The sequence below is a fragment of the Sphingorhabdus sp. genome (genome assembly GCF_035329025.1).
Classification (GTDB): domain Bacteria; phylum Pseudomonadota; class Alphaproteobacteria; order Sphingomonadales; family Sphingomonadaceae; genus Sphingorhabdus_B.
In genome coordinates, this window is record NZ_DAOLHN010000011.1 from 1 (window position 1) to 57671 (window position 57671).

Genomic DNA, 57671 nt, shown 5'->3' on the forward strand with positions numbered 1-57671 from the left:
AGACCTGCATCAACCGGACGGGAAAGCTCTGTACCAGATAGTCGATCACATATTCGCGCGGCGAGAGATCGATTTCGAGATGCTCACGCTCCTCAGGTGTCAAATCGGCAAGCCGGCGGTCAAGCATGGCTTCGGCGGTCGATACGAGCTGGATCACGGCGGAGTTTCCTTCGGCCAGCGCCGCATCGATCGCTGGCAACAGGCTTGGCAGCTTCATTGAGAGGAGAAGCTGTGCGAAGAAGCGCTGCTTGGTGCCTTCGAAGATCGAAAGCGCTGCTGCCTTGGCACCCTTGTTGAGCGTATTGCCGCTATCTGCGTCAACGATGCGGGTGGCTTCGAGCACTTCGCCCAGATTGCTGTGAATGATCGCCCAGGCCTCGGCATATGCATCATAGACCTTTATCTGCGCCTCGATCAGTTCATGCTCCAATATCTCATATTCGACACCCGCAAAGGAGAGCGCACGGGCTGTGTAAAGGCCCAGTGATTTGAGATCGCGGGCGACCAGCTCCATCGCTGCAATGCCACCTTTCCGAATATCATCGACAAAGCGCTCACGCGTCGCAAAGGCGGTCTCAGGTCCCCACAGGCCAAGCCGCGCTGCATAGGCCAAATTATTCACATCAGACGCGCCGGTTGCGGAGACATAAAGGACACGCGCGCGGGGCAGAAGATTTTGGAGGCGTACACCAGCAACGCCCTGCTCACTGCCTTTGACCTTACCGCGGCTTCCCTCGCCGCCTGCAGCATTGGCCATTGCATGGGCTTCATCAAAGGCAATCACACCATCAAAATCTTCGCCCGTCCAGTCGAGGATTTGCTGCAGCCGTGTCGCATCAGCGCGGCCCGACCGGAGCGTCGGATAGGTCACGAACAAAATGCCTTCTCCCATTGTGACATTCTGGCCGAGTTTCCATTGCGATAGCGGCTGGACGTCGAGCGGCAAACCGCCAAGCGAACTCCAATCGCGCCGTGCGTCCTCCAGCAGCGCTTCATTCTTTGACAACCAGATATGGCGGCGTTCGCCGCGCAGCCAGCGGTCGAGGAAAATGGCTGCAACCTGCCTGCCCTTTCCGGCTCCGGTACCGTCGCCCAGAAAATAGCCGCAACGATAGACTGAGCCTTCTTCATGCGGCTGCAAAGTGCATCCATTGTCATGGGGCAGATAGAGGCCGGGAAGATCGCGCTCGAAGGCATTTGCTGCATAGACCAAGGTTTCGAGCTGCGCGTCGGACAGCAGCCCGTCAGCAACACAATTTGCCATGACCAGCGGCTGGACATGGGGAATGGGTGCGGCAATCGAGCCCATCGCGACCGATTCCACAAGTGCCGTAGGGTGATTGCGCGCGCCGGTAATGATCATCCGGCTGGGCCGATATGGGAGATAATGACCGACCTGTTCGGATATGGGAGCCGCTTCATTGAGCGGCACAAACTCGAGCGCATGCGGTTCAGCAGCGTTGGATGAGATCGAAGGAGCCGGCGCGATTGGGCGGCTTATCGTTCGCGGCGCAACTCGCAGAGCGGGCCTTAAGGGTCGGGCGGGCACAGCCAGCGGCTGGCGCGAAGCACGAATCGGCAGGGCATCGACAAGCGACACAAGCTCACTGAAATCACCGATATGGCAGGTTACCGTGGCTCGGCTATCGTCAACCTTTTCGAGAACGATAAGCCGCGTTGAAATTGAAGTTCCCGCACGTGCGAAAGCGCGATCCATTGATGCATTGAGCCGGACGGCAACGGGCATCCGCGAACGCTCGACAAAGGCATGGAGGTCGAACCATTCGGGCATGATCGCAACCGCCCTGCCGCCGACCGCCAATCGGGCGAGCGCAGAGCGCAAATGGCGAGCGCCCGTTCGGCCATCTTCGCCGCGTTCGAGCCCGACTGAATAGGGTGGATTGATCAGGACCGTATCCGGCAGGATCGCAGGATCGAGAAGCTCCTCGATGAGCTCACCGTCATGCATCGAAATCCTTACGTCCGGGAAGAGCGCATGGAGTGCATCGCGCCGCAAGACATGGATTTCATTGAGCGCAAGTTTGGAGCCGCTCTGCTTGGCCCAGAAGGCGAGCATGCCGGTTCCCGCAGACGGTTCGAGCGTCAGATTGCTGCTCGACAATGCAGCTGCACGCGCCGCAATCCAGGCTAGGCGCAATGGTGTCGAGAATTGCTGGAAGCGAACCTGTTCTTCGGACCGGTTATGCTGGATGGGGGTTAGGCTTTCGAGCTTGTCGAAGCAGGCAAAGGCTTCTGGCATTTGGCTATCGGGCGTGATCGAGGATGTCGCCTGCAGATAGAGGAGTTGCGCCAATTCCACCGACGCGTAGGTATCAGACAGGGACCAGCGGTTGTCTGCATCGGTTGCACCCGTCAGTCGGGTGAAGGTCTCTGAGAGAAGCTTGCGGGTGATTGGTACATTGGCGGCAAGATCGTCCGCAAGGCTGCGCGCAGCGGTGATTGCTGGAAGTTCGTTAGGCGAGAATTCGAGAATGAACGCGGGCTGGTTCATGGGTTGGGCCTCCTGAAAGAGGCCAGCGATCTTCGCAGGATTGCCGACCGGGCCTCAGAAGACGAACGGCCTCCTCCACTCTACGCTGCCGTCAGGCAGCCGCAGTCGTGCCAAGCTGTTCTCGCAGCGCATCGTTCCAATCATCGTCCGGACGGTCAGGCTTGTGCGGGATGATCGTTCGTCCGGCGCGCTCGTAAGCCTCCATTCCGCGCTTCAGCGCCAGATCGCCCCCTTTGTCGTTATCGACAAACAGATGCAGCTCGGTGACACTTTCGGGAATGGAGACGATGCCGAACCGCTCATTTCCGAGAGTGGCCCAGCAAGGAATGCCAAACAGCACCTGCGCCGAAAAGGCGCTTTCGGTTCCTTCAGCCAGTCCCAGCCTTCCATCAATCGGATCTGCCAGACGGATGGCGCCTGCCCCAAATTGCCCCAGCGCACGCTTGGGTTTGAAGAAATCAGCTTTGCTAGCGGTGACAGGGTCGAGGAATGTCCGATGGATAGCGACGATGCCGATATCCATTCGTACCGCGGCAATGAGTGCCGGCAGAAAGCGAACGTCGGGTTTTCGTCCCAACGGCGTTCGGTCGAGATACCGCAATTCAGATGAACGAAGTGGTATTGATCGATTGACGAGATAGCGCTCGGCAATCGTCCCCGCGAGCGGAACAGCTTCGCGCCAAAGCCTGCAAGCGTTGGCATCTGGTCCGAATGGCTTCGCGGCCATAGTGATCGGTCCGCCCTTCCCATCGAACAGATCGCGCGGCTGGATGCCATGACGCTTGAGGCCTTCTAGTACCTCATCGCTGGTGCAGCCCGCAAAGCAATGGAACAGGATCGCATTGCTTGTCAGCCCGACGGAAAGCGACGGGGTCTTATCGTCGTGGGCCGGACAGCAGCACATGCCCTGCCGGCCCGTCCAACGGCCGCCAAGCGCGTCAACAATCTGTCGTGCGCGTCTTTCGAGGGCAATGGGCACATGCTTTGCGGTCTTCGTCATCGATCATTCCTGTTGCCAAAGGCTTGCTGTGGCCTTGGCTGCCTCCACTCTGCGCCGTGTGGAGTTTTCCTACACATACATGTTCATTGTATGTTCTCGCATCAACAATCGCGAGAAGGAATGAGTGATGAGATATATCGCCCTGGGATTTTTCGCCGCACTGCCACTTTCAGCGGCTTTTGCGAGCGAACTACCGGATGAACCACAGGCTATAGTTTCGAGCCAAACGCCCATCGAAGCCTCCGAAACGTCCTCGCTCGGCTACCGAATCAATGACGCGTCGGGATTTCAATTGATTGAACATGGCCACTGGGCACCACCGCTGCGGGAAGAAGTGGCCGAACATTTGGCCAATGATGGCGGTCAACGCGGTCAGTTGAAGACGACTCCTCAGCCCAAGCCAAAAAAACCTCGGACAAATTTCCGACGAGCGGCATTTCTTCCTCACGTTTATGCCGCCGAAACCCGGTTCGGACTACCGGTCGGGCTTCTCGATGCTCTCATCTGGACGGAATCGCGCTACGATCCAACAGCAGTCAGCCATGCTGGTGCTGCAGGGCTTGGTCAGTTGATGCCCGGAACGGCCAAGGATTTAGGTGTCACCAATCGCTTCGATCCCTATGCCAACATAAGCGGCGCAGCGCGCTACCTGCGCCAGATGCTGGATCGGTTTGGCGTGGTTCATCTCGCGGTAGCAGCATACAATGCTGGACCGGGCGCAGTTTCTCGTGTGAGAGGAATTCCTCTCAATGGTGAAACACCGTCCTATGTCCGGAATGTCCTGACATTCTGGCAAAATTGATGTGGAGGCAATGTGAGCTCGGGTGAAAGAATTCGCGTGTCAGGCCAAGTCAGGCAAAGCCGACGTGGGAAAATCGTAAAAACCGATGACAACACGATCTGGGTCATTGAGGTGCCTGACGACATCGAATTTCCTGGATCGGGAAGCGTAATCGTCGAGGGCACCAAGATCGGATTTGATCGACTCCGGATCGATTGGTTCGGGCTGGCTGTCTAACGCCGAAACGGCAAAACTTGTGCGCCGAAATTGGCTGCTTCTCGTACTTCATCCAAGACTTCAACGGCCTTCAATTTAAATTCAGGAGCAAGATGTGCGTATCGCAAGGTCATTGCATAGTCGCTATGGCCTAGCAGTTCGCGAATGGTGTTTAGATCAACGCCACCCATCGCCAATCTCGATGCGAAATGGTGCCGCATGTCATGCCAGCGGAAATCTTCGATTTGAGCGGCTTTGAGCAGTCGTCTCCAGGAGGAATTGACGCGATCAAAACGCTGGCCTTGCTCATTCATAAATACCAGGCCCGACAAATCATCGCATTGAGCCCGCCAGTTTAGCAATGTGGATGTTGCTTCGCGATTCAGCGGAATATGCCGTGTTCTTCTGGATTTGGCGGTGGCGCCCGTGACAGTCAAAATTCGCCGATCTAGATTCACATTCGACCATGTAAGATCAAACAACTCGCCGCGACGGCATCCCGTGTTGAGCGATAATAGAATGAGCGGTTTTACATGATCAGTAAACACGACATCCCTTAAATCTGGTAGGACAACATATCCACGCTCGGTTCTCCATCGATTGGCGGATTCCCGTTCGACCCTTCGGCTCTCTTCACGTTCTTCGATTGCTCTTCGCAACCGTCCTTCTTCGCCTGCGCTGAGGAAGCGCACTTTCAGACAATCATCAACCCGCGCCTTTTTGACCTTTGAAAGGGGATTGTGCGGCAAAATGCCCCAGTCAACCGCCCGATTAAAGCTCGCTTTGATTGACGCAATGTCGCGATTGATCGTTTGATTGCTTAATCCTCTTTCGACCTGTTGCCCTCTCCAGCGCTCAATATCGAGACCGGTTATCTTGTCGAGTTTCTTGTCAAGCAGCGATTTGAACGCAGTCTGCAACCGATTTACGTTCTGCTTCCAGGAGCGCTGGCTGGATTTGGCCCAGGCCAAGTAGTCGCCCTGAAGGAACGCGCGGTAGGTCGGAACTACTTGTTTGGGCTTCCGAGCCTCCATGGGATCTATACCCCGGTAGACATCCGCAAGTATCGCCCGCGCACTTTCACGCGCATCTGCTACGCCCAAAGCATCCGCTCGACCAAGCATGATGCGCTTTCCCCGCGCATATTCACAGTACCAAGACTTTGTTCCAGTCGGTGTAATGCGAAGAACAAGTCCTTTGAGCCGCGTGTCACGATGCTCCACCATCGCGTTAGGAATTTGCATTTTGTCGATCGACATTTGTGTAAATGCATAGCGCATATTAAGAGCACCCCTCATGGAACAAAAAGGGTACTGGTGGTGCACTCATGGTGCAACTTGACGAAACAAAATGGAACATAATGGAAACACTTTGAACAACGATATTCATCTTTTCATATCGTTTTTCAGTTACTTATACAAGTATTTCCGTTCCATTAGGTTGCACTAAAAACACCCCAAAAGTCGGCTGGGGGTGTGGGGGTCGGAGGTTCGAATCCTCTCGTCCCGACCAATTTTTCCCAAACCCCTCTTAAGCAGCTATCCGTTTCCGCACTGCCTCGGCCTGCGCCATGATGTTCTTGACGAGGTCTGCACATGTCGGGATGTCGTGGATCAGCGCCTGGCTCTGCCCACTGGTCCAGATACCGCCATCTGTATCGCCCGCCGCGAGCACATTTTCACGGCCGCGCACGCCCGCCATCAATTCCTTCACATCGGCAAAGGTCTTGGTCGGGTCTTTCTGGATTTCTGCGACCTGCTCCGAAATCGCGTTGCGCGCAACGCGGGCGGTGTTGCGAAGGCTGCGTCCGACCAGGACCGTGTCGAGTTCGGTATTGTCGACGATCTTCTGCTTCACATTCTGGTGAATGTTGGCCTCGACGGTCGCGCAGAAGCGGGTGCCCATATTGACGCCATCGGCACCAAGCGCGAGTGCCGCAACCAGGCTGCGGCCATCTGCCATGCCACCCGAAGCGATGATCGGGGTATCTGGCAGCGCATCGACGGTGGCGGGAAGTAACACCACAAGGCCCACATCATCCTCACCGGGGTGGCCAGCGCATTCAAAGCCGTCGATCGAAATCACATCGACACCCTTTTTCACAGCCGAAACCGAATGGCGCACACTGGTGCATTTGTGGATGACCTTGACGCCATTTTCCTTGAAACGCGGCAAGTGGTCGGTCGGCGCGCGGCCAGCGGTTTCCACAATCTTCACGCCCGAGGCGATGATTGCTTCACGATAATCGTCATACGGAATCGGATTGATCGAGGGCAGCAAAGTCAGGTTTACGCCAAAGGGCTTGTCAGTCAGCTTGCGGGTCTTTTCGATCTCGTCAAACAGCGCCTGCCCGCTTTCAAACATATGCGCGGTGATGAAGCCGAGCGCGCCTGCATTGGCGACAGCCGCCACCAGCTCGCCATAGCCCACGCCGGTCATGCCGCCCATGACTATGGGGGTTTCGACACCGAACATTTCGGTGATGCGGGTCTTGATTGCCATTTATCCTTCTCCTGATCCTGTTATTTCTGAATTAGTTACGCGCACTCTGCCCGTCATCGACGCGGATGACCGCGCCGGTCACACATTCGGATGCGGGTGATACGAGATAGAGCAAGGTGCTGTCCATCTGTGCAGGGTCGCAAACGCGCTTGCGCACCACATGCTGGCTGAGGTCACCGACGCGTTCCAGCATGCCGTCAAGCATTTCGGTTTTGAACATACCGGGGCAGATCGCGTTGACGTTAATGTCATATTTCGCCCATTCGAGCGAAAGAGCCTCGGTCATCCGCGCAACCGCCGTCTTGGTAATCGCGTACAGCGCCGCACCATTGCCCGAATAGCTGTAATGCGCAACCGAGCTGATATTGACGATCCGTCCCGGCTTTTTCGCCGCCATCAACCGCCGCGCCACTTCGCATGAGAGGATATAGGGCGCACGGAGATTGACCCCGAGCACTCGGTCGATCAGCTCGACCTCCATCTTGTGCGCGCGCTGGGCATCCGGAATGCCTGCATTGTTGATGAGGATATCAACCGTTCCATAGGCTTTTTCGAGCGTATCGACCGCCGCGAACAGCTGATCGGCATCGGTCGCATCCATCGGGATGCAGATTGCCTCGCCGCCTGCGGCGCGGATTTCCTCCGCAACCGCCTCGAGACGGTCGACGCGACGCGCCGCCAACCCGACCTTGGCTCCGCACGCGGCAAGCGCCTTTGCAAAACGCACACCGAAGCCCGACGAGGCACCAGTGACGAGCGCCACCCGCCCGTTCAAGTCATTCGACACATTGGGCAAGGGAAACGTCATCACCTGTCCTCCTATCAACGCCCGGTGGGCAGGTCCTTGAACGGTACGCCCTTGTCGACGCGGATTTCACCGGGCAGGCCAAGTACGCGTTCAGCGATGATGTTGCGCAGGATTTCGTCCGTCCCGCCCGCGATACGACCACCGGGTGATCCAAGGAACATCTCCTGGAAATCGGCATTTTCAACCGCAAGCGAAGGATCGCGGATGATGCCTGCCTGATCCTGCAAATCGACCATGAATTCGGCCAGATCCTGCATGCCGGCTGCCTGCACCAGCTTGGTTACCGATTGCTCGGGCCCCGGCGTCTTGCCCTGCGACAGTGCGGTCAGCGAGCGCATACCGGTGAAGCGCAGCCCTTCGGCACGAACATAATGTTCGGCAATCTTTTCGCGCACCGTGCTGTTATTCGACAGCGGATCGCCATTTTCGTCGCGGATTTTCTGCGCTACCTGCAATGCCTTGATCGCACCGCCGCCGCGCGCACCGCCGCCACCGCCGACCGAGGCACGCTCGTTCATCAGCGTGATGATCGACACATTCCAGCCATCGTTGAGCGCACCGAGGCGCTGGCTGTCCTTGATTCGAACATCGGTGAAGAACACTTCGTTGAAGCCACGCGCGCCCGACATCTGGTGGATCGTCTTGCACTGCACACCCGGCGACTTCATGTCGATCCAGAACATGGTGAGGCCTTTGTGCTTCACCGCATCGGGATCGGTGCGGACGAGGACGATGCCATAATCGGCATAATGCGCGCCCGAGGTCCAGATTTTCTGGCCGTTGACGACCCAATCGAAATCGCCATTTTCATCGACGCTGCTTTCATCCTTGATCGCACGCGTACGGATGGCTGCAACGTCGGATCCGCCAGCGGGTTCAGAGAAAAGCTGGCACCAGATGGTTTCGCCGCGCACGGCTGGGCCGACGAAACGCTTCTTGGTTTCGTCGTCAGCGGTCGCCATCACGGTAGGGATGCACATGCCAAGGCCGATCGCGAACGGGCCGCCAAGCTGCACGCCCATGCGCGATTCTTCCTGCGCAAAGATCACGCTCTGGATGGTGGTGCCGCCACCGCCACCCCATTCCTTGGGCCAGCGGATTTGTGCGTATCCAGCCGCAGCCTTTTTGGCCTGCCATGCCTTGCACGCATCCATCTGGCTTTCATCCTCGTCACCGAGCGATGCGCCCTTCACGCCGCGCGGCGCGTTTTCTTCGAGCCACGCGCGAACCTTGGCGCGATATTCGGCTTCTTCGGGAGTGTCGTTGAAATCCATTTTCTCGTTCCTTCCCTAAAAATTTCAGGCCGCGTTGCGGCGTTCAAGCATGCTGACCAAACGGTGTTTCCAGTTGCGCGCCGAACCAGCAACCAGCGCCAGCTGGCGGCTGCGGCGATAATGCAGGTGGGCATCGATTTCCCAGGTGAAGCCCATGCCGCCATGCACCTGGACATTTTCCTTGGCCGCAAACCAATAGGCATCGCACGCCGAAATGCGAGCGCCAGCCGCGGCAATCGGCAATTCCGGGGCATCGCTGTTGAGTGCCCAGGCGCCATAATAAGCATTGCCGCGTGCGAGCACGTTCTTGGCGTACATATCGGCGAGGCGATGCTTGATCGCCTGATAGCCGCCGATTGCGCGGCCAAAGGCAAAGCGTTCGAGCGCGTAATTCTTGGCCATTTCAAGGCACATGTCGGAGCCGCCGACCTGTTCGAACGCAATCAACACCGCGGCGCGGTCGTTAATGGCTTCAAACAGCGCGAGGCCATCGCCCACTTCGCCCAGCCGCTCAACCGGCGCATCCTTGAATTCGACTCGCGCCGCTTCGCGCGATCGGTCGATGGTGTTGACCGCTTCACGGGTGACGCCGGGACCATTGAGGTCGACCAGATACAGCGTCGGCTTGCCGCCTTCTTTCGCAAGAACCACCGCATGGTGCGCAACCGCTCCGTCGGTGACAGGCAGTTTAACACCGGTCAGCTTGCCGCCCGATACTTCAGCGCTAATATTGGCGGCGGAAACTGCACCTGCCTGCTCTGCACTGGCGATGGTGCCAATCAGTTCGCCGGTGACGACCTGCGGCAGATATTTAGCCTTCTGTTCGGCACTGCCCGCACGCAGCAACGCTTCAGCGAAGAAGTAAACCGTCGAGGCGAAAGGCACCGGCGCAACCGCACGGCCCAACTCCTCGGCAATGCAGCACAGCTCAAGATAACCAAGGCCAAGCCCGCCATGCTCTTCCGGAATTGCGGCGCCCAGCCAGCCCTGCTCGGCGACCTGCGCCCAAAGCTCCGGATCAAAACCCGGGCTATCCTCATCCATCAATTTGCGGACGCGGTCGGGCGGGCATTTCGCGGCGAGAAATTTGCGTGCCTCATCCTTCAGCGCGAGTTGCTCTTCGGAAAAATCGAAATTCATCTTGGGACCTCTCCTGTCATGCCTTCGGGCAGTTATTGATTCTTCAATACGCCATTCAGCCTGTCGGGCAATAAGATTTAATCGCGCGATTAAAAAAATCCTGCAGCACAGGAAAAGCCCCGTATCCGAGCGACTGGATTTTTCTCTGTCCTACATTGTACCTATTTGGTTATTTGATTCGCCTGTCACAAGAATGGATCGAAACAATGACCAATATTGACGAGTTGATCGACGACGTAATCGAACGCGAGGGCGGATATGTGAACCATCCAGCCGATCGCGGCGGGCCGACAAATTGGGGGATAACAGAGGCCGTTGCCCGGCGACAGGGATATGTCGGCGACATGCGCGCCTTGCCGCGTAGCGATGCGGCGGCAATCTACAAACGGCTATATTGGTTCAAGCCGCGCTTTGACGAAGTGGCCATCCAAGCCCCTGCCCTGGCGGCTGAACTGTTCGATACCGGCATCAACATGGGCACAGGCACAGCGACCGCCTTTTTGCAACGTGCGCTCAATGCGCTCAACCGTGAAGGCCGGGACTATGCCGACCTTGCCGTCGACCGACAGATCGGTCCCGCGACCATCACCGCTCTGCAAGCCTTCCTGCGCAAACGCGGCGGCAATGGGGAGTCAGTGCTGCTTAAGGCCGTCGAGGCACTGCAGGGCGCGCATTATATCAACATCGCAGAAGCGCGACCAAGCCAAGAAGCCTTTGTCTATGGCTGGTTGGCCAACCGGATTGGCTGAATGCCCCCGTTTCAAGTGTGACTTAAGTGAGACCTTTGGAGGAAAAATATGGCCATAATCGAAACCCTGATCGGCCCCATCGCTGCGCTGATCGACAAACTGATCCCAGACCCGAAGGCGCGCGATGCGGCGAAGATCGAGTTGATCAAATTACAGGGCAGCCAGGAACTGGAAACGCTGCGCACCCAGCTTTCGGCCATCCTCGCCGAGGCACAATCGCCTGACCCATGGACCAGCCGGGCAAGGCCCAGCTTCCTATATGTGATGTACGCCATCATCCTCTGGTCGCTGCCCATGGGCCTGATCGCCGCCTTCCGCCCGCAAGCCGCGCTCGACATTGCGGCGGGGATGAACGCCTATTTGAATGGCCTGCCCGAACCGCTCTACGCGCTCTTCGGCACCGGCTATCTGGGCTACACAGCGGCCCGGCAATGGGGGAAGGTCAAGGGGGTGGAGAGGTGAGCATACATCTCCCCTCCCGCTTGCGGGAGGGGCCGGGGGAGGGCCTGAAACCGCACCAAGCTCGCTTCGCTCGCACCCTCCCCTTCCCCTCCCGCAAGCGGGAGGGGGATTGACCTGCGCAATTTGCGGGCTTAACCGCCCTCCCCGTAACAGGTGCCCAGGGAAACCGGGGTGAAAAGGGAAGCCGGTGACAATCCGGCGCTGTACCCGCAACTGTGACCGGCGAGTGTCTTCCTCGCATACCACTGGGAAACCGGGAAGGTAGGTAGACGCAACGACCCGGGAGCCAGGAGACCTGCCTGTTGCAGCCAGTCCTTCGCCCGTGCGGGAAAACGCGGACGATCGAATGAAGCTTCTCAGGAGCTTTCCTTCGCGTGACGGCATTTGAATGCATCGTCACAGGAAGGAAATTTTATGACCATATTGAAACTGACTGCAGCGGCACTGGCGATATTGCCGTTCAGCGCACAGGCCCAAACTAAGGCTTCAACCGCAGGCCCGTTTCAAGGCGACAGCGGCTGCTGCAGCTTCTTTTCAGAACGTTTGCCGTCTCGTGACACAATTGTTGTCACAGCGACCGGCACAGAATTGCTGGCCAGGAAGAGCGGCTATTCGGTTTCCAATATCGGCATAGACGAGATCGAGCTGAGCCAGCCCTCAACCTTGTCGGACCTGCTGGCCACCCTTCCCGGCGTGACGGTATCCAACACCGGCCCCATCGGCGGCTTTTCCGCAGTCCGTATCCGTGGTGCCGAAGGTGAACAGACGCTGACCTTGATCGATGGCGTTCGCGTCAACGACCCCTCCTCCCCCGGTGGCGGTTTCGATTTTGGCAATTTGCTGATTGGCAATCTGGACAGAGTCGAGGTGCTGCGCGGGCCAAACTCGGTTCCGTGGGGCAGTCAGGCGATTGGCGGTGTGGTGAATATCATCACTGCCCGCCCCGGATCCGCCAACAACCGCGCCGTACGCGCTGAATATGGCAGCAACAACCGCACCAATCTGGTCGGCCAATATGGGATATCGGGCGACCGAATTTCGGCCAGCCTTGGCGGTGGTTTTTTCCGCGACGACGGAATATCCGCAGCGGCCAACGGCAGCGAGGCCGATGGCTATAAGCAATATGCGGCCAACGGGGCTTTTGAGGTCAAACTCAGCGACACGGTGAGCATCGATCTGCGGGGATTCTATTCGCACAGCCGTGCGGAACTGGATGGCTTCCCCCCGCCCTTTTACAGCCTATCAGACACACCCGAATATTCGACCGGCCAGCAAGTGATCGGCTATGCCGGTATCCATGCTGACATGGGAAATCTGAAGAACCGGATTGCCCTTACTGTCAACGACATCAACCGGGATAATTATGCTGCTCCCGGCGCAGCAGCACCTGACTTTTTGTCGCGCGGCCGGACGGAGCGGTTCGAATATCAGGGCGATTGGCAACTCGCCCCGCCAGTACGCGCCGTGTTTGGTGTCGAACATGAGAGGTCGCGATTCACCGACGGATTTGCACCCGCCAAAACCCGGCATTCGGGTGCATATGCGCAAGCTATCATAGATCCGACCGAAACGATAACCATCACTATGGGCGCCCGCGTCGACGACCACAAAAGCTTTGGCAGCAAAGCAACATTCAGTGCGAACGCCGCATGGCGACCCAAATCCCAAACGGTCATCCGCGCGGCCTATGGCGAGGGCTTCAAGGCACCGACCTTATATCAGCTCTTCAGCTTTTACGGCGATCCCGGTCTGCAGCCGGAAGTCGCCAAAAGCTATGAACTGGGCTTTGAGCAAGGCCTGCTTGAGGGTCAATTGCGTTTTGGCGCGACCGCGTTCCAACGGCGCACGCAAAACATGATTGATTTCGATCTACTTACCTACCGTTACAACAATATCATCCGTTCGCGCGCCAAGGGGATCGAAACCTTTGTCGAACTGCGCCCCAGCGACCATCTAAGCGTTCGTGCGAATTACAGCTATGTAGACTCAGAAAAGCGCGAAGACGGTGCCGCGAATTTCGTCCGCCATCTGCGCCGACCGGTGCACAGCCTGAACGCCAGCATCGATTGGCAAGCAATGGCTAAGTTGAAACTGGGCGCCGACCTGCGTCTCGCCAGCGACAGCCTCGATGGCTTTGGCGGCTCGGTGCGGATGGACGGCTATGCTTTGGTGGGTATTCGCGCCGCCTATGATGTCAGCGACGCACTCGAACTTTATAGCCGCGTCGAAAATGCAGCCGATGCCGATTACCAAACTGTCGCGGGCTACAAAGCCTATGGCCGTAACGCCCATATCGGGCTGCGCGCTAAATTTTAGGGAGTTGACGGTGGGCCGATGGCCGCTACCGTTGGAATGACAAGGAAGGGAATATGACTATGGCGAATGCAATGTTGAACCCAAAGACCGCTGCTTGGCCAGCGACGCTGGCAGGTGCAACCGTCCTCGGCAGCCTTGCGCTCGCCTGCATATTCCCTTTCGCTGCAATTGCGGCGCTTGCTGCGCTCACGCTTGATCGTCGCGCAGGCATCGCGCTGGTCGGTGCCGTCTGGGCGGCCAATCAGGCGGTTGGTTTTCTGCTGATGAACTTCCCGTGGGATGCGCAGGCCGTAGGACATGGTATCGCCATCCTCGCTGCGACACTAGCCGGATTTGGCGTGGCACGCATGGTCGCAAGCAAAGTCGAAGGAAGCGTGCTGCGCAGCGTTGCCGCACTCACCTCGGCCTTTGCCGTCTACGAAGTGCTGCTGCGCGCTTATGCCCAATTTGGCGGCGGGGCAGAGAATTTCTCCGCAGAAATCGTCACCGGTGTCGCAGTGAACGATGCAATGTGGTTTGTCGGTTTGCTTGCGCTGCGTTGGGCAATTGGCCAAGCCACGGGCGGAAAGGCAGTCGTCAGCCCCGCCCGCTGAATGTCCAACTCTGGATAGGCTCCCATGGGCCGCCGCGATAATAATGCGCGGCGAGCCCTGAGATTTCCAACGGTCGCGGTTCGAAGCCAGCTGAAAGCTCAGCGAACAACGCCTTGGCGACCGCCGGTTCGACCTTGTTCTGCACCGTGATATGCAAACGCGGCTTGGCCTGATCCTGCAGCGTCAGCAGGCCGTGCAAGTCAGCCGCCAACTCCTCGCGCATGGCTAGCAGTTCAGGGCATTCAACCCGATAGGCAACCCCCCGTCCTAAAAACATCACGTCGCGCAAATAGGCTTCAGGCTGCGGAAATTCATGGGCCAACCCTGCCAGCCGCGCCTTGATCTCCGGCCAATGCGACGGTGGCAGGTGGTGGAATAGCGTGATGTGCGCCTGCAAATAATTGCGCTCCGGCGGAAAATGCTTTGTCCTAAGCGCATTCGCCCAGGCCTGATCGGCCTTTCCCATGGTTGCGGTGACGATGATGGGCGCGGTTTCCGGCATGGATCGGGACTATGCGCAGTGGAAGCGCACCGCAAGATAGGGAGATTGCCGGAACCGGGCGAGGGTTTGGAGGGGGTACCGGCACCGGCCCCGGCGATGAGGGCGCACTAGCCGTGCCTCTCGCTGGAGTGAAACCGAGTATCTCGCATTCACTAATCGACTTGAGCGATATCAATGAGGGTTGCAGTGCATCGCCTTACTGACTTAGGTGTCAGTCGAGGGAGAGAAAATATGCGTTTAATTCCGCTTTTGCTGCTGGGTGTGTCGACACCCGCGATTGCCGCCGATCCTGCATTGGAACCTAAGCCTGCGAGTGAGGCTACGATTGCCGCGCAAAAGGCAGAGGAAGCGAACCTGCCGGTAGAGGACGGACGCGATCTGCAATTTGCGCAGCAGGGGTTCGTGGCTACCCGCACCGACCCGATCATCCGCGCCAAGGATGGCCGCCCGGTCTGGAACCTTGACGCCTATAAGTGGATGGAGGGCGAAGCCCCCGCCACCGTCAACCCCAGCCTTTGGCGGCACATGACCGTTCTGCGCCATCACGGACTGTTCAAAGTCACCGACAATATCTGGCAGGTGCGCGGGTTCGATGTGTCGAACATGACCGTCATCAAGGGCCAGACCGGCTGGATCCTGATTGACCCGCTGACCACACGCGAAACCGCTGCGGCTGCGCTCGAACTGGTGAACAAGGAACTCGGCCCGCGCCCGGTTACCGGCGTGATCTACAGCCACAGCCATGGCGACCATTTCGGTGGCGCGCGCGGCGTGACCAGTGAGGCCGATATCAAGGCTGGTAAGGTCGCCATCATCGCGCCTGAACATTTCATTGAAGAAACCGCGTCCGAAAATGTGATGGCCGGCGGTGCAATGGGGCGGCGCGCCAATTACCAGTTTGGCACCGGTCTTACGCCCGGCGCTCAAGGCCAAATGGGAAGCGGCATCGGCAAGGGAGTAGCTGGTGGAGAGATCACCTTACTGACGCCGACAGACACTATCCAGAAGACGGGAGACAAGCGTGTTGTCGACGGGGTTGAACTGGAATTCCAGATGGTCCCGGAATCCGAAGCACCTGCGGAAATGAATGTCTATGTGCCCGCCGCACGCACTTTCCTCGCCGCAGAAATCGCCACATGCACACTGCACAATGTACTAACACCGCGCGGGGCAAAAGTGCGCGATACACTGGCCTGGTCGCAATATCTGGGCGAAGCAGTAAATCTCTACGCGGGACGCAGTGATAATATCATGTCGAGCCATTGTTGGCCACGTTTCGGGCAGAAGGAAGTCGAAGGCTGGCTATCCGGGCATCGCGACAATTATCGCTACCTCCACGACCAGACGGTACGATTGATGAACCAGGGTTTGACCCAAACCGAAATCGCAGAGCGGTTGAAAGCCCCGCCTGCCCTCGCCAATCAATGGTTCAACCGTGGCTATTATGGCACCTACAGCCATAATTCGAAGGCCATCTACCAGCGCTATCTGGGTTGGTATGATGCGATTCCGGCCAACCTCAACCCGCACCCACCCGAGGAACGCGGTAAGCGTCTTGTGGCTGCTATGGGTGGCTCCAAGAAAGTGGTGGCAGAAGCCAAGCGCGCAATGAACGCCGGCGACTATCGCTGGTCCTCCGACCTGCTCCATCAACTCGTCTTCGCAGACCCCAAAAACGCGGAAGCGCGTGCCTTGCTGGCCGACAGCTATGAACAGCAGGGCTATCAGGCGGAATCGGCGATCTGGCGCAACCAGTACCTGACAGCAGCCAGTGATCTGCGGAAGGGCATGACGCCCAGTATTGCGACACAAAGCGTGGACATGATTTCCGCAATTGCGACGCCGTTACTGCTCGATTCCGTCGCGACACGGCTCAATCCGGACATCATCAAGGATCGGAAGCTGGCGATCAACTTTGTTATCCCCGACCGGCAGGAAAAGGCGAAGATCAGCGTCGGCAATTCGGTGATGTTTAGCGAGATGGGGGCGGCACATACAGCGCCCGACGCAACGGTCACTGGCCCGCGTCAGCTGTATCTCGCCATGCTGTTCCTGAAAATGCCGTTGGCCCAGTTAGAAGCGGCGGGATTAAAGATTGAAGGCGATAAAGCCGCTGTCGAAGCCCTACAGGCAGCGCTCGATCCGATGCCCACTGCCTTCAACATAGCCGAGCCGTAAGCGGGGTTACATTTCCCCCCGCTCGCGGCGGATTGCGTACCATTTTTCGACATTGGCATTATGCTCTTCGAGCGTTTTGGCAAAGATATGGCCGCCCGTGCCATCGGCGACGAAGAACAGATAGTCGGTCTTTTCCGGATTGAGCACCGCCTCGATCGCCGCTCGCGACGGATTGGCTATCGGGCCTTTGGGAAGGCCGACCATCGAATAGGTGTTGTAATCATTGACCGATGCGATTTCGGACTGGCGGATGCGCCGGCCCAGCGGCTTGCCCTTGGTGATCGGATAAATGATCGTAGGGTCAGCCTGCAGCATCATGCCGACTTTCAGCCGGTTCGAGTAAACACCAGCCACGATCCTGAGTTCGGATTTCTTGGATGTTTCCTTCTCGACGATCGACGCCAGCGTGACAGCCTCCTGCGGCGTTTTCACGACCGCATCGGAGCTTCGCTTGGGCCAAAGTTCGTCGATGGTCTTTTTCATGGCTGCCTGCATGCGCGCGACAACGGCAGCGCGTGCTTCTCCTTTTTCAAAGGCATAGCTGTCCGGCAGGACCGAACCTTCGGGCGGAACCGGGATCTGGCCGGTTAACCGGTCATTAGCCATCAGCCTTTCATAGACCATGATCGACGGCATGCCCTCAGGCACGGTGACCATGCGTTGCACGGTTTTTCCGCCGGTCAGGATCGACAGGATTTCGGAGTTGGAGGCCCGGGCGGGGATCAGGAACTCCCCGGTTTTGATGGTGCTGGAGGCTCCAAAAATCCGGGCCCGGTTAACAAAGGCATCGGCAGACTTGATCGCGCCCATATCCTCCAACTGCTCTGCAGCCGAGCGGATGCTGGCACCCGACTTGATGACAATCGCGGTCTCCTTCGCCAGCGGCCCGGCCGCATTCCATCCGTAGATGAAATTTCCTGCGATGATCAGGAACAGCAGGCCGCCCGCAACGAGCAGCCCTTTGAACAGCCGGTTCATTCGATCAGATGGCCTTTACGATAAGGCTGGCATTGGTGCCGCCGAAACCGAAACTGTTGTTGAGCGCCGCCTTGACCTCCCGCTTCCGGGCAACATGCGGAACAAGATCGACGCCCTCGGTGCCTTCGTCAGGATTGTCGAGGTTCAGAGTCGGCGGCACGATCTGGTCGCGGATTGCGAGGATACAGAAGATCGCCTCAACCGCGCCGGCGCCGCCTAAAAGATGGCCGATCGCCGATTTGGTGCTGCTCATCGATGCGCCGCTCAGATCATCTCCAAGCACACGCTTCACCGCGGCGAGCTCGATCGTGTCGGCCATGGTCGAAGTGCCGTGCGCGTTGACATAGTCAATGTCGCCAGCCTCAAGCCCTGCCTTGCGCAGCGCCATTCGCATGGCGAGTTCCGCACCCTTGCCTTCAGGATGCGGCGCCGTGACGTGATAGGCATCGCCCGAAAGGCCATAGCCAATCACTTCGGCATAGATTTTTGCGCCGCGCGCCTTGGCATGCTCATATTCCTCAAGCACCACCACGCCTGCACCTTCACCCATCACAAAGCCATCGCGGTCCTTGTCATAGGGGCGGCTGGCCTGTTCAGGACGATCATTGAAACTTGAATTGAGCGCGCGCGCCTGGGCAAAGCCGGCAACGCCCAGCGGGTTGATGGTGCTTTCGGCACCACCTGCCAACATGATATCGGCATCGCCATCCTTGATCATCCGCGCGGCATCGCCAATCGAATGCGCGCCGGTCGAGCAGGCGGTCACCACGGCATGGTTCGGGCCCATCAGGCCATATTTGATCGAAACCTGACCTGAGATCAGGTTGATCAGGCGCCCGTGTACGAAGTGCGGCGAAACGCGGCCCGGGCCTTTTTCGTGGAGCACGATTGATTCGCTCTCAATACCCGGCAGGCCGCCAATGCCCGAACCAATCGAGCATCCGGTGCGAGTTTTCAGGTCATCATCCATATCGGTGAGACCGGCATCTTCGAGCGCCTGTCCGGCAGCGTCGATGCCATAGACGATGAACGGATCGACCTGACGCTGGATCTTGTGATCGACACGCTTGTCGGGATCGAAACCCCAGGGATGGTCCTTGGGCTTTACTTCGCAAGCGATATGGCATTTCTGGCCACCGGCTTCTGCGTCGAAGCGGGTGATTTTCCCCGCGCCCGATCTTGATGCCAATAGGTTCGCCCAAGTCGTTTCAACATCGCCACCAAGCGGCGTAACCAGACCCAGACCCGTAACTACAACCCGACGCATGTGACGCTCTCCATCGTGCAATTGGTTCGCGCCCATTAAGGCGAGCGCGTACAAAAAAGCAAACGGCTTTCCAGCAGGTTCACGCCTGTCCGGAAAGCCGCCTGTAAATTTCGCTCATTCAGCTGCGCAAAGCAGCCCCAACTCAGCTGTTGGCGTTGATGAAATCGATCGCGTCCTTGACGGTCGAAATCTTTTCAGCCGCATCGTCGGGGATTTCGACGTTGAATTCTTCTTCGAACGCCATCACAAGCTCGACGATGTCAAGGCTGTCTGCGCCCAGATCGTCGATGAAGCTGGCTGCTTCGGTGACCTTGTCAGCTTCAACGCCGAGATGCTCGACTACGATCTTCTTTACACGATCCGCGGTGTCGCTCATTTTATGCCCCTTCTTGTTTGGGATTTGAATAACGAAATCCGCCCCTAATGCCCAGCAAGGCGGCTGGCAAGGGGGGAGTGCTTTTGTGGCCGACGAAGCGCGTCAGAGCATCGCCATCCCGCCATTCACGTGCAGTGTCTGGCCGGTGACATAGCCCGCATCTTTGGACGCCAGATAGGCGACGGCTGCGCCAATATCGCTACCCTCTCCCATGCGGCCCATCGGGATTCGCGCATTGAGCGCGTCTTTCTGCGCATCGGGTAAGACGTCTGTCATCGCGGTACGGATGAAGCCCGGGGCGACACAGTTGACGGTAACATTGCGGCTTGCGAGTTCTGCCGCCAACGCCTTGGACATGCCCACAAGGCCAGCCTTGGACGCGGCATAGTTGACTTGCCCCGGATTGCCGGTCGCGCCAACGACGCTGGTGATGGTGATGATGCGGCCAAAACGCGCCTTCATCATCGGCTTGGTCGCCGCACGCATCAGGCGGAAGGCCGCTTCGAGGTTGATCTTGATAACCTCTTCCCACTCCTCATCCTTCATGCGCATGGCAAGGTTGTCGCGGGTAACGCCGGCATTGTTGACGAGGATGTCGATCTGGCCAAGTTTTTCGAGAGCAGCCGGAACCAGCGCTTCCACGCTGTCCTTGTCGCCAAGGTTGCACGGCACGGCAACATGGTCACCGCCAAGTGAAGCACGGAAATCCTTCAGCTTTTCGACATTGCTGCCCGATACCGCGAGACGAGCGCCCTGCCCCGCCAACGCATGGCAAATGGCACTGCCAATTCCGCCCGAAGCGCCCGTGACAAGCGCGGTCATGCCTGTAAGATCGAACATCTTATTCTCCTGTGAAAACCGGTGTGCGCTTTTCGATGAACGCGTTGATCGCCTCATCATTGTCGCGGGTGTTGTGCGCAAGGCTTTGCATCGCCGCTGACATTTCGAGGATGTTCTTGAGGTCCGCCATTTGCCCTTCACGCAGCAGACGCTTGGTCATGCGCACGGCATGTGGCGGGTTGGCGGCGATCTTGGCGGCGATTTCGCGCGCTTTTGTCAGCAAGTCGGCGTCGGGAACGACGTGACTGACAAGCCCAATTTTCAGCGCTTCCGCCGCGTCGATCATTTCGCCGGTCAGCGCCAGTTCGGTCGCGCGGCTGAAGCCGACGATGCGTGGCAGCAACCACGCCCCGCCATCGCCCGGGATGATGCCCAGCTTGACGAAGCTTTCGGCGAATTTGGCGCTCTCGGCGGCCACACGCACGTCGCACATCGTGGCTAGATCAAGCCCGGCGCCAATCGCATGGCCGTTAACCGCCGCCACCACCGGCACCTCGAGCGCCTGGAACATTAACGGCAGGCGCTGGATGCCATATTTATAGTTGCGACGCGTTTCGACCGGATTGCCCGAACGCAGGCCGCCGCTATCGGGGCGCATCTGCTTCAGGTCGCCCCCGGCAGAGAAAGCCGTACCTGCACCTGTCAGGATTACACAACGTACTGAAATATCCCGGTCAGCCTCTTCAAAGGCATTGCAAATCGCATCCACAACAGCGACGTCAGAAATCGGATTACGCTTTTCGGGCATGTTAAGGGTGATCGTCAGGATCGATCCGTCACGTTCTTGCAACAGCATGGATTAAAGCTCCTTCAGGGCGGCTTCGATGTCGTCCATCGAAATGATACTGGTGGTAGCAACCTCGTCACCTGCGCTGCGCTTCACCATCGGCGAGAGCACTTTGCCGCCAAATTCGAAGAAATGGCTGACGCCGGCGTCACGCATCGCAATCGCTGATTCGCGCCAGCGGACGCGGCCGGTGACCTGTTCGACGAGCAGTTTGCGGATTTCATCGGGCTCGGAAACCGGTGCTGCCAGCACATTGGCAAAAACCGGTACATAAGGCGCATTGATCGCCGTCTGCGCCAGTGCATCGGCCATGCGGTCGGCGGCGGGCTGCATGAGCGGGCAATGGAAAGGTGCGGATACCGGCAGGAGGATGCCGCGTTTGATGCCATGATCCTTGACCAGCTCCACCGCGCGATCAATCGCGCCCTTATGGCCGGAAATCACGACCTGCGTCGGGTCATTGTCATTGGCAACGGTGCAGGTCTCTCCGTTCGCCGCAGCAGCTGCGAGTGCCTCCGCTTTTTCAATATCGGCACCGAGCAAGGCTGCCATCGCGCCGGCGCCCACCGGGACCGCCGCCTGCATCGCCTGCCCGCGCAGCTTTAGCAGCTTGGCGGTCGTCGCCAGATCGAAAGCACCGGCAGCACAGAGCGCCGTATATTCGCCAAGGCTATGGCCTGCAACGAAACTGGCCTCATCGGAGAGCTTCACGCCGCCTTCCTTCTCCAGCACGCGCAACGTGGCGATCGCATTAGCCATGATTGCGGGCTGGGCATTTTCGGTGAGCGTCAGGTCGGCCTCCGGACCTTCGCACATCAGCTTGAACAGGCTTTGTCCTAGGGCGTCGTCAACCTCTTGGAAAACCGCGCGCGCAACCGCACTTGCCTCGGCCAGCGCCTTGCCCATGCCGACAGCCTGGCTGCCTTGCCCCGGAAAGATGAATGCCCGCATGTTCGCTCCCTTATGCATCTTGTCGTTTCCAGCCGCCTATGGCGGGAAAGCCCGTGATGCAAGCAAGAGTGCGCGTCAGGGGATGATAGTTGTGAACAAATAGACCCCGAAAATGACAAGGTGGACGACGCCTTGCAGGATTGTCGTCTTGCCGGTCGCGAGGGCTTGCGCGCTGACCAGCAGCGTCAGCATCAGCAGCACCATCGACTTGCTGTCGAGCCCCAGCGCAATCGGCATCGCCATCGCAATGGAAAGCGCCGCAACGGCGGGGATGGTCAGTCCGATCGTCGCCAAGGCTGAACCGAGCGCGAGGTTAAGGCTGGTCTGCAGCCGGTTTGACAGAGTAGCGCGGACAGCAGCAACGCTTTCGGGCAAAAGCACCAGCCCGGCAATGATGACCCCGACCAGCGCGCGCGGCGCACCCCATTCCGCCACCATCTGCTCGACCGGCGCTGCCAATTGCTTTGCGAGCAGAACCACCGCAACAAGGCAGGCCAGCAATAAGGCAAAGGAGAGAGCGGCAGCGCGCGAAGTTGGGCGTTCGGCATGTTCGTCGACATTTGCCACCTTTTCCTTGGGCGGCAGGAAATAGTCGCGGTGCCGGAAGGTCTGAACACCAACGAAGGTCCCATAGAGGATCACCGACACAATCGCGACGAACGCCAGTTGCGAGGTTGAATAGACAGGCCCAGCTTCGGAAACGGTATAATTGGGCAGCACCAGACTGAAGACAGTTAACGCCGACAGCGTCGCCAGCGAAGCGCTCACGCCGGTTTGCTGAAAACTCTGTTCACGGTGCCGCAATCCGCCGATCAGAAGACAGATTCCGATAAGTCCGTTGAGAATGATCATGACCGCTGCGAACACGGTGTCGCGGGCCAGCGTCGCAGCGCCTTCTCCCGCAGCAGACATCAATGTGATTATGAGGCCCAACTCGATAACTGTTACTGCAAGCGCCAGCACCAGCGTTCCGTAAGGCTCGCCAATCCGGTGCGCGACCAGTTCGGCATGGTGGACTGCCGCGACCACAGCGCCCGCGAGCAAAATGCCGACCAGCCCCACCGGCAGCACCGCACCGAGGCTTGCCAATACACCCAGCAATGCGAGCAGCGGAAATGTCCAAACCCAGTGCGACAGCAATTTACCAAGCGTTCCCTGCATGGGGGCAATGTAGGCACAAATGACAGAAAGGAAAGGTCGGGATGCCGACTTTCCGAGCCACGCCTTCTGATAAGCAATTGCTTAAATGCCGGTTATCAGCGGCTGTCGGATGGACGGCAGCCGCTGCTCGCTACAATTGCCCCAGTTGAAACCGCAAGCACTGGAGCATCCTATGTCCGTCATCGAACCTACAAAACGGTGGGACCCCATCGTCAAACTGACCCATTGGGGGGTCGCGTCTGCCGTCATCGCCAACGCCCTTTTCACCGAAGAAGGATCGGGTTGGCATGTCTGGGTGGGTTATGCGCTGGCTGGTCTGCTCTTGCTGCGCTGGCTGTGGGGCTTTGTCGGCACCCGCAATGCCCGTTTTTCCGCCTTCCCCCCCAATCCGATGCGCGCCGTGCGCTACATAGTCGGAGCCCGAAAGGGCCAGCAAACACAGCATAGTTCACACAATCCGCTCGGCACGCTGATGGTATATGTCTTGTGGTCATGTCTGGCCGTCATCATCGCCAGCGGCATCGCCATGTCCGGCCCACCGCCTGCCAATCCTAATGTTCGTGAGGCTGGAGAGGCCTATGAGGCAGCTTCTTCCGAGGTGCGCGGCTATTCCGAAGAAGAAGGCGAGCAAGAGCGAGAAGAGCAGGAAGGTGGTGAATCGAGCGAAGGTGGCGAAGAGGTTCTGGAAGAAGTCCATGAAGTCGCGGTCAATCTGCTCTATGTCCTGATCGCATTGCACATATTGGGTGTCCTGTTCGAAACAATGCGGCATGGACGTGGAACCGTGGGAGCGATGATTCCCTTTATGAACCGAAGGAAGCCATGACGCGAAAAGTCGACAAACCAGCGACGACCGGCCCCGCAAGGGCCGGTCTGGTCGCTGTGATTGTCGGTATTCAGGCAATCGCCGCGATCTTTTTCATCGCCGATGCCATAGGCGATCTGGCGGCAGGCGAAATGGACTTTCACATATTGGTCGAAGCGCTGATCGCCTTTGCCTTGCTGGCAGGCGTCGGCATTGGCGCGCTGATGGCACGCCGCCTTTTGGCCGAGGCGCAGGAACGCGAACGCATATTGGCGATCGCCTCGGGCGCGCTCACCGAGCATATTCAGATGCGCTTTCGCGACTGGAAGCTGACCGATGCCGAAGCTGAAGTGGCGCTATTCGCCATCAAGGGCTGCGATGCCGCCGAGATCGCCCGGCTGCGTGGTGCGGCCCAAGGAACCGTGCGGGCCCAGCTAAGCCATGTTTACGCCAAGTCGGGCGTCGCTACCCAGGCCGAATTGGTCAGTCTGTTTATCGATGACCTGCTGCAGGTGGACTTGCGAAACCCGAACTAACCGATAGCGCCGAACGGTACGACCTTATTCGCGCTGTCATGCCCGATATCCGCTTCGCCCAGATAGCTGATACCGAAACGCTTACACCAGCGCCGCGCAATTTCCTCGGCCGTCTCGCCAAATGGGCGGTCATTCTCTGGTACATCGCTGACGCGGCCGAGGCGCAAGCCTGCAAGGCCGACCCCCTTCAAATGCTCTCCGACATGGAAAAAAGCGCGGTCGAAGGCATAGAGATATTCGCTGACTTCCTCGACCATCAAAACATGATCCTTAAGATCGGGCATCAGAGGTGTGCCGACGAGCATGGCGAGCGTCATCAGGTTGAAAGCCGCATATTTATGGCCTTTAAATATGTTTGATTCGAGAGACTTGGCATCACCTTTTACCAACCAGTCCAATGCTCGTTGAACAGCCTGATCGCCACCCTCCCGACGGATATCGGTCGGCATCGGGCCGTGGACAGGCCAGCCGATACCTGCCTTATACAACGCCGCCAGCAGGTTGCCCTGATCGCTATAGCCAAGATAGCTTTTCGCTCGGGCCGGAGCCTTGAGCCGTTTCACTGCATCTTCGGCAATCCGGCAAGCGCCGTAGCCGCCGCGCACAAACCAGACGGCATCAAATGCAGGGTCGTTGGCCAGGCGTACAAACGCTTCCAGCCGCTGCTTGTCGGTTCCTGCGAAATGACCATTTTCGACGAAGCATTGCTCATCAAAGACCAGTTTGGCTTCGGGATGGCTTTGTGCGGACAATGCAACCACCCGCTCGGCATCCTCGCGGGTGAAGGGAGTCGAAGGCGCACAAATGCCGATCCTCATAACCCCTCTCCTTTAAGCGATTGCCAAAATTGCCCTCGCGCAATAGCGGGGCTGGATGTCAAAAAACAAATCCTATTTCTTTTGCGGTATTGGCGGCTCGGGTATGTTGCCGCTGGCCAATATCGTCCGCGATGGTGGAGCAAAGGTCGCTGGTTCAGATCGCGCGCTCGACCAGGGGCGCCTCGCACCGAAGTTCGAATGGCTGCAGAGCCTGGGTATCGACATTTTTCCGCAAGATGGCAGCGGGCTGACCAGTGGCGGCCAAATACTGATCGCATCTGCCGCAGTCGAGGACAGCGTGCCCGATGTCGCTAAGGCCAAGGAACTGGGTTGCACGCGCATGACACGTGCCGAACTGCTTGCCCAATTGTTCAATGCTGCTCCGCGCTCGGTCGCGGTTGGCGGCACCAGTGGGAAGTCGACGGTAACCGGCATGATTGGCTGGATATTGACCGACGCCGGGATGGATCCGACCATAATGAATGGCGGGGTGATGAAGAATTTCGTCTCGGAAGGCACACCCTTCGCCAGTGCCCGTGTGGGCCATGGCGGGGTTTTTGTGTCCGAGGTCGACGAAAGCGACGGTTCGATTGCGCTTTTCCGCCCGGAAGTCGCTGTGCTCAACAATATCAGCCTTGACCACAAGTCGCTCGATGAATTGCGCCAGTTGTTCGGTGATTTCGCCAAAACAGCGAAACGCGCAATCTGGAACGCGGACGATATCGAAACCGTAGCTCTTTTGGCTCCCATGGGATTGCAGGACGCGATCAGTTTCGGCTTCACTGACCGGGCAGATGTACGCGCAGTCGATGTTATCGAAATGCCGCTGGGCAGCCGCTTTACACTGAAAGCCAATGGCCAGAGTTGGCCCGTGACATTGCAGGTTCCAGGACGCCACAATATCGCCAACGCCCTCGCCGCTATTGCTGCCGCGCTGGCGCTTGATGTGCCGGTCGCGCAGGCGGTCCATGGGGTGGAACGCTTTGCGGGGCTGGCCCGGCGCTTCGACATTGTCGGTATCGCAGGTGGCATCACTGTAATCGATGATTTCGGTCATAATCCGGACAAGACGGCAGCGACGCTGGCGACGCTGAAGGCTTTTCCGGGCCGCATTATCGCATTTTTCCAGCCGCACGGCTATGGCCCGATCCGGGTGATGGGCAATGAGCTGGCCGGGGTTTTTGCAAAACATCTCAACCGCGATGACTATCTGATCCTGTGCGATCCGGTCTATTTTGGCGGTACGGTCGACAAGTCGCTTGGCAGCCAGTCGATCACCGACGCCGTCGTCGCGGCGGGCAAGCAGGCAGAATATATTCCGAGCCGCGAAGACTGCGGCAACCGCATCGTCGAACTGGCGCAACCCGGCGATCGCATCGTCATCATGGGTGCGCGCGACGATACGCTGAGCGGCTTTGCCGCCGATCTGCTGACGCGCCTTGTGAAAGCCAGTGTTTGACTTGAACCCGTCATGCCAGTTTGCCATGGGTCGGCGATGAAGAAACTGCTCCTCGCTTTCACTGTCCTCGCTTTGCCCGGCTGCGCCAGCACCCGCATGGCGAATGAGACGGTCGCGCCGGTTGATATCCGTATCATCGGCATCAACGACTTTCACGGCCATCTCGATCCACCCAAGGCAACGACCGAAGTTCCCAACGAAGCAGGCGTAAAAGTCCGCATCCCATCCGGCGGCGTCGCCTATCTCGCCTCTGCCATCGACTCGCTGAAGGCGGATGCACCGAACAATGTCGTGGTGGCTGCAGGCGACCTGATCGGTGCCTCGCCGCTTTCCTCCTCGCTGTTCCTCGACGAGCCCTCGATCATGGCAATGGGCATGGTGGGGCTGGAGTTTAACGCGGTTGGCAATCATGAATTCGACCGCGGCACCGAAGAATTGCTGCGCATGCAGAGCGGAGGCTGCGAAAAGTTCACGCAATCCGAGCCGTGCCGAGTCGACAAACCCTTCCCCGGCGCGAAGTTCAAAATGCTGGCTGCGAACACAAAGAGGGCCGATGGCAGCACCCTGTTCCCGCCCTTCGCGCTCAAGAATTTCGGCAAGGGCAAGGCGCAGGTGACCGTGGGCTTCATCGGCATGACGCTCGAAGGGACCGCGAACCTGGTTTCTGCCGGACGGATCAAAGGCATCAGCTTTGCCGATGAGGCAGACACCGCCAATGCCTTGGTCCCGCAACTCAGGAATGCAGGTGCGGATGTCATCGTCGTGTTGGTTCACGAAGGGGTGAACAACAGCGGCGATATCAACAATCCCAAATGTGATGGCGTTTCGGGGACTTTGTTTCCGATACTCGACCGGCTGGACCCGGCTGTCGATCTGGTCGTTTCTGGCCATACGCATCAGAGCTATGTCTGCGACTATGCCAATATCAACCCGGCCCGCCCGATCCTGCTGACCAGTGCCGGTTCGCGCGGTCAGGTCGTGACCGGTATCGATCTGAAGGTCGACCCCCGAACCGGCAAAATCCTATCCAAAACCGCGCGCAATGTGGTGGTGCAAAGCGAGGCCTTCTCCAATGCGCGCGGCGAAGTGCCTCTGGTCGAAGGCTTCCCTATCTTCGCGCCGCGTGCTGATCTGGCAGCGCTGGCCAGCCGGTATCGGGAAGCGGCGAAGGCAGAGGCCAACCGCGTGGTCGGAACGCTAGCGGGCGCTGCGACGCGCGACCGCGGCAAGACCGGCGAGAGCGTGCTGGGCAATCTGATCGCAGACGCCCAGCTCTCGGCAACCGCGGGTGCCGAAAATGGCGGCGCACAGATTGCCTTCATGAACCCCGACGGCATCAGGGCCGATGTTGTGCCGGACGCCGACGGTAACGTCAGCTTCGGAATCGTTTTCGCAGCGCAACCCTTCGGCAACACGCTGATCACCAAAACGCTGACGGGAAACCAGATTATCGGAATATTGGAGCAACAGCTCAATAATCCGGACTGGTACCGCATTCTTTCTCCATCGAGCGGCTTCCGCTTCGGATATGACCTGTCACGTCCCATTGGCCAGCGGGTATTGTTTGCGACGCTGAACGGCGTGTCGCTTGACGCCAACGCATCATACCGCGTCACTGTCAGCGACTTCCTGTCAAACGGTGGCGATGGCTTTTCGCTGTTCAAGGATGGCACCGATCCGGCAGTGGGGCCCACCGATCTGGAAGCTTTCATTGCATTCCTGTCGCGTGGCGGAACCACTGCGCTGCCAACGCTCTACCGGGTCGAGAACAAAACCCCGCAATAATCCGCCAAAACCCTTGCATTCCCAGCCATTCCGGCGTAGTGGCGCGCCTTCGCCCGGGACTGCCCGGCCGAAATGAAGAAAGCCGGAGGGGCGCTCGCATGGGGCGACGTCAGCGATCGGTAAGAGAAGGAAGACGCCCATGCCGTTGTACGAGCATGTTTTTTTGGCGCGTCAGGACCTGTCACAAGCACAGGTAGATGCGCTGGCTGAAAATGCCACCAAGATCGTCGAAGAGAATCAGGGCAAGGTCGTGAAGACCGAAACCTGGGGCCTTCGCAGCCTTGCCTACAAGATCCAGAAGAACCGCAAGGCGCATTTCGTGATGCTCGACCTTGACGCTTCGGGCGATGCCATCGCCGAGCTGGAACGCCAGACCCGCATGAACGAAGATGTGATCCGTTACATGACCGTCCGCGTGGACGAGCATGAAAAAGGCCCGTCGGTGATGATGCGCAAGCAGGAACGCAGCGACCGTGGTGATCGCGGTGGCTTTGGCGACCGTCCTGACCGTGGCCCCCGCCCCGACCGTGGTGATCGCGAAGCCCGCGCTCCCCGTGCTCAAGAGGAGATCTGATCCATGGCACGTCCGTTTTTCCGTCGCCGCAAGTCCTGCCCCTTTTCGGGCAAGGATGCTCCGCGCATCGACTATAAAGATACCCGCCTGCTTCAGGGTTATATCTCTGAACGTGGTAAGATCGTTCCCAGCCGCATCACCGCCGTTTCGGCGAAGAAGCAGCGTGAACTCAGCCAAGCCATCAAGCGTGCACGCCATCTTGGCCTCATGCCCTATGTCGTGAAGTAAGGAGAAGACCCATGGAAATCATCCTGCTTGAACGCGTGGAAAAGCTGGGCCACATCGGTGATGTCGTCACCGTGAAGGACGGTTACGCCCGTAACTTCCTGCTTCCCAACAAAAAGGCGCTTCGCGCCAACGAAGCCAACCGCAAGGTTTTCGAAGCCAATCGTGCGAAGATCGAGGCAGACAATGCCAACCGTCGCGGCGATGCCGAAAAGCATGCGACCAATGTCGAAGGCAAGCAGATCGTCCTGATCCGCGCGGCTTCGAACACTGGCCAGCTTTATGGCTCGGTTTCGGTCAAGGACATCGTTGACGGCCTGAATGCACAGGACGCGAAGGTTTCGAAGGCGATGATCGTTCTCGAACGCCCGATCAAGACCCTCGGCGTGTTCGACGTCAAGGTCGTTCTGCACCCCGAAGTTTCGGTGACCGTCACCGTCAACGTTGCGCGTTCGGACGATGAAGCCGAACTGCAGAAGGACGGCGTCAACGTCATCGACCAGATGTTCGAAGACGAACAGGCTGAACTCGCAGCCCAGGCCATCGAAATGGCCGAAGCCCGCGAAGCTGCGGCTGACGAAGCCGATGCCGCCGACGCAGCCCGTATCGAAAAGCTGAAAGAAGAACAGGCCGCCGCCAAGGCAGCCGAAGGTCTTTCGGCTGACGCAGGCGAAGACGAAGCCAACTAAGCTTCCGTCGCAGACGCAAACAAAGAGCCGCCCCGCCACACGCCGGGCGGCTTTTTTGTTGCGCCCAACACAACTTTGGGCGCGGAGCTTAACAACGCATAACCGGAGAAAATTCTCTTTGCTTACTTAGATTCTAGCCTGCCCGACTATTCAGGAATCCCTAGGCATGCAATTTTGATGGTATTGGAAAAAGAGATGATTGGTGGCCTGTACCGTCATTGAGTGACCAGCAACTTTCAGCGCCAGGCTCGCAAACCAGTAATACATTGCAAGCGCAAAGCGCTTACGAAAGGCCGCACTAATGTCGGCCGGTCGACAAAGACGACATACAGCATCGTCTGAGTTGTAACGCAATGTTGACCGTGACATAGATCACAGCACCACGACCTTAGTATCCACCATTGCCAAGCACAATAAATCTGGCAAGGTTGCGGATTAGGCTGTTGGGGACAAAAGCAGAATGATGAAGCGGTTGACGGTATTGGCAACGGCAATGTTGCTTCCATATGGGGCAAGCACACAGACTGTTGAGCCAGCCAAGACGGTACTGACGCCGCTTGTAACGTCCGCTCCGCGCCTACCGTTCGATGCCAATAGTCCGCAGACATGGGCCCCACTCACCAAATACCCGATTGACAAGCTGCCTCCGGAAATGGCCGATGCTGTTAGGATGTACGAACGCATTGTTGGCCCCGCCAACGCTATGGCCCCCGTAAGTACTGGTGTTGGTGGACCGCAGTTTGTTATCAACGCGGCCGTTCCGGTAAAAAACAATATCCTCGTGCGCCCCAAAACCTGTCTGCCGGAGAAGCAAACGATATCTGCACGCTGGCTTCCGCTGAACCAAAACCCTGAAGAGTCTCCCGAAAGCTATTATGGCGACGGGGTAAACTGCGCACCTGATGGATATGGAATGCTAACCTATCGCAATGGTACAGTATGGATCGGAGAGGTCGCGGAAGTCTATCACAGTCAGTATATAGAAAAAAATGGATCAGAGAAAGCTTTGAAAAAGAAACAAAGCTTTATCGCGGTTGTGCCAGTTGGCGTCGGCATTTTGCGAACAAGAGATCGAAAAAAATATGGTGGAGGTTTGATCGTACGATCTGTGTTCAAATCGAAGGCTGATGTTACGCAACTGCCGATGCCGCTCCAGCAAGACCCTCAATTGAAGATTTATGCCATACCCAAAACGATCGTTCCGGTCGGGCGACTATACGAAACTAATTATGCTGTTGGTCTCGATCATGCTGGAAATGGACAAGGTCAGCTATTTTATGCAGATGGTAACCGCCTAACCGCGCTTTTCAAAAATGCAGTCGTCGCTCCAAAAGCCATTGGTCGACATTATCTACCGAACGGCGATCAACGTTCTGGCGAGGTCGCGTTCACAGGTCGATCAGGGGTAAAATTGACAGGAATTGTTGAAGAAACACTCCGAAATCCAGATCCGATTAGCAAAGTTCCTGCCGGAAAATATCTGTTCTTCCATAGAAGAGGAGAAGACGGGGATTGGGTGCGAGAGCTGATTAGACCGCTGGGTGAAACATTGTTCGCCGGTGGACCAAAGCCCGCACATTGTTTGGAGCCAAGCTTTCGGCCGGCGGATTGGGTGACTTTTTGGCCAATGTGTCGTGACAAGGGAACCAATAAACAAGGGAAATCTGTCCCGGCCTTTTCTGTCTCTTTCTCTCCAAATGGAGAGCAAGCTATTTGGGAATATTTCGGTGATGGAGCAGGTTCGCAGGACGACCGCGAAAAGTGGCAATTTTTCTGGCAGCAACTGGATTCATCAGGGAAGCTAGTGCGTTCTGTCGCTGCTAATATGCTAACTACAGCGCCCGTATTCGGACCGGTTGGTTTTGCCCGTGCATCTGATTCAAAGGGAGAGTTTGCTGGAGAGTTTCTGGGGCTAGTACCTAATGGACCTGGCACATGTCGGCTATGGGAAGAGAAAGGTAGCGAACCATGCTTTTATGCCAATGGTGTACGAACCGATGAAATTCACCTAGCCCGACAGGAACTAAAGGCGCTCGAGTTAGAGACTAAACGTGAAAATGAGCGTATCGCGGCAGAACGTGCAGCCGAAAGGCAGCGCATAGAATTGGTACAACAAAACCACGAAATCAAGCTAGCAGAGGCACGGCGGCAGGCGGAGCAAGCAGAAATTGATGCCGAAAATGCAGAGATCGATGCGCAAAATGCTGCCCAAGGCAACCCGATCGCCAATGTTTTTGCAGATTTGAATGACAAATTCAGGGTTGCGGCAGAAGAAAATCGACGCGGCTGGGAAGAGGTTGACGCGATCAACGCCGAGCAGCGCCGACAGGCTGAGGAACGCGCTGCAGCGGCAAGAGCCGAGCAATCCCGCCAGGCTCAAGTCAATGCCGAGGCATCACAGGCAAGAAACCAGCAAATCGCACAAGCGCAGGCACAAAGTGCTGCCGAAGCACAACGACGTCACAAGGAAGTCCGGGCTAGGCTGGAAGCAGCGAAGCAGAAAGCGGCTGCGGACCGGGCGATTGCATCTCAAGCCTCCGTCAATCAAAGCAATGGCAATGGCACAGCTGGCGGTCAGGCAAGCGCGGCTGCTGTAAATATCATATGGCTGGAAGGCGTCGTGATATGCCCCGCGAAGGAAGGCTTCATAGGCAGTACAATGTGCCACGGCCCTTTCCAAAATGCGCTTGTGAACCTTACCGTGCCTGCCGAAATTGCCAGAGCATGCGGCACAAGTCAGCCGGTTCGCAATATGGGGACACTAGCGGGGAACCGCGTTTACGGTTGCGGTTTCGGCATCAATCCGACGCAGGACAGCTCACCGCATATCGATCAAGCCAATCGTTTTGGTATTAATGTGCCTAACCGGCAAATTTACCGCTGCCCGCAAACCCAGTCGACTATTTGCCGCTAAGAATGTAAATTCAGGACAGTTCCGCCCCCTCCCCCCTCAAGCCCCGCAAAGCTGCTCCGCCAGCGCGTGGCCCATATCAGCCTCGGGGAACACCACCTTGGAAACGCCCAGCCGGGTCAGGATCAGGCCGTGCTGGCGGGTCGAAGCCTTCGCCCAGATATCCTTGATGCCCAACTCCTGGAGCGCGAGGACGGAGAGCACGCTGCCCTCCAGGCTCGCGCCGATCGCGACCACGGCATAGTCGACCTCGTTCACGCCCAGCGCGCGCAGCGCCTCTGCCTCGGTTGAATCCGCCTGCACCACATGCGGCAGGTCGTCGGCGAGTTTCTGGACAATATCGGCATTGCCATCAATGCCGACCACCTCATGCCCCAGCTCGACCAGACGCAGCGCAACAGCCTCGCCAAAGCGGCCAAGGCCGATCACCGCGACGCTTTTCTTCTCCGCGTTTTTTGCTTTCCTAGCCAATGAGAACCTCCTCTTTTGGGTAATGGTAAAATACGGGTTTGCCGCGTGACGCAAGCGCCGCGAACAAGGTAATCGGGCCGACCCGCCCGACGAACATCAGGAATATCAGCAGATATTTGCCGGAATCGGTGAACTGTGCGGTAACGCCGGTGGAGAGGCCGACGGTAGCGAAGGCCGAAACTGCCTCAAACATCGCATCGCGCGGGGCAATCTGCGGCGAAAGCGCGACGAGCAGATAGCCGAGCCCGAGCACCAGCACCGTCGCGAGCGCGACAACCGAAATGGCACGCCGCTGATTATGCTCCCCGATGCGGCGACCGAATGCCTCGACATCGGGCTTGCCGCGGATTTCGGACCAGATGATCAGCAGGATGACGACCACCGTCGCCACCTTGACGCCGCCCGCAGTCCCCGCGCTGCCCCCGCCGATGAACATCAGGATAGAGGTGAGCATCAGCGACTGGTCGGAAAGCTCCCCGATATTGACCGCGTTGAACCCCGCGGTGCGCGCGGTGACCGACTGGAACAGGCCGTTGAGCACATGCGCGTGCGGCTCCATATTGCCCATCGTCGCGCCATTTTCCCATTCAAGTATTATGAACAGCAGCGCGCCCGCAACCAACAGGAAGGCATAGCCATAGAGCGTCAACCGCCCGTGCAGCGAAATCCGCTTCCAGCCGCGCTGCGTCCACATGTCGCGATAGACCGGATAGCCGATGCCCCCCGCGACAACCGCCGCCATGATCGGGGTGAGGAACAGCCAGTCCGATTGGAAGCCCATCAGATTATCGCTCCACAGCGCGAAACCGGCATTGTTGAAGGCAGAAACCGCGTGGAAGAGCCCGTTCCATGCCGCGTCCGCCAGCGGCTGGCCATGGCCAAGCGCAAGCCAGCCAAACAGCCAGAGCCCGACTATGGCTTCGAAGGTGAAGGTGAAGGCGACGATGATCTTCAGCAGCGGGCGGACATTGCCCGGGGTGATCCCGCTATTTTCCGCCGCCAGCCCGCGCCTGATGCCAAAGCCCATAGTGCGGCTGAACAAGGCCACGAGCAGCACCGAGGCGCTCATAATGCCAAGGCCGCCCAATTGGATCAGCACGAGGATCGTCAGCTCACCCTGCCCCGACCAGTGGTTGGGCACATCGAGCGTCGACAGCCCGGTGACGCACAGCGCCGAGACAGCGGTGAACCAGGCGTCGACAAAAGGCGTCCCCTGCCCGCTTTCAGTCGCCGAGGGCAATGACAGAGCAAAAGCGCCGAGCAGCGAGACGAGGAAGAAAAGCAACGGCACGATCTGCACCGGCCGCGCGAACAAGAGGTTCACCAACCGGTCGAGCGTGCCGACGGCGAGCCGTTCTACAAGATGTTCGGGATGATGTGGTTGTTCCGCCAAGACTTTCCCCTCTGCCGCAGGGCCTTAACGGCAATGATTGTGCTGGGGAAGAAAAATGCCGTGGCGATGCCACAGCCAGTGCACAGAGCATCGTCATTCCCGCGAAGGCGGGAATCCATCACCGGCTATTCAAATTTACTCGTCCGGTGATGGACCCCCGCCTTCGCGGGGGTGACGAACTTGGGGTGAAGGTAGGGAGAAAAAACTATCCGGCGTCCTCAATAACCCATCAGACTCATCACTTCCTTGCGGCTCGACTGGTCGTCAAGGAAGCAGCCGAGCAGTTTGGAAGTGACCATATTGACGCCGTGCACCTTCACCCCGCGCCCGGTCATGCAGCCGTGCTGCGCCTCGATCACCACCGCGACGCCTTCTGGCTTCAGATGCTCCCAGATGCAGTTCGCGACCTCTGCCGTCAGCCTTTCCTGCACCTGCAGGCGGCGGGCAAAACCGTGGAGGACGCGGGCGAGCTTGGATATGCCGACAACACGGTCGGTCGGCATGTAGGCGATTGAGGCCTTGCCGATGATCGGCGCCATATGATGCTCGCAATGCGACTGGAACGGAATGTCCTTGAGCAGCACCAATTCGTGATAGCCGCCTACTTCTTCAAAAGTGCGCGAAAGATGGACAGAGGGGTCTTCGCCATAGCCGGCGCAATATTCGCGCCAGGCACGACCGACACGGCGCGGTGTATCGATCAGGCCTTCACGGCGCGGATCGTCACCCGTCCAGCGGATCAGCGTCTTGATCGCTTCAAGCACCTCGTCTGGAACGACAACCTTGCCACTCTCGTCAATCTCGTCATCATAGTGAATGTGCGCGATGGGAAACACCATTTCGGGTCTGTTCATGCTGGTCCTCCTGCCGATCAACTCGGTCTATGGCCTATCCAGCTACGCTCGCCCGCCTTTCCATTCCATACAGCCAAAGGCCTTTAGGGTTAATCACCCGATAGCCTGCCCCGTTTTCGCCCAGTCAGCGAGGAAACCTTCTATGCCCTTGTCGGTCAGCACATGTTTGAACAGCCCTTTGATCACCGAAGGTGGAGCGGTCATCACGTCAGCACCGATCTTTGCCGCCTCAAGCACATGGATGCCATGGCGCACGCTGGCGACGAGGATTTCGGTACCGAAATCATAATTGTCGTAGATCAGGCGGATATCGGAAATCAGGTTCATCCCGTCAAAGCCATTGTCGTCATGACGACCGACGAAAGGCGAAATGAAGGTCGCCCCTGCCTTGGCCGCGAGCAGCGCCTGGTTGGCCGAGAAGCAAAGCGTGACATTGACCATCGTGCCGTCGCTGGTCAGCGCCTTGCAGGTTTTGAGACCGTCGATGGTCAGCGGCACCTTGATGCAGACATTGTCGGCAATCTTGCGCAGAACCTCCGCCTCTTTCATCATTGTCGCATGATCGAGTGCGACGACTTCTGCCGAGACCGGCCCGTCGGTCAACCCGCAAATCTCTTTGGTCACTTCCATGAAATCGCGGCCCGATTTCATGATCAACGAAGGGTTGGTGGTTACACCATCCAGCAGGCCGGTTGCGGCCAGTTCCTTGATGTCGTCGATTTCGGCGGTGTCGGCGAAGAATTTCATTGGTGCGCAGCTCTCAATAGATGGGTGGAATCACTTCACCGCCTATAGGCAAAAGCGCCATCGCTTGGACAGCGCTATATTGCGCCTATTTGAGCAAACCGAACACGGCGATCAGCATCGGGTCATTGGTCTTCTGCGGATTCGCGCGGATGCCTTCTTCCTCAAGCCCGATCGCCGCCCAGATCGCATCGTCGGCCTTGCGGGTGATATCCTGACCGAGCGCCTGCATATCAAAGCCGGTGACCGACTGGACCGCGCGGTTGATCACCTGATCGTCGAACAGGCGCAGCCCTTCGGAAATGCCCGGCAGCATGGCGTCGAACAGCGCAATGCCCATCTTTCCGCGCAGGAACCGAGTGGCGGCTTGCGGCCCGCCGCGCACGATTTCGTCGGCAGCTTCGATGCTGACCATCCGGATCGTATCGGCAATCAACGGGGCGGCACGCTCGGCACCTTTTTCGGCAGCCCGATTGAGTTGGCGATGCAGCCGGTCGCGGAAGGACTGGCTTTGCAGCACAACCGACAGGATTCCCGTCCCGCGACTGCCACCCAACCGGTCAGGCAAGGCAATGCGCGCAACCGAGTGATCGTAGAAACCACCGGGTTGCAAAAGCAGTGCGAACGCATTTTGCGATGCCGCCACCAGCAACCGGCGAATGACTTCGGCAAGGCTGTAGCGCGGACCGGACGCGCAGCCGGCCAGAGCGAGCGTCGCCCCTGCTGCACTCGCAAGCAAAAACTGGCGGCGTTCAAACACTATCGACATGAAACGACTCCTCCCAAACCCTATCGCGTTTGAATATCAGAAAAATTCCGTCTCTGCCATGAATGGGACGCCAAATACGTGACGCAGCGATGGGCGCACCCTATATCCGCCGGATGAATCGTCCCCGTCCCTCCGGCAAGCGTGTGCGCGTGGTCCTGTTGACGCAAGTCATCGGGCCGCTCGACTATCGCCTGCCCGACTGGATGGAAGCCGATGTCGGTTCAGCGGTCGTCGTACCTCTGGGGCCGCGCAAGATGGTTGGCGTGATCTGGGATGACGGCGTATTCGGCGACGAGGCGGTCGAGGAGCACCGCCTGCGCAACGTGTTGGAGGTTATCGACGTCCCGCCTATCAAGCGCGGTCTGAGAAGGCTCGTTGATTGGGTCGCCGACTATTATTTGTCTAACCATGCTGCCGTGTTGCGGATGGTGATTTCATCCTCTGCCGCGCTGTCAGCCGGAGGAACTGTCACCGAATATCGGCCTTCAGGAATTGAGCCCGCCCGGTTGACCCCGCAACGCGCAGCTGCGCTGGATGCTTTGGTGGACGTGCAAGGGCTGGTGCGTGAGCTGGCCGAACAAGCGGGCGTCAGTGAAGGCGTGATCCGTGGGCTGGTAAAAGTTGGCGCGCTGGAGCCGGTGACAGTCAGCATCGATGCGCCCTTTGCGGCACCGGATCCGGAGCATCATCGTCCAGAACTATCTGACCTACAGGAAGCTGCTGCCGGGGTGATGCGCGATGCGGTGAAACAAGGCGCGTTCGAGCCGATTGTGCTCGATGGCGTTACCGGTTCGGGCAAGACCGAAACCTATTTTGAAGCGGTCGCAGAAGCTCTCAAGACTGGCAAACAAGTGCTTGTCTTGCTACCGGAAATTGCACTCACGCAGCCCTTTCTTCAACGCTTTGAGGCACGCTTCGGGGTCGAACCTGCAACATGGCATTCGGGGATGAAACAGTCGCAGCGCCGCCGCGTGTGGCGCGGCGTAGCCGAGGGACGGGTGCAAGTCGTCGCCGGTGCACGCTCGGCACTGTTCCTGCCTTTTGCCAACCCCGGACTGATCGTCGTCGACGAGGCGCATGAGATCAGTTTCAAACAGGAGGATGGCGTGCGCTATCATGCGCGCGACGTTGCCGTGATGCGTGGCAAGTTTGAAGGCTTCCCGGTCGTGCTGGCGTCGGCAACCCCAGCGCTTGAGAGCCGCCACATGGTCAGCATCGGCCGCTATAAGGGCCTGGAAATCCCATCACGCTTTGGCGCTGCGAAGATGCCACGGATCGAAGCGATCGACCTGACGCAGGATCAGCCAGAGCGCGGCCACTGGATTGCCCCTACATTGCTCAAGGCGCTGGAGGAAAGGCTGGAACGCGGCGAGCAGAGCCTGCTGTTCCTCAACCGCCGAGGTTATGCGCCACTCACCTTGTGTCGCAATTGCGGACATCGGTTCGAATGCCCCAATTGCACTGCATGGATGGTCGAGCACCGGCTGGTCCGCCGCCTTGCCTGCCATCATTGCGGCCATGTGATGCCGCCGCCTGACGCCTGCCCCGAATGCAGCGCCGAAGACAGCCTCGTCCCCTGCGGGCCCGGGGTCGAGCGCATCTGCGACGAGGTGCAGCGCATGTTACCCGAGGCGCGGACCATCGTCGCAACTTCAGACACATTATGGTCGCCGGAAAAGGCCGCCGAATTTGTTGCACTGGTCGAGAATAAGGCCGTAGACATCATCATCGGCACGCAATTGGTGACCAAGGGCTATCACTTTCCCGAACTGACGCTGGTGGGTGTGATCGACGCTGATCTTGGTTTGGAGGGCGGCGATTTGCGCGCCGCCGAGCGCACCTTCCAGCAGATCGCGCAAGCCGCCGGGCGGGCAGGTCGAGCAGAGAAGCCCGGCGAAGTCTTCATCCAGACTCGCAATCCGTCGCACCCTGTGATCGCGGCACTGGTCGAAGGCGATCGCGATGCCTTTTACGACGCCGAAACCGCGCAACGCCGCCGCGCCGGCGCCCCGCCTTTTGGGCGTTTCGCCGCGATCATCATCAGTTCTGAAGATGAACGCGAAGCCATCGAAGCTGCGCGCGCAATCGGCGGTTCGGCTCCTGAAATTGAGGGGATGCACGTCTATGGCCCCGCTCCTGCTCCGCTCGCCATGCTGCGCGGGCGGCACCGGCAACGCCTGCTGGTTCACGCCCAACGCTCGGTCGAGCTGCAGAATATCATGCGCGAGTGGCTCGGTGGCCTACAATTCCCGCGCGGGGTGCGCGTCGGGGTGGATGTAGATCCATACAGCTTCCTGTAAGCCAAAATTTGCTCTACCCTTAGCCGTCTTATTCCTATAACACAGCATATCGATGTTCTTCCGCCGATCCAAAACCCCTCCCCCGACCAATATCGACAGCAGACTGGCGGCGTTCGACCGTGCCTATGCCGGGATGTTTCCCGGCGAAGCAAAGCCTTGGGAAAGCACGACACCTGCAGCATCGCCGTCAATCGAAACTGCGAAGAAATGGTTGCTCGGCAAAACCCGTTGGTGGTGGTTCACCCGTGCCAGCGCTGGCCTGTTGCTGCTGTTCATCCTGATTGTTTTCTGGCTGGCGGTCACGGCCCCGCTTTCCAAATCGCTGCAGCCCATCGCGCCGCCGCGCATCACCCTGCTGGCATGGGATGGCACACCGATTGCCCGCAACGGTGCAATTGTCGACAAGCCCGTCAAGGTCAAGGAATTGCCGCCGCATGTCGTGCAGGCCTTCCTTTCGATTGAGGACAGGCGTTTCTATTCGCACTGGGGCGTCGACCCGCGCAGCATCGCCCGCGCGATGTGGAGCAACACCTTCGGCAGCGGCCTCAAACAGGGCGGCAGTACGATAACCCAGCAGCTTGCGAAATTCACCTTCCTGACACCAGAGCGCAGCCTGACTCGTAAGGCGCGTGAGGCGCTGATCGCATTCTGGCTGGAGGCTTGGCTGACCAAGGATGAAATCCTTGAACGCTATCTGTCAAATGCCTATTTCGGAGACAATATTTACGGCCTGCGCGCGGCATCGATGCACTATTTCTATCGCAAGCCCGAAAATCTGACGCTGTCGCAGGCGGCGATGCTTGCAGGACTGGTGCAAGCGCCTAACCGCCTTGCCCCGACGCGCAATCCCCAGCGCGCGGCAAAACGCGCGAAGCTGGTGTTGAACGCGATGGTCGCAACCGGTGCAATCAGCGAGGCCAAGGCCGATGCGACACCGATCGCGCGGATCGATGTGCGCTATAAGGAAACGCTGCCGACCGGCACCTATTTCGCCGACTGGGCGATGCCACAAGCGCGGCTCGATGCCGAAACTGGCTATTCGGATCAGGTCATTCGCACCACGCTGGATTCGCGCCTGCAGAATATCGCCCGCAAGGTGATTGCGCGCGCACCTTTGGGTAATGCGCAGGTTGCGCTGGTCGCGATGCGGCCCAATGGCGAAGTCGTGGCGATGGTGGGCGGCAAAAGCTACAAAGACAGCCCCTTCAACCGGGCGACGCAGGCGAAGCGCCAGCCGGGTTCGACCTTCAAGCTGTTTGTTTATACCGCTGCGCTGCGCAGCGGGATGACGCCCGAGAGCAAGGTTGATGACAGCCCGATTATCGAAGGTGCCTATCGCCCCAAAAATTACAGCGACCGCTATCGCGGCGAAATCACGCTGAAACAGGCTTTTGCACAATCGAGCAACGTCGTCGCCGTGCGCCTTTACAACCAGCTGGGCTATAGCGCGGTGGCGCGTGCGGCAAAGGATTTGGGGGTACAAAGCCCGTTAACGCGCGACGCCAGCCTGGCGCTTGGCAGTTCAGGCATGACCTTGCTCGAACTGACATCGGCTTATGCCGGCATTGCCGGGAATAAATGGCCGGTCGAACCGAGGGCGTTTGTGGCCGAGGATGAAGGCTGGTTCGGCTGGCTGATGTCGGCGCAGCGCAGCTTCAGCAATGCCCAGCACAAGGCGCTGCTCGAACTGCTTGGCGCGACCGTCAATCAGGGCACCGGACGTGCGGCGCGGCTTTCGATCCCGGCCTATGGCAAGACAGGCACCAGCCAGGACTATCGCGATGCGTTGTTCATCGGCTTTGCGGGTGACCTGGTGGTTGGCGTGTGGATCGGCAATGACGACAATACTCCGCTGAGGAACATGACCGGCGGCGGCCTGCCCGCGCGCATCTGGCGTGACTTCATGGGCCAGGCAGTCAAAGGCGCCGGTGCGCGGCCCAAGCCAAAACCGGCAGTCGAGCCCGATCCAACGGGACCGATCGAACCGCTCGACCTGCCGGACATCCCGGAACTGCCGGTCAATATCAATGGCACCGAAGTCCGCGTCGACCCCGGCAAGGGCGTGACTGTCAGCGGGCAAGTCGAAGGTGTGCCGCTGGATGTCACTATCGGGCGCGATGGGGTGAACGTGCAGGCGCGTGAAGAGCCTGTAAGGAAGCAGTGAGGCTGATAGCCTTTGCATTGAACCAAGGGCTTAAATGTGTTCGAAGGCTTTGCGGGGCCTGAGGGAGATTCGTGTGCGACTTAGTTTGACCGGCCTTATTGCTACGATGATCGCGTTGATTTTTGCATCGACTGCCCGCGCCGACCCGGAAGACATTGCCGCCGCCAGCCGCAGCGTCGTTCGCGTGGTCGTCTTCCCGGCATCGGGCGGGGACACGCCGATCGGTCACGGATCAGGTATCGTTGTTGCACCGGACAAGGTGCTGACCAACGCCCATGTCGTTTCCGAGGAGGAATATGACGGGGCCATCCGCATCGTAATCGTGCCTTCAGATGGCGGCGAGGCGATAGCTGCCGAGGTGATGGATCGATCCCCGCGCAACGACCTGGCTCTGATCGCGTTGAATGACGGCAAGCGCCTTACACCGGCCACTTTTTTCAGTGGCCCGGTAGGCGATGGCGCCGATGTCTTTGCGATTGGCTATCCCGGTGGCGTCGATATCGCGCAGGGCCTCAATATGGCCGACGTCCTGCGCCCGCAGACGCCAGTGAAAACCCGCGGCAATATTTCGGGCGGACGATCTGCGAAGGATTTCGAGACCTTGCTGCACACAGCGGCGATCGGTGGCGGCAATAGCGGCGGACCTTTGGTCGATGGCTGCGGACGCGTTCTGGGCGTCAACAGCTTTGGCAGCCTTTCGGATGGCAGTGATGCCGAATTCTTTTTCGCAGTCGCGCAGCGCGAAGCTGCCGCTTTCTTGCGAAAAAATGGTGTCGCTTTCCGCTCGGTCGATAGCGAATGCCTCTCGCGCGCCGAGATGAGCCGGGCCGAAGCCGAAAGGGCAGCCGCCGAAGCTGCCCGAATTGCCGAGGAAAACCGGCTGACCGAAGCGGCCCGTAGCAAAAGTTTCGGCGAAGCGCGGCGACTGGCCGAATATGACATCATCGAATCACGCGACAATCTGTCGATGTTGACCGTTGTCCTGATATTTCTCGCGCTGGGTGCAGCGGGGACGAGTTGGCAGTTGCTGGAGCGCGAAAGACGCGATCAGGCAAAGCTGGCTGGTGGTGCGGCAGCGGCGCTGGTCATTGCGGCCCTGCTTACCTGGTACGCAAGGCCGAGCTTTTCCGAAGTGGATGAACTCACCAAGGCCCGCCTGACCGACATCGAAGACCCGGCCGCCCCAGCCAAGGTTGCGCAAGAAGGCAAGCTGACCTGCGTGATAGACCGTAGCCGCAGCCGGATTACTGTTTCGGATACAGCCGATGTCCCATTCGAATGGGCAGCCAATGGCTGCGTCAACGGAAGGACGCAATATGCGGAGGATGGCGATCGCTGGGTCCGCACATTCGTTCCCAATAACGAAGCACAGGTTTCGATCATCAGTTTCCAACCGGGAAGCAGCACCTATCGCATCGAGAGGCATTTGCTTGGGTCGGAGGCGATGCAAAAGGCCCGCGATGCACGAAACCAATATGATGTGAAAAGCTGTTCAGCCGATTCTGCGATGCTGGAAAAGGTGGCGTCGATGAATGCAGCCGTTCGCCAGTTGCTGCCCCAGCAACCGAATGAATTGCTCGTTTTCAATTGCAGCTGAACCTTTGCGTGGTGGAAATTTGCCGTTAAGGCCCTGAGTCGATCATGGCAGACAACTCCCCTCTCGAACAATTTAAACAGGTGCTGACCGGCACCTCGCGCGCCATTGCGAACGATCCAGAGATCGAACTGGCCTTCACCGCCGACGCGCCGACACAGGCGGGGAAGAATTTTCGCGTGCCGATGCCGGGCCGTTCGCTGCCCCCCGAACAGGTTGCCGAAGCGCGGGGTTTTGCTGACAGTTTCGCGCTTCGCCTTAAACATCATGATGCGGCACGCCATGCAGCACTGCGACCTCATGAGGCAATGGCAGGGGCCGCCTTCGACGCCATAGAGACGGCTCGTATCGAGGCGCTGGGCTCGCGCGCGATGGAGGGCGTGAAGGGCAACCTGACCCACTCGCTGGAGATGCGGCTGCGCACCGACCCGATTTCGCGCGCGCAGGCGGCGGAAGAAGTACCGATCTCAACCGCACTCGCGCTGATGGTGCGCGAACGGCTGACCGGCCAGCCGGTTCCCGAAAATGCCGCGCAAGGCGTCGACATGCTGCGCGAATGGATTGAGGAAAAGGCTGGGGGCGACTTGGATGCCCTTGGCCTCGCACTCGACGATCAGGCAGCCTTTGCTTCGCTCGCGCAGACGATGCTCGAGCATCTCGACCTGACCGAGGGTGAAATCGAACCCAATGAAGCCGACGAAGGCGGAGACGAATCCGAACAGGAGCAAGAGCAGGACGGCGAAAGCGAAGATGAGGGCCAGGGCGAAGCCGGACAGGCCGAAGCCCGCGCCGAACCGCAAGAGGGCGAAGGCGAAGAGTCCGAAGCCGAATATGACCAGTCGCAAATGGACGACATGGATGATACCGATGGCGACATGGGTGAAGACGGCATGCAGCCGGTCAACCCGCAGCGCCGCAACTGGGATCATTTACCGCAAAGCGATTACAAAAGCTGGACGACCAAATATGACGAAGTTGTCGGTGCGACCGACCTCGCCGATGAGGAAGAACTCAACCGGCTGCGCGCCTATCTCGACCAGCAACTGTCGGGCTTGCAGGGCGCGGTGACACGGCTCGCCAACCGCCTGCAACGCCGCCTGATGGCACAACAGAATCGCAGCTGGGATTTCGATCAGGAAGAAGGGCTGCTCGACGCCGCGCGGCTTGCCCGCATAGTCGTCGCTCCGGGAAGCTCATTGAGCTATAAGGTCGAACGCGATGTCGAATTCCGCGATACGGTGGTCACGCTGCTAATCGACAACAGCGGCTCAATGCGCGGACGGCCGATTTCGATCGCCGCGATCAGCGCCGACATCATGGCCCGCACGCTCGAACGCTGCGGCGTGAAGACCGAGATTTTGGGCTTCACTACGCGCGCGTGGAAAGGCGGGCAATCGCGTGAGGATTGGCTTGCCGCCGGACGTCCCGCCATGCCCGGCCGCCTCAACGACTTGCGCCACATCGTCTACAAAAAGGCCGATGAGCCCTGGCGGCACGCCCGCCGCAACCTCGGCCTGATGATGCGCGAAGGCTTGCTCAAAGAAAATATCGACGGTGAGGCCCTGCTCTGGGCGCACAACCGCCTGATCGCCCGCCCCGAAGACCGCCGCATCCTGATGGTGATCTCCGACGGTGCGCCGGTCGATGACTCGACCTTGTCGGTCAACCATGGCGGCTATCTGGAACAGCATCTGAGGCGCGTGATAGAAATGATCGAAAGCCGCAGCCCGGTGCAACTGGTCGCGATCGGCATCGGCCATGATGTCACTCGTTACTACCGACGCGCTGTCACCATCATGGATGCGGAGCAACTGGGCGGGACGATGATCGAGCAATTGGCCGGACTGTTCGACGAGGAATAGGCTTGCAATTCGCTGAAGGCGTGACAGAATTTTAATCGAACGATTAAATCTCTGGAGGGCAGCATATGAACGTCACCGAAGCAGTCGCATCCCGTCGGTCGGTGCGCGAATTTCTCGATAAGCCGGTCGACAAGGCATTGCTCGAACGCATCCTTACCAAAGCGCAGAATGCGCCCTCTGGCGGTAACACGCAGCCTTGGAATGCGGTGATGGCAACGGGCGAGCCGTTGAAGAAATTGCTGGCAGCTGTAGCTGAAGTCGTTCCGCAAGGCCCGGCTGCCCATAAACCCGAGTACAACATCTACCCGCCCGAACTCGATGGCCGATACAAGGATAGCCGCTTTGGCGTGGGCGAAGCGATGTACGCCGCGCTCGATATCCCACGTGACAACAAGATGGCGCGGTTGATGTGGTTCGCGCGCAATTTCCGCGCCTTTGACGCTCCGGTGCTGATGCTGATCCACACCCCGCGCTATATGGGCCCGCCGCAATGGTCGGATATCGGCATGTGGTTGCAGACGGTTGCGCTGTTGCTGCGTGAGGAAGGGCTCGATTGCTGCTTTCAGGAGGCGTGGGCAATCTACACGCCGCAAATCAGGGCGTGCTTTAACATTCCCGACGATCATATCTTTTTCTGCGGGGCGGCGATCGGCCATCGCGATCCGGATGCGCCGGTGAATAACTTTCCTGTGCCGAGAGCGCCGCTGGATGAAGTGGTGACTTGGGAAGGGTTTTAACGCACCCGTCGCCCCTGCGCAGGCAGGGGCCGCTTGAAGTTTATTCGTCCATTGTTGGGTAAATCTACCGCGGCCCCTGCCTGCGCAGGGGCGACGTGGTTCTTGACTGCAAGGCCTCGCTAAGCCATCGCCCAGCCCATGTCCGACCTGAAACTCTTCAACAGCCTGACCCGCCAACTGGAAACATTCCAGCCCGTCCACCCCGGCGAGGCGCGTGTCTATAGCTGCGGACCGACGGTCTATAATTACCCGCATATCGGCAATATGCGCGCCTATGTCTTTGCCGATACGCTTGGTCGCGTGCTGAGCTACAAGGGCTATAAGCTGACCCACATCATCAACATCACTGATGTCGGCCATCTGACCGACGATGCCGATGCGGGTGAGGACAAGATGGAGAAGATGGCGGCGGAAAGAGCGCAGTCTATCTGGGATATCGCGCGCCATTATACCGAGGCCTATTGGGCCGATATCAAGGCGCTGAACATCCGCCAACCCGCCAAATGGTCGATCGCCACCGACTATGTGCCGCAGATGATCGAGTTCGCCAAAAGCATCGCCGACAAGCATTGCTATGAACTGGAAAGCGGGCTGTATTTCGATACCTCGACAGTCGCCAATTATGGCGCGCTCGCCCGCGCGCAGACCGACGAAGGCGCCAATAGTCAGGGGGGCCGCATCGAGGCCGTCGAAGGCAAACGCCATGCGGCGGACTTCGCGATCTGGCGCAAGACGCCGGAGGGCGAAAAGCGCCAGATGGAATGGGACAGTCCCTGGGGCCGCGGCGCGCCGGGTTGGCACCTTGAATGCTCGGTGATGTCGGGCGACTTGCTCGGCTTTCCGTTTGATATCCACACCGGCGGCATCGACCATCGCGAGATCCACCACCCGAACGAGATCGCGCAGAACCAGGCCTTTTGCCATAGCGACCACAGTGGCGCGCGGATGTGGATGCACAATAATTTCCTGATCGAGCGTAGCGGCAAGATGAGCAAGAGCGCAGGCGAATTCTTGCGTGTGCAGTTGCTGATCGACAAGGGCTTCCACCCCCTCGCCTACCGCCTGATGTGCCTGCAGGCGCATTATCGGAGCGAGCTGGAGTTTAGCTGGGAAGGACTACAGGCGGCCTTCACACGGTTGAAGCGGATGGTGATGGCGGTCGCGGCTGTAAAAGGCATCGAGCCAGCAAGCGAGACGACCGACAAGCGTTTGCTCGACCTGTTTGAGCGTTTCGATGATGCTGTATCGGATGACCTGAACACGGCCATCGCCTTGACGGCGCTCGAAGAAACGCTGTCGCTCAAAAAGGTCGATCAAGGGCAAAAGCTGCTCGCCATCGCGCAAATGGACACAGTGCTAGGCCTCGACCTGCTGCAACTGGAACGCGCCGACTTGCGGGTGCAGCCGAAAAAGGCGCAAATCAGCGCAACGGAAATCGAAGCGGCCCTGACCAGCCGCAAGGAAGCCCGTGCGAACAAGGATTTTGCCAAATCCGACGCAATCCGCGACGAACTCATCGCCAAGGGCGTCGAGGTGATGGACGGCGATCCGTTGGGGTGGGATTGGCGGATTGAGGTGTAATTCCCCCTCCCGCTTGCGGGAGGGGTCAGGGGAGGGCATGAGTGTTCTTCCAAGTTGCGGGACAGGCCCTCCCCCGGCCCCTCCCGCAAGCGGGAGGGGAGTAAGTAAGTGACCAAAACCAAATTTGTGGCCTCCAGCCTGATCCGCGCGATGGTCGAACCGCGTCTGCCTGATTGGGTCGAGGCGCATTGGTATGTCACCAAGGAAGAGGCGCTCGAACTCGCGCTGCTCGCCGAAATCGGCTGGTTCGACATGTATGACAAGGCCGACATGGCGGCGATCATCACGGCGGCGACCAACCTGAAATGGCTCAACAGCATCTATGCAGGTGTCGATGGCATGCCGCTCGCCGAGCTCAAGAAACGCGGGACCAAGGTTACCAACGGCGCGGGGATCAACGCGATCACTATCGCCGAATATGTCGTCATGGGGATGCTCAATATCGCCAAGGGCTATCGCGACGTAATGCACGCGCAGGACCGGCGCGAATGGCTGATCGATTCGCCTGGCAAGGTGGAACTCTATGGATCAAAGGCCTTGCTGCTGGGCTATGGCGCGATCGGCAAGCTGATCGAGGAACGGCTGAAGGCATTCAATGTCGATGTGACGATAGTCCGCCGCACACCGGGCCCGTCGAGCCTCGCGCCCGATGCCTGGCAAGCGCGGCTGGGCGAGTTTGACTGGGTGATACTTGCCGTCCCCGCAACGCCCGAAACCGAGGAAATGATCGGTGCCGACGAGCTGGCCGAGATGAAGCAGAGCGCGGTGCTGGTGAATATCGCGCGCGGATCGGTGGTCGATCAGGATGCGCTGGTGAAGGCATTGCAGGACCAGCAAATTGGTGGTGCATTCCTCGACGTAACGACGCCCGAACCACTCCCTGCCCACCACCCGTTATGGAACCTCGACAATTGCCATATCAGCATGCACCTGTCAGGTCGCGCGCAGGACAAGATGTTTGTGCGCTCTGCCGAACGCTTCCTCGAAAATCTGAAACGCTATCACAAGGGCGAGAAGCTGGAGCCTTTGGTCAATTTGGATTTGGGATACTAACCACCGCAGTGCTGAGCCTGTCGAAGCACGTTTTACGGACAAGCGCCCTTCGACAGGCTCAGGGCTCCGGTTTGGGAGGATAGAAAATATGGCACACAACCCCGCAGAAATCTGGCACCGCGTCGCGCTGTCGAAAGATGTCGCCGAGATTGAAAAGATCCTGCACGACGACTGTGTTTTCGAAAGCCCGGTCGTCCACAGCCCGCAGCTAGGCAAGGCTATCACCTCCAAATATCTCGCTGCTGCCGGCCACACGCTGGGCAATGATACATTCCGCTATGTCGGCGAATGGCACCGCGAGAACAGCTCAATCCTGGAATTCACAGCCGAAATCGACGGTATCAAAATCAATGGCATCGACATGATTTCATGTGACGATGATGGCCTGATCACCCATTTCAAAGTGATGGTGCGTCCTTTGAAAGCCGTGAATATGCTTCACCAAAAAATGGGCGAGATGCTGGCAGCGATGAAGGGCTGATGCAGCGACTGCGCCTGTTTGTGCCCCTGCTCGCCGGGGCAAGCCTGCGTGATCGCAGCGGCGCTGCTGCCGGCGCAGCCTTTGGCGTATTGGGGGCCGCCCTCACAGGCATGCTGATTGGATATGCCTTTCCCGATTTTCCGTTCCTGGTTGCGCCTATCGGCGCCTCGGCAGTTCTGGTTTTTGCCGTGCCCGCCAGCCCCCTCGCCCAGCCGTGGCCGGTATTCGGCGGCAATGTGGTTTCCGGCTCTGTCGCCGTAGCGGTTGCCTATGCAATTCCCGATCCGGCGCTTGCCGTCGGACTGGCAGTCGGGCTGGCGATCATGGGAATGTCGATCCTGCGCTGCCTCCACCCGCCCGGCGGTGCCGTTGCGATTACTGCAATATTGGGTGGGGATGCCATCGTGAAGGCAAGCTTTGCTTATCCGGTAACGCTGGTCGCCGCGAACAGTGCGGCATTGCTGGCAATGGGCTGGCTCTACCATCGTTTTTCACGCCACAGTTATCCGCATCGACCGGAACCTGTGGTCGAGTCCCCCATATTGTCGGGCCTGCTGCGCGCCGACATCGATCAAGCCATTGCCGAAAGCGGCGAAACCTTTGACATTGATCTGGAAGATCTGGAAAATCTCTTGCTCCGCGCAGAGGCCATTTCTGCCGACCGGCAGCAACGAGAGGCCAACACCGACTATTCGATCTGAGTGGCATCGACATGGCGGGAGGCAACTGCCGTCGTTGCTACAGGTAAATTCCCAGTTGAATTTCGCGGCATAATCCCTAAATCGACGCTCGATCCGGGCCCCTCTGGCGCATGCGGCGGCATGCGTGATGTCGGATTGTTCATCCGAAAGCGCGACACGCGGCGCAACCTCCGTCTCTCGGGACGGATTGGACACATAGGGGCCCTACAGATGGATTTCCTGTTCGATATGTTTTTGGGTACGCCGGTCTGGTTCTGGCTTGCCTTCATCGGCATTGTTGTTGCCTTGACCGCCTTTGACCTTGGTTTCCTGCACAAGGAAGATAAGGAAATGGGCATTAAGGAAAGCCTGAAGCTTTCCGCATTCTACATCGGCATCGCCTTGGCCTTCGGCCTGTGGGTCTGGTATGCCAAAGGCCCCGATCTGGGCATGAAATATTATACCGGCTTCTTCATCGAAAAGGCGCTGTCGATCGACAATGTCTTCGTGATCAGCCTGATTTTCACCTATTTCGCGATCCCAGCCAAATATCAGTACCGAGCCCTGCTTTGGGGCATCATCGCGGTGATTGTGTTGCGCGGCCTGATGATCGCGGCGGGTGCTGCACTGGTGCAGGAGTTCTACTGGACGCTCTATCTGTTCGCGGCCTTCCTGATCGCGACGGGTGTGAAGATGCTGTTCAGCGGCGATCAGGAAATGGACGTGTCCAAAAATCCTGTCGTCAAGTTCATGAACAAGCATTTCCGCGTCACGCATGAGCTGCATGGCGAGAAGTTCCTCGTGAAGGTCCCTGATAGCAAGACCGGCAAAATGGTCACCGCGATGACCCCGCTGTTGCTGGCGTTGATCGTTATCAATCTGGCGGACTTGGTATTCGCGGTGGATTCGGTACCGGCGATCTTTGCGATCACGACCGACACCTTCATCGTTTACACCTCGAACATCATGGCGATCCTTGGCCTGCGCGCGCTCTATTTCGCGCTGGCGGCGATGGTGCACCGTTTCCATTACCTCAAATATGCACTCGCGCTGGTGCTGGTGTTTATCGGGTCGAAGATTTTCATCTCCGACTTCCTGATCGGCGGCGACAAATTCCCGCCGGTAATCAGCCTGAGCGTGACCTTCGCGTTGATATTGGGCGGGATATTCTACTCGCTCTGGAAGACGAAGAGCGAGGACCAGCAAGCAGCGGCTTAAACCGACCGGTTTCTCCCAGGGAAGACCCCGTACCTTGAACAAGGGTGCGGGGTTTTCTTTTGGCCGGAGAAGGAAAAAGGCCTTGTGTCCCCTGCCCGCTCTCCCCAAATGGAGGGCATGATTATCGAGACCGAACTGACGCCGAATCCGGCCACAATCAAATTCCTGCCCGGACGCATCGTAATGGATGCCGGAACCCGCGATTTTGCCGACCATGAAGAGGCGGAAGCTTCTCCACTCGCCGAAGCCTTGTTTGGCCTTGGCGATGTGACCGGTGTCTTTTTCGGTCGCGAATTTATCTCGGTAACCGCTGCCCCCGGCGTCAGCTGGGCCGACCTGAAGCCCGATGTGCTGTCGATCCTGCTCGATCATTTCTCGGCCGACATGCCGTTGTTCCATGCGCCCAAGGCCGGTTTCTCGGTTCCCGCAGCGGATGACGAATATCCGCTCGACGACCCCGCCGACGCAGAAATTGTCGACCAGATCAAGGAACTGATCGAAACCCGCGTCCGTCCCGCGGTCGCCAATGATGGCGGCGATATTGTCTATCGCGGTTTCCAGCGCGGCGTCGTTTTCCTGCAGATGCAAGGGGCCTGTTCGGGCTGCCCTTCATCGAGCGCGACGCTGAAAAATGGCATCGAACAGCTTTTGAAACATTATGTGCCCGAAGTGACCGAAGTCCGCGCGGCCTGACAACTTACCAACTGGGGAACCAATATGCCGATCAATCAGCCGCTGGGCGATGCCGCGCTCGACCAGCTTTTCCGCACCGCTCGCACCTATAATGGCTATCTCGACACGCCGGTGTCGAACGACCAGTTGGAAGCGGTGTGGGAGCTGATGAAGTACGGTCCGACTTCGGCCAACTGCCTGCCCGCGCGCATTGTCTGGTGCGTCAGCGATGAATCGAAGCAAAAGCTTGCGGCGCTTGCCATGCCCGCCAATGGCGAGAAAATCCTGCAGGCACCTGCAACCGCGATCATTGGCATGGACATGGAATTCTACGAAAACCTGCCCGAACTGTTCCCGCATACCGATGCACGCAGCTGGTTCGTCGGAAATGATGCGCTGATCGAAAAAACCGCGTTCCGCAACAGCAGCCTTCAGGGCGGCTATTTCATTCTCGCCGCGCGTGCGCTCGGGTTGGATACCGGTGCGATGTCGGGTTTCAACAATGATGCGGTAGACGCCGAGTTCTTTGCCGGCACCAAGGTGAAATCGAACTTCATCTCGACCATCGGCTATGGCGACCCGGCGACAATCTTCGAACGCAGCCCGCGTCCGGAATTTGCCCGCTTTAACAAGATCGTCTGATCGTCTACGCGACGTCGCGTGAGACGGCTGGTTATCGACACTGCATCGCGCGCCTGCTCGGTTGCGCTCTTTGAAGGCACTGAGTGCATCGACGCGCGCCATGAAGTGATCGGGCGCGGCCATGCCGAGCGGCTGGTGCCGATGATTGCTGAACTCCCTGAAAAGGGGCTGGCCGATATTATCTCGGTAAATGTCGGACCGGGCAGCTTCACCGGTATCCGCGTTGGCCTGTCTGCCGCCAAAGCTCTGGGATTGGCATGGAATGTCGATTGCGAAGGCTATAATAGCCTGGCCATGCTTGCCGCAATTGCGCTCGACAAAATCGGAAACGCCGAACCGATAGATGTCGCCATCCACGGTGGCCATGGTGAATTGTTTTTCCAGTCTTTCGATGCCGTGGGTTCAGCGATTGCTGATGCTTGTTCCTTATTACCTGAAGCGGCAGCCCTAAGGTCCAAGGCCAACTATATTGTTGGCGATGCTGCAGCCGCTTTGATTGACATACGTGAAGCAGGCATTGCGGTAGAGGCTGTCTCTGACGCTCGCTTTTGGCCTGCCATCGCCCATCTTCCAACGCTCGCGCCTTCCGCCGCTTATGTGCGCGGCCCGGACGCAAAATTACCGACGGCCCGATGACAGATATCTCCATCATCACGGGCGACGCCAGCGACATTGCTGCGATAATGCCCGTCATGAACAGTGCTTTTGATCCGAAATATGGAGAAGCGTGGACAGCGGCCCAATGCCTTTCACTATTAGCCTTGCCCCAAACCAGCATATTGCTGGCGGAGCAAAGCGGCAAAATTGCAGGATTTGCCCTCACCCGTTGGGTTTGTGATGAAGAAGAATTGTTGATGATCGGGGTCGCACCGGAACATCAGCGCAAAGGCATAGCGCGCGCTCTCTTGGCGCATATTGTTGATCAAGCAAGACAGGCTGGGCGCAACCGCATTTTCCTCGAAGTACGGTCAAACAACAGCGCACTGCTCTTCTATCAGAACCACGGCTTCGAACGCTGCGGAACCCGGAAGTCTTACTACAGAGGTATCAACGGTGATCGCTTCGATGCGAGCACCATGGCATTGAACTTTTGATATACTTTCAACCCGAATGATGATTTGGACTGAATTGGGAAAATTTCTCTGTGAAATTTATTGATAATGAACAGTTGAGATGCTTTAATAACATTGCTGTCAAAAACAAAATACCGGGTAAGGGAGAATATATATGGCTGAAGATAGCAATGACACGAATGAAATGCTGATCACGCTCACCGCAGATATTGTGGCGGCGCATGTCAGCAACAATACGGTGGCGGTTTCTGATTTGCCGACCTTGATTTCCAATATCCATGGCGCACTAGCCGGCCTGTCTGCGGGCGCTGCTGCACCTGCAGTGGCACTTGAACCTGCCGTTCCGATCCGTTCTTCTGTAAAGCGCGATTATATCGTCTGCCTTGAAGACGGCAAGAAACTGAAAATGCTCAAGCGCCACCTGATGACACATTATGGCATGACGCCGGATGACTATCGTGCAAAGTGGGGTCTGGCAGCGGACTATCCGATGGTTGCCCCGGCCTATGCCGAACAGCGTCGCGACCTTGCAAAGGCAATCGGCCTGGGCCGTGCACCGGGTTCTGGCCGCAAAAAGAAAGTGAAATAGTCTTTCACTCAAAGCGGAATTGATGAAAGGGCCGGTCTGGTGTGGACTGGCCCTTTTCATTGACGAATCCCCGCGCGACACTAAATACCGTAACATGGAATCCCGGATTGACCTTGAAGCGCTGTGCGCCGAACGCGGCCTGCGCATTACCGACCAGCGGCGCGTAATCGCGCGCGTCATATCCGATGCAGACGATCATCCCGATGTCGAAGAACTCTATCGCCGCGCATCTGCGATAGACGCAAAGATTTCGATTGCGACCGTTTACCGCACGGTCCGCCTGTTCGAAGAAGCAGGCATTCTCGACCGCCATGATTTTGGCGACGGGCGCGCGCGCTATGAGGCATCGCCGGAGGCGCATCACGACCATTTGATCGACGTCGAAACCGGCAAAGTCATCGAGTTTGTCGATCCGGAACTTGAGGCGTTGCAAAAAGTGATAGCGGAAAAGCTGGGTTATCGCTTAGTCGACCACCGTATGGAGCTATACGGCGTTGCACTCAGCCGCGACGATTAAGCAGCGCAACCCGATCGGCCTGATTTTCGGGCAGATCCTGTTTGGCGCGCGCCTGTTGCTGATGGCCGCATCGCTTCTGGTCGGGCTGCTCCTCCACAATATCTGGCGCCTGTTTCGCCAGCCATCACCCTGGCCACGACTTTTCCTGCTGTCGATTAGCTGGACCGCCGGTATTGCGACCGCAACCAGCGGTCAGCGCATCCGAAAAAATGTCTTCTACGCAGCAAACCATCATAGCTGGATCGATATTCCAGTGATTTCTGGCGTCACCGGCTGCACCTTTGTCGCCAATGACGGGATCGAAAAATGGCCGCTGATCGGCTGGCTGTGCACGATCAACAACACTATCTTTGTCAGCCGCGAAAACCGTTTGAGCGTCGGCGATCAGGTCGACGATTTGCGCGAAGCGATGAGCGGCGAGCAACCTGTCACGATCTTCCCCGAAGGCACCACGCATGATGGCTCCGGCTTGCTCCCCTTCAAACCCTCGCTTTTTGCCGCGCTTGTTCCGCCTCCTGAAGGCATGATGGTGCAGCCGGTATTCCTCACCTATGGCGAACATACGCGTCGCCTATCCTGGGTGGGCGAAGAGGGCATTGTCGAAAATTTCTGGCGGATCATGACCTATGTGATGCCCGTCACCGCGACACTCCATTTTCTGGAACCGTTCGATCCATCCCACTACCCCGATCGCAAGGCGATTTCGGCGGAAGTGCGGCATCGCATCACGGAGGCAATGCAGGCTGGCGACCACTATAGGCGCGATGTATAGCGCCGCTCCATGAGCAACGAGTCGCCCAAGACCTTTCACGTCAAAAATTACGGCTGCCAGATGAACGTCTATGATGGCGAGCGCATGGCAGAGATGTTTGCCGCGCGCGGCATGGAGGCGTCGGACAAGGAGGATGCCGACCTTGTCATCCTCAATACCTGCCATATCCGTGAGAAAGCGGCCGAGAAAGTCTATTCCGAAATCGGTCGGCTGCGCCGCAAGGATGGCAGTTCGCCGGTGATCGCCGTGGCTGGCTGTGTCGCGCAGGCCGAAGGCGGAGAAATCAGCCGCCGCGCCAGCGAAGTTGACATCGTCGTCGGCCCACAGGCGTATCACAAACTGCCCGACATGGTTGCTGCCGTCGCCAAGGGCGAAAGCACGGTTGACCTGGGCTTGCCCGGGCTCGACAAGTTCGCCGCCCTGCCCAAGCGCCGCAAGACCGGACCAACCGCCTTCCTGACCGTGCAGGAAGGCTGCGACAAATTCTGCACCTATTGTGTGGTGCCCTATACGCGCGGCGCTGAAATCAGCCGTCCCTTCGCCGAACTGGTCGATGAAGCCAAAGCGCTGGTCGATGCGGGGGCGAAGGAAATCACCCTGCTGGGCCAGAATGTGAACGCTTGGGGTGATGGTGAACAGGATCTGGGAACATTGATCCGCGCGCTCGACCGAATCGATGGCTTGCACCGCATCCGCTATATGACCAGTCATCCCAACGACATGACCGACGGGCTGATTGCCGCGCATGGCGATGTCGAAAAGCTGATGCCTTATCTGCACCTCCCGGTGCAGGCGGGCAATGACCGCATATTGAAAGCCATGAACCGCAGCCACAGCCGTGAGAGTTATTTGCGGATCATCGAAAAGGTGCGCGCGGTACGCCCCGATATCGCGCTGTCTGGCGATTTCATCGTTGGCTTCCCCGGCGAGACCGACGCCGAGTTTGAAGACACGCTGAGCATCGTGCGCGAGACAGTCTATTCCTACGCATACTCTTTCAAATACAGCCCCCGCCCGGGCACGCCTGCCGCAACGATGGACGGACAGATTGCGCCCGAAGTGGCGGACGAACGGCTGCAAAGGCTGCAGGCATTGATCAGCGAGCAGCAGGCGGCTTTCAACCGCGGCACTCTAGGCAAACGCACATCGGTGTTGCTCGAAAAGCCCGGCAAGCTCGAAGGCCAGCTGATTGGCAAGTCGCCCTGGCTACAATCTGTGCATATCTTGGCACCGGGGCTTTCCATCGGCGATATTGTCGATGTAGATATAGTCGAAGCCGGTCCACTGAGTCTCAAGGGAGAGTTATTGATGCAGGTCGCAGCCTGAATGGCGAAAAAAGCCCAAGCGCAAGCCGGCGATATGTCGCGGCTCGAAATCACCTTCGACCGCCCGCACCTCATCAATACCGTATTCGGCGAATTTGATCGCAATTTGGTCGCCATTGAGAACCGGCTGGGAGTCTATATTTCAGCGCGCGGCAACCGGGTGCAGATTGAGGGCGAGGCAGGAGCAATCGCCCGCGCCCGCGATGTCCTGAACGATATTTACAGCCGCGTGATGCGCGGCGAGGAGATTGACCCTGAAGCTGTGCAAGCGATCATTTCGATGAGCGCCGAACCGACACTCGACGGTATTGTCCGCAAGGATGCCGACGGCGCCCCCGAGGTGATGATCCGCACCCGCAAGAAAACGCTGGTGCCGCGATCGGCCACGCAGGTGCCCTATATGCACGCGCTGGCGCGCGACGAGATTATCTTCGCGCTCGGCCCGGCAGGAACGGGCAAGACCTATCTTGCGGTGGCGCAGGCGGTAGCGATGCTGATTACCGGGGCGGTTGACCGGCTCATCCTGTCACGCCCTGCGGTTGAAGCGGGCGAACGGCTGGGCTTCCTTCCCGGCGACATGAAGGAAAAGGTCGATCCCTATCTCCGCCCGATTTACGACGCGCTGCATGACACTTTGCCGGTCGAGCAGGTCGAGCGGCGGATCGCCAGCGGTGAGATTGAAATCGCCCCCCTCGCGTTCATGCGCGGGCGCACGCTTTCCAACGCCTTCATCATCCTCGACGAGGCGCAGAACACCACGCCTGCGCAGATGAAGATGTTCCTCACCCGTTTTGGCATGGACAGCCGCATGGTGATCTGCGGCGACCCCAATCAGGTCGATATTCCCGGTGGCGCGACCTATTCGGGGCTGAATGATGCAGTGCAGCGGCTCGAAGGCGTCGAAGGCATAACCACCATCCGCTTCAACAGCAGCGACGTTGTCCGCCACCCGCTGGTCGGTCGCATTGTCGATGCTTATGAGGGG

The 57671-nt window shown here is 58.5% G+C and carries 55 protein-coding genes and 1 riboswitch (1 of these 56 running past the window's edge); of the genes, 34 read left to right on the plus strand and 21 right to left on the minus strand.

What is annotated here, in order from left to right:
- Positions 1-2512 (minus strand): strawberry notch family protein (locus tag PKC81_RS04425; protein ID WP_324333509.1); only part of this gene is annotated, 2512 nt, incomplete at its 3' end.
- Positions 2513-2603: 91 nt separating this feature from the next.
- Positions 2604-3512, minus strand: coding sequence for a toprim domain-containing protein (locus PKC81_RS04430; RefSeq protein ID WP_115549002.1), 909 nt, complete (start codon positions 3510-3512; stop codon positions 2604-2606).
- Between the two features lie 127 nt (positions 3513-3639).
- Between PKC81_RS04430 and PKC81_RS04435 the strand changes: the two genes are divergently transcribed.
- Both PKC81_RS04435 and PKC81_RS04440 read left to right on the plus strand, forming a co-directional pair.
- Positions 3640-4314: a lytic transglycosylase domain-containing protein gene (locus PKC81_RS04435; RefSeq protein WP_115549003.1), complete on the plus strand. Its 675-nt coding sequence runs from the start codon at positions 3640-3642 to the stop codon at positions 4312-4314.
- Positions 4315-4350: 36 nt separating this feature from the next.
- Positions 4351-4530, plus strand: coding sequence for a DUF5818 domain-containing protein (locus PKC81_RS04440; RefSeq protein WP_115549004.1), 180 nt, complete (start codon positions 4351-4353; stop codon positions 4528-4530).
- On the opposite strand, the gene PKC81_RS04445 is transcribed toward PKC81_RS04440, so the two are convergent.
- From PKC81_RS04445 to PKC81_RS04465, 5 genes are all read right to left on the minus strand, one after another.
- Entirely contained in the window at positions 4527-5789 is a 1263-nt protein-coding gene (locus tag PKC81_RS04445; RefSeq protein WP_324333514.1) for a tyrosine-type recombinase/integrase, read from the minus strand. The genes PKC81_RS04440 and PKC81_RS04445 overlap by 4 nt on opposite strands.
- A 250-nt stretch (positions 5790-6039) precedes the next feature.
- Positions 6040-7011 (minus strand): nitronate monooxygenase family protein, encoded by a 972-nt coding sequence (locus PKC81_RS04450; protein ID WP_324333516.1) that lies wholly within the window; start codon positions 7009-7011, stop codon positions 6040-6042.
- A gap of 31 nt (positions 7012-7042) precedes the next feature.
- Entirely contained in the window at positions 7043-7819 is a 777-nt protein-coding gene (locus PKC81_RS04455; protein WP_324333518.1) for an SDR family NAD(P)-dependent oxidoreductase, read from the minus strand.
- A gap of 14 nt (positions 7820-7833) precedes the next feature.
- Positions 7834-9093, minus strand: a complete 1260-nt coding sequence (locus PKC81_RS04460; RefSeq protein WP_324333520.1) for an acyl-CoA dehydrogenase family protein — start codon at positions 9091-9093, stop codon at positions 7834-7836.
- A gap of 24 nt (positions 9094-9117) precedes the next feature.
- On the minus strand, positions 9118-10233 hold the full coding sequence (locus PKC81_RS04465; RefSeq protein WP_324333522.1) for an acyl-CoA dehydrogenase family protein: 1116 nt from the start codon (positions 10231-10233) through the stop codon (positions 9118-9120).
- Positions 10234-10439: 206 nt separating this feature from the next.
- On the opposite strand from PKC81_RS04465, the gene PKC81_RS04470 reads away from it, so the two are divergent.
- The 4 genes from PKC81_RS04470 to PKC81_RS04485 all read left to right on the plus strand — a co-directional run bounded on the left by PKC81_RS04470 (position 10440) and on the right by PKC81_RS04485 (position 14353).
- Positions 10440-10982: a glycosyl hydrolase 108 family protein gene (locus PKC81_RS04470; protein ID WP_324333525.1), complete on the plus strand. Its 543-nt coding sequence runs from the start codon at positions 10440-10442 to the stop codon at positions 10980-10982.
- Between the two features lie 48 nt (positions 10983-11030).
- Entirely contained in the window at positions 11031-11444 is a 414-nt protein-coding gene (locus PKC81_RS04475; protein ID WP_324333527.1) for a holin family protein, read from the plus strand.
- Between the two features lie 134 nt (positions 11445-11578).
- A riboswitch (cobalamin riboswitch) is annotated at positions 11579-11762 on the plus strand.
- Positions 11763-11858: 96 nt separating this feature from the next.
- Positions 11859-13760, plus strand: a complete 1902-nt coding sequence (locus PKC81_RS04480) for a TonB-dependent receptor (protein ID WP_324333529.1) — start codon at positions 11859-11861, stop codon at positions 13758-13760.
- Positions 13761-13813: 53 nt separating this feature from the next.
- Positions 13814-14353, plus strand: coding sequence for a hypothetical protein (locus tag PKC81_RS04485; RefSeq protein WP_324333531.1), 540 nt, complete (start codon positions 13814-13816; stop codon positions 14351-14353).
- Here PKC81_RS04485 and PKC81_RS04490 read toward each other — a convergent pair.
- On the minus strand, positions 14337-14855 hold the full coding sequence (locus PKC81_RS04490; protein WP_324333533.1) for a 2'-5' RNA ligase family protein: 519 nt from the start codon (positions 14853-14855) through the stop codon (positions 14337-14339). The genes PKC81_RS04485 and PKC81_RS04490 overlap by 17 nt on opposite strands.
- Before the next feature lie 231 nt (positions 14856-15086).
- Here PKC81_RS04490 and PKC81_RS04495 point away from each other — a divergent pair, with 231 nt between their 5' ends.
- On the plus strand, positions 15087-17033 hold the full coding sequence (locus PKC81_RS04495; RefSeq protein WP_324333535.1) for an alkyl sulfatase dimerization domain-containing protein: 1947 nt from the start codon (positions 15087-15089) through the stop codon (positions 17031-17033).
- A gap of 6 nt (positions 17034-17039) precedes the next feature.
- Here PKC81_RS04495 and mltG read toward each other — a convergent pair whose 3' ends face one another.
- The 7 genes from mltG to PKC81_RS04530 form a co-directional block, all read right to left on the minus strand.
- On the minus strand, positions 17040-18011 hold the full coding sequence (gene mltG, locus PKC81_RS04500) for an endolytic transglycosylase MltG (RefSeq protein WP_324333537.1): 972 nt from the start codon (positions 18009-18011) through the stop codon (positions 17040-17042).
- 4 nt (positions 18012-18015) lie between these two features.
- The gene (gene fabF / locus PKC81_RS04505; protein WP_324333538.1) at positions 18016-19278 is read right to left on the minus strand and encodes a beta-ketoacyl-ACP synthase II; all 1263 of its coding nucleotides are present in this window, start codon (positions 19276-19278) and stop codon (positions 18016-18018) included.
- A 142-nt stretch (positions 19279-19420) separates the two neighbouring features.
- Positions 19421-19654 carry an acyl carrier protein gene (locus tag PKC81_RS04510; protein WP_115549017.1) on the minus strand — a complete coding sequence of 78 codons (234 nt, stop codon included), beginning with the start codon at positions 19652-19654 and terminating at the stop codon, positions 19421-19423.
- Between the two features lie 102 nt (positions 19655-19756).
- A complete protein-coding gene (gene fabG, locus PKC81_RS04515) occupies positions 19757-20494 on the minus strand; it encodes a 3-oxoacyl-[acyl-carrier-protein] reductase (RefSeq protein ID WP_324333541.1) in 738 nt (245 codons plus the stop codon).
- 1 nt (position 20495) lies between these two features.
- Positions 20496-21290 carry a crotonase/enoyl-CoA hydratase family protein gene (locus PKC81_RS04520; RefSeq protein ID WP_324333543.1) on the minus strand — a complete coding sequence of 265 codons (795 nt, stop codon included), beginning with the start codon at positions 21288-21290 and terminating at the stop codon, positions 20496-20498.
- A 3-nt stretch (positions 21291-21293) separates the two neighbouring features.
- Complete coding sequence (gene fabD / locus PKC81_RS04525; RefSeq protein ID WP_324333545.1) at positions 21294-22232, minus strand: ACP S-malonyltransferase; 939 nt, start codon at positions 22230-22232, stop codon at positions 21294-21296.
- 75 nt (positions 22233-22307) lie between these two features.
- Positions 22308-23393 (minus strand): ionic transporter y4hA, encoded by a 1086-nt coding sequence (locus PKC81_RS04530; RefSeq protein ID WP_324333548.1) that lies wholly within the window; start codon positions 23391-23393, stop codon positions 22308-22310.
- Positions 23394-23565: 172 nt separating this feature from the next.
- On the opposite strand from PKC81_RS04530, the gene PKC81_RS04535 reads away from it, so the two are divergent.
- Together PKC81_RS04535 and PKC81_RS04540 are read left to right on the plus strand one after the other, a co-directional pair.
- Complete coding sequence (locus PKC81_RS04535) at positions 23566-24219, plus strand: cytochrome b/b6 domain-containing protein (RefSeq protein WP_324333550.1); 654 nt, start codon at positions 23566-23568, stop codon at positions 24217-24219.
- Entirely contained in the window at positions 24216-24734 is a 519-nt protein-coding gene (locus tag PKC81_RS04540) for a hypothetical protein (protein ID WP_324333552.1), read from the plus strand. Before PKC81_RS04535 ends, PKC81_RS04540 begins: the two co-directional genes overlap by 4 nt.
- Here the strand turns inward: PKC81_RS04540 and PKC81_RS04545 are convergent.
- Entirely contained in the window at positions 24731-25552 is an 822-nt protein-coding gene (locus tag PKC81_RS04545) for an LD-carboxypeptidase (RefSeq protein ID WP_324333554.1), read from the minus strand. The two genes, PKC81_RS04540 and PKC81_RS04545, sit on opposite strands and share 4 nt — an antisense overlap.
- 55 nt (positions 25553-25607) lie before the next feature.
- On the opposite strand from PKC81_RS04545, the gene PKC81_RS04550 reads away from it, so the two are divergent.
- The 6 genes from PKC81_RS04550 to PKC81_RS04575 all read left to right on the plus strand — a co-directional run bounded on the left by PKC81_RS04550 (position 25608) and on the right by PKC81_RS04575 (position 33198).
- Positions 25608-27011: a Mur ligase family protein gene (locus PKC81_RS04550; protein WP_324333556.1), complete on the plus strand. Its 1404-nt coding sequence runs from the start codon at positions 25608-25610 to the stop codon at positions 27009-27011.
- 36 nt (positions 27012-27047) lie between these two features.
- Complete coding sequence (locus PKC81_RS04555; protein ID WP_324333558.1) at positions 27048-28796, plus strand: bifunctional metallophosphatase/5'-nucleotidase; 1749 nt, start codon at positions 27048-27050, stop codon at positions 28794-28796.
- 139 nt (positions 28797-28935) lie between these two features.
- On the plus strand, positions 28936-29370 hold the full coding sequence (rpsF, locus tag PKC81_RS04560) for a 30S ribosomal protein S6 (protein WP_115549028.1): 435 nt from the start codon (positions 28936-28938) through the stop codon (positions 29368-29370).
- A gap of 3 nt (positions 29371-29373) precedes the next feature.
- Positions 29374-29598, plus strand: a complete 225-nt coding sequence (rpsR, locus tag PKC81_RS04565) for a 30S ribosomal protein S18 (RefSeq protein WP_324333561.1) — start codon at positions 29374-29376, stop codon at positions 29596-29598.
- 11 nt (positions 29599-29609) lie between these two features.
- On the plus strand, positions 29610-30284 hold the full coding sequence (gene rplI / locus PKC81_RS04570) for a 50S ribosomal protein L9 (RefSeq protein WP_324333564.1): 675 nt from the start codon (positions 29610-29612) through the stop codon (positions 30282-30284).
- Between the two features lie 460 nt (positions 30285-30744).
- Positions 30745-33198, plus strand: a complete 2454-nt coding sequence (locus PKC81_RS04575) for a hypothetical protein (RefSeq protein WP_324333566.1) — start codon at positions 30745-30747, stop codon at positions 33196-33198.
- Positions 33199-33234: 36 nt separating this feature from the next.
- On the opposite strand, the gene PKC81_RS04580 is transcribed toward PKC81_RS04575, so the two are convergent.
- The 5 genes from PKC81_RS04580 to PKC81_RS04600 form a co-directional block, all read right to left on the minus strand.
- Positions 33235-33666 (minus strand): TrkA family potassium uptake protein, encoded by a 432-nt coding sequence (locus tag PKC81_RS04580; protein ID WP_324333568.1) that lies wholly within the window; start codon positions 33664-33666, stop codon positions 33235-33237.
- On the minus strand, positions 33659-35059 hold the full coding sequence (locus PKC81_RS04585; protein WP_324333570.1) for a potassium transporter TrkG: 1401 nt from the start codon (positions 35057-35059) through the stop codon (positions 33659-33661). The genes PKC81_RS04580 and PKC81_RS04585 overlap by 8 nt, the downstream gene beginning before the upstream one ends.
- Before the next feature lie 218 nt (positions 35060-35277).
- Positions 35278-35898, minus strand: coding sequence for a GTP cyclohydrolase I FolE (gene folE / locus PKC81_RS04590; RefSeq protein ID WP_324333627.1), 621 nt, complete (start codon positions 35896-35898; stop codon positions 35278-35280).
- Between the two features lie 108 nt (positions 35899-36006).
- Positions 36007-36660 (minus strand): fructose-6-phosphate aldolase, encoded by a 654-nt coding sequence (gene fsa / locus PKC81_RS04595; protein WP_324333572.1) that lies wholly within the window; start codon positions 36658-36660, stop codon positions 36007-36009.
- Positions 36661-36745: 85 nt separating this feature from the next.
- Positions 36746-37426, minus strand: coding sequence for a DUF4197 domain-containing protein (locus tag PKC81_RS04600; protein WP_324333574.1), 681 nt, complete (start codon positions 37424-37426; stop codon positions 36746-36748).
- A gap of 113 nt (positions 37427-37539) precedes the next feature.
- Between PKC81_RS04600 and PKC81_RS04605 the strand changes: the two genes are divergently transcribed.
- The 19 genes from PKC81_RS04605 to PKC81_RS04695 form a co-directional block, all read left to right on the plus strand.
- Positions 37540-39726, plus strand: a complete 2187-nt coding sequence (locus tag PKC81_RS04605) for a primosomal protein N' (protein WP_324333629.1) — start codon at positions 37540-37542, stop codon at positions 39724-39726.
- A 52-nt stretch (positions 39727-39778) separates the two neighbouring features.
- A complete protein-coding gene (locus PKC81_RS04610) occupies positions 39779-41890 on the plus strand; it encodes a PBP1A family penicillin-binding protein (RefSeq protein WP_324333575.1) in 2112 nt (703 codons plus the stop codon).
- Between the two features lie 85 nt (positions 41891-41975).
- Complete coding sequence (locus PKC81_RS04615; RefSeq protein ID WP_324333577.1) at positions 41976-43487, plus strand: trypsin-like peptidase domain-containing protein; 1512 nt, start codon at positions 41976-41978, stop codon at positions 43485-43487.
- Between the two features lie 44 nt (positions 43488-43531).
- Entirely contained in the window at positions 43532-45346 is a 1815-nt protein-coding gene (cobT, locus tag PKC81_RS04620; protein WP_324333579.1) for a cobaltochelatase subunit CobT, read from the plus strand.
- Positions 45347-45411: 65 nt separating this feature from the next.
- A complete protein-coding gene (locus tag PKC81_RS04625) occupies positions 45412-46083 on the plus strand; it encodes a nitroreductase (RefSeq protein ID WP_324333581.1) in 672 nt (223 codons plus the stop codon).
- Positions 46084-46221: 138 nt separating this feature from the next.
- Complete coding sequence (cysS, locus tag PKC81_RS04630; RefSeq protein WP_324333583.1) at positions 46222-47664, plus strand: cysteine--tRNA ligase; 1443 nt, start codon at positions 46222-46224, stop codon at positions 47662-47664.
- A gap of 108 nt (positions 47665-47772) precedes the next feature.
- The gene (locus tag PKC81_RS04635) at positions 47773-48717 is read left to right on the plus strand and encodes a D-2-hydroxyacid dehydrogenase (protein ID WP_324333585.1); all 945 of its coding nucleotides are present in this window, start codon (positions 47773-47775) and stop codon (positions 48715-48717) included.
- 88 nt (positions 48718-48805) lie between these two features.
- Positions 48806-49198 carry a nuclear transport factor 2 family protein gene (locus PKC81_RS04640; protein WP_324333587.1) on the plus strand — a complete coding sequence of 131 codons (393 nt, stop codon included), beginning with the start codon at positions 48806-48808 and terminating at the stop codon, positions 49196-49198.
- Positions 49198-49899, plus strand: coding sequence for an HPP family protein (locus PKC81_RS04645; RefSeq protein ID WP_324333589.1), 702 nt, complete (start codon positions 49198-49200; stop codon positions 49897-49899). The genes PKC81_RS04640 and PKC81_RS04645 overlap by 1 nt, the downstream gene beginning before the upstream one ends.
- 210 nt (positions 49900-50109) lie before the next feature.
- Positions 50110-51096: a TerC family protein gene (locus PKC81_RS04650; RefSeq protein WP_324333592.1), complete on the plus strand. Its 987-nt coding sequence runs from the start codon at positions 50110-50112 to the stop codon at positions 51094-51096.
- Between the two features lie 117 nt (positions 51097-51213).
- Positions 51214-51789 (plus strand): NifU family protein, encoded by a 576-nt coding sequence (locus tag PKC81_RS04655; RefSeq protein ID WP_324333594.1) that lies wholly within the window; start codon positions 51214-51216, stop codon positions 51787-51789.
- A gap of 30 nt (positions 51790-51819) precedes the next feature.
- The gene (locus PKC81_RS04660) at positions 51820-52410 is read left to right on the plus strand and encodes a malonic semialdehyde reductase (protein WP_324333631.1); all 591 of its coding nucleotides are present in this window, start codon (positions 51820-51822) and stop codon (positions 52408-52410) included.
- 18 nt (positions 52411-52428) lie between these two features.
- Positions 52429-53046 (plus strand): tRNA (adenosine(37)-N6)-threonylcarbamoyltransferase complex dimerization subunit type 1 TsaB, encoded by a 618-nt coding sequence (gene tsaB / locus PKC81_RS04665; protein ID WP_324333596.1) that lies wholly within the window; start codon positions 52429-52431, stop codon positions 53044-53046.
- Entirely contained in the window at positions 53043-53504 is a 462-nt protein-coding gene (gene rimI / locus PKC81_RS04670; RefSeq protein WP_324333598.1) for a ribosomal protein S18-alanine N-acetyltransferase, read from the plus strand. Before tsaB ends, rimI begins: the two co-directional genes overlap by 4 nt.
- Positions 53505-53637: 133 nt before the next feature.
- Positions 53638-54072 (plus strand): MucR family transcriptional regulator, encoded by a 435-nt coding sequence (locus tag PKC81_RS04675; protein WP_324333600.1) that lies wholly within the window; start codon positions 53638-53640, stop codon positions 54070-54072.
- Positions 54073-54166: 94 nt separating this feature from the next.
- Positions 54167-54589: a Fur family transcriptional regulator gene (locus tag PKC81_RS04680; RefSeq protein ID WP_115549047.1), complete on the plus strand. Its 423-nt coding sequence runs from the start codon at positions 54167-54169 to the stop codon at positions 54587-54589.
- Positions 54567-55361 carry a lysophospholipid acyltransferase family protein gene (locus tag PKC81_RS04685; protein WP_324333602.1) on the plus strand — a complete coding sequence of 265 codons (795 nt, stop codon included), beginning with the start codon at positions 54567-54569 and terminating at the stop codon, positions 55359-55361. The genes PKC81_RS04680 and PKC81_RS04685 overlap by 23 nt, the downstream gene beginning before the upstream one ends.
- Positions 55362-55370: 9 nt before the next feature.
- Positions 55371-56687: a tRNA (N6-isopentenyl adenosine(37)-C2)-methylthiotransferase MiaB gene (gene miaB, locus PKC81_RS04690; protein WP_324333604.1), complete on the plus strand. Its 1317-nt coding sequence runs from the start codon at positions 55371-55373 to the stop codon at positions 56685-56687.
- A protein-coding gene (locus tag PKC81_RS04695; RefSeq protein ID WP_324333606.1) for a PhoH family protein crosses the window boundary here: on the plus strand, positions 56688-57671 show its 5' portion. It continues 12 nt past the right edge of the window; the window shows 984 of its 996 coding nt (coding positions 1-984); its start codon is at positions 56688-56690; its stop codon lies beyond the right edge, outside the window.

What these genes read in the sequence shown, in the direction of transcription:
- PKC81_RS04535 (WP_324333550.1), top strand. Translation starts at nt 23,566, where the DNA reads ATGTCCGTCATCGAACCTACAAAACGGTGGGACCCCATCGTCAAACTG.
- PKC81_RS04455 (WP_324333518.1), bottom strand. Translation starts at nt 7,819, where the DNA reads ATGACGTTTCCCTTGCCCAATGTGTCGAATGACTTGAACGGGCGGGTG.
- PKC81_RS04655 (WP_324333594.1), top strand. Translation starts at nt 51,214, where the DNA reads ATGATTATCGAGACCGAACTGACGCCGAATCCGGCCACAATCAAATTC.
- PKC81_RS04605 (WP_324333629.1), top strand. Translation starts at nt 37,540, where the DNA reads ATGAATCGTCCCCGTCCCTCCGGCAAGCGTGTGCGCGTGGTCCTGTTG.
- PKC81_RS04520 (WP_324333543.1), bottom strand. Translation starts at nt 21,290, where the DNA reads ATGCTGTTGCAAGAACGTGACGGATCGATCCTGACGATCACCCTTAAC.
- PKC81_RS04640 (WP_324333587.1), top strand. Translation starts at nt 48,806, where the DNA reads ATGGCACACAACCCCGCAGAAATCTGGCACCGCGTCGCGCTGTCGAAA.
- PKC81_RS04495 (WP_324333535.1), top strand. Translation starts at nt 15,087, where the DNA reads ATGCGTTTAATTCCGCTTTTGCTGCTGGGTGTGTCGACACCCGCGATT.
- rpsF (WP_115549028.1), top strand. Translation starts at nt 28,936, where the DNA reads ATGCCGTTGTACGAGCATGTTTTTTTGGCGCGTCAGGACCTGTCACAA.
- PKC81_RS04530 (WP_324333548.1), bottom strand. Translation starts at nt 23,393, where the DNA reads ATGCAGGGAACGCTTGGTAAATTGCTGTCGCACTGGGTTTGGACATTT.
- rplI (WP_324333564.1), top strand. Translation starts at nt 29,610, where the DNA reads ATGGAAATCATCCTGCTTGAACGCGTGGAAAAGCTGGGCCACATCGGT.
- rimI (WP_324333598.1), top strand. Translation starts at nt 53,043, where the DNA reads ATGACAGATATCTCCATCATCACGGGCGACGCCAGCGACATTGCTGCG.
- PKC81_RS04480 (WP_324333529.1), top strand. Translation starts at nt 11,859, where the DNA reads ATGACCATATTGAAACTGACTGCAGCGGCACTGGCGATATTGCCGTTC.
- fsa (WP_324333572.1), bottom strand. Translation starts at nt 36,660, where the DNA reads ATGAAATTCTTCGCCGACACCGCCGAAATCGACGACATCAAGGAACTG.
- PKC81_RS04450 (WP_324333516.1), bottom strand. Translation starts at nt 7,011, where the DNA reads ATGGCAATCAAGACCCGCATCACCGAAATGTTCGGTGTCGAAACCCCC.
- PKC81_RS04675 (WP_324333600.1), top strand. Translation starts at nt 53,638, where the DNA reads ATGGCTGAAGATAGCAATGACACGAATGAAATGCTGATCACGCTCACC.
- PKC81_RS04445 (WP_324333514.1), bottom strand. Translation starts at nt 5,789, where the DNA reads ATGCGCTATGCATTTACACAAATGTCGATCGACAAAATGCAAATTCCT.
- PKC81_RS04625 (WP_324333581.1), top strand. Translation starts at nt 45,412, where the DNA reads ATGAACGTCACCGAAGCAGTCGCATCCCGTCGGTCGGTGCGCGAATTT.
- PKC81_RS04490 (WP_324333533.1), bottom strand. Translation starts at nt 14,855, where the DNA reads ATGCCGGAAACCGCGCCCATCATCGTCACCGCAACCATGGGAAAGGCC.
- PKC81_RS04485 (WP_324333531.1), top strand. Translation starts at nt 13,814, where the DNA reads ATGACTATGGCGAATGCAATGTTGAACCCAAAGACCGCTGCTTGGCCA.
- PKC81_RS04650 (WP_324333592.1), top strand. Translation starts at nt 50,110, where the DNA reads ATGGATTTCCTGTTCGATATGTTTTTGGGTACGCCGGTCTGGTTCTGG.
- PKC81_RS04475 (WP_324333527.1), top strand. Translation starts at nt 11,031, where the DNA reads ATGGCCATAATCGAAACCCTGATCGGCCCCATCGCTGCGCTGATCGAC.
- cobT (WP_324333579.1), top strand. Translation starts at nt 43,532, where the DNA reads ATGGCAGACAACTCCCCTCTCGAACAATTTAAACAGGTGCTGACCGGC.
- PKC81_RS04470 (WP_324333525.1), top strand. Translation starts at nt 10,440, where the DNA reads ATGACCAATATTGACGAGTTGATCGACGACGTAATCGAACGCGAGGGC.
- PKC81_RS04465 (WP_324333522.1), bottom strand. Translation starts at nt 10,233, where the DNA reads ATGAATTTCGATTTTTCCGAAGAGCAACTCGCGCTGAAGGATGAGGCA.
- fabD (WP_324333545.1), bottom strand. Translation starts at nt 22,232, where the DNA reads ATGCGGGCATTCATCTTTCCGGGGCAAGGCAGCCAGGCTGTCGGCATG.
- fabG (WP_324333541.1), bottom strand. Translation starts at nt 20,494, where the DNA reads ATGTTCGATCTTACAGGCATGACCGCGCTTGTCACGGGCGCTTCGGGC.
- PKC81_RS04510 (WP_115549017.1), bottom strand. Translation starts at nt 19,654, where the DNA reads ATGAGCGACACCGCGGATCGTGTAAAGAAGATCGTAGTCGAGCATCTC.
- PKC81_RS04540 (WP_324333552.1), top strand. Translation starts at nt 24,216, where the DNA reads ATGACGCGAAAAGTCGACAAACCAGCGACGACCGGCCCCGCAAGGGCC.
- mltG (WP_324333537.1), bottom strand. Translation starts at nt 18,011, where the DNA reads ATGAACCGGCTGTTCAAAGGGCTGCTCGTTGCGGGCGGCCTGCTGTTC.
- miaB (WP_324333604.1), top strand. Translation starts at nt 55,371, where the DNA reads ATGAGCAACGAGTCGCCCAAGACCTTTCACGTCAAAAATTACGGCTGC.
- fabF (WP_324333538.1), bottom strand. Translation starts at nt 19,278, where the DNA reads ATGCGTCGGGTTGTAGTTACGGGTCTGGGTCTGGTTACGCCGCTTGGT.
- PKC81_RS04680 (WP_115549047.1), top strand. Translation starts at nt 54,167, where the DNA reads ATGGAATCCCGGATTGACCTTGAAGCGCTGTGCGCCGAACGCGGCCTG.
- PKC81_RS04550 (WP_324333556.1), top strand. Translation starts at nt 25,608, where the DNA reads ATGTCAAAAAACAAATCCTATTTCTTTTGCGGTATTGGCGGCTCGGGT.
- folE (WP_324333627.1), bottom strand. Translation starts at nt 35,898, where the DNA reads ATGGTGTTTCCCATCGCGCACATTCACTATGATGACGAGATTGACGAG.
- PKC81_RS04610 (WP_324333575.1), top strand. Translation starts at nt 39,779, where the DNA reads ATGTTCTTCCGCCGATCCAAAACCCCTCCCCCGACCAATATCGACAGC.
- cysS (WP_324333583.1), top strand. Translation starts at nt 46,222, where the DNA reads ATGTCCGACCTGAAACTCTTCAACAGCCTGACCCGCCAACTGGAAACA.
- PKC81_RS04435 (WP_115549003.1), top strand. Translation starts at nt 3,640, where the DNA reads ATGAGATATATCGCCCTGGGATTTTTCGCCGCACTGCCACTTTCAGCG.
- PKC81_RS04430 (WP_115549002.1), bottom strand. Translation starts at nt 3,512, where the DNA reads ATGACGAAGACCGCAAAGCATGTGCCCATTGCCCTCGAAAGACGCGCA.
- PKC81_RS04645 (WP_324333589.1), top strand. Translation starts at nt 49,198, where the DNA reads ATGCAGCGACTGCGCCTGTTTGTGCCCCTGCTCGCCGGGGCAAGCCTG.
- rpsR (WP_324333561.1), top strand. Translation starts at nt 29,374, where the DNA reads ATGGCACGTCCGTTTTTCCGTCGCCGCAAGTCCTGCCCCTTTTCGGGC.
- PKC81_RS04555 (WP_324333558.1), top strand. Translation starts at nt 27,048, where the DNA reads ATGAAGAAACTGCTCCTCGCTTTCACTGTCCTCGCTTTGCCCGGCTGC.
- PKC81_RS04460 (WP_324333520.1), bottom strand. Translation starts at nt 9,093, where the DNA reads ATGGATTTCAACGACACTCCCGAAGAAGCCGAATATCGCGCCAAGGTT.
- PKC81_RS04545 (WP_324333554.1), bottom strand. Translation starts at nt 25,552, where the DNA reads ATGAGGATCGGCATTTGTGCGCCTTCGACTCCCTTCACCCGCGAGGAT.
- PKC81_RS04575 (WP_324333566.1), top strand. Translation starts at nt 30,745, where the DNA reads ATGATGAAGCGGTTGACGGTATTGGCAACGGCAATGTTGCTTCCATAT.
- PKC81_RS04600 (WP_324333574.1), bottom strand. Translation starts at nt 37,426, where the DNA reads ATGTCGATAGTGTTTGAACGCCGCCAGTTTTTGCTTGCGAGTGCAGCA.